The 47270-nt window shown below is 41.6% G+C and carries 60 protein-coding genes, 1 tRNA gene, 2 pseudogenes and 1 other annotated feature; of the genes and pseudogenes, 47 read left to right on the top strand and 16 right to left on the bottom strand.

All coding sequences use genetic code 11. From position 1 onward, the window contains the following. Positions 1-209 precede the first annotated feature (209 nt). Positions 210-558, bottom strand: a pseudogene (locus HJG58_RS16700) (IS630 transposase-related protein). 59 nt (positions 559-617) lie between these two features. On the opposite strand from HJG58_RS16700, the pseudogene HJG58_RS16695 reads away from it, so the two are divergent. The 4 genes and pseudogenes from HJG58_RS16695 (at position 618) to HJG58_RS16680 (ending at position 3560) form a co-directional block, all read left to right on the top strand. After that, positions 618-949: pseudogene (locus HJG58_RS16695) on the top strand (GGDEF domain-containing protein). Positions 950-960: 11 nt separating this feature from the next. After that, positions 961-1449: a phosphate-starvation-inducible PsiE family protein gene (locus HJG58_RS16690; RefSeq protein WP_017401780.1), complete on the top strand. Its 489-nt coding sequence runs from the start codon at positions 961-963 to the stop codon at positions 1447-1449. Continuing rightward, on the top strand, positions 1436-2389 hold the full coding sequence (locus HJG58_RS16685; protein WP_032007497.1) for a zinc metalloprotease HtpX: 954 nt from the start codon (positions 1436-1438) through the stop codon (positions 2387-2389). Before HJG58_RS16690 ends, HJG58_RS16685 begins: the two co-directional genes overlap by 14 nt. 19 nt (positions 2390-2408) lie before the next feature. Further along, positions 2409-3560 carry a S1C family serine protease gene (locus HJG58_RS16680; protein ID WP_000221973.1) on the top strand — a complete coding sequence of 384 codons (1152 nt, stop codon included), beginning with the start codon at positions 2409-2411 and terminating at the stop codon, positions 3558-3560. A 730-nt stretch (positions 3561-4290) separates the two neighbouring features. On the opposite strand, the gene HJG58_RS16675 is transcribed toward HJG58_RS16680, so the two are convergent. Next, positions 4291-5208 carry a hypothetical protein gene (locus tag HJG58_RS16675; RefSeq protein ID WP_170249646.1) on the bottom strand — a complete coding sequence of 306 codons (918 nt, stop codon included), beginning with the start codon at positions 5206-5208 and terminating at the stop codon, positions 4291-4293. Between the two features lie 36 nt (positions 5209-5244). Then, a complete protein-coding gene (locus HJG58_RS16670; protein WP_004740156.1) occupies positions 5245-5727 on the bottom strand; it encodes a hypothetical protein in 483 nt (160 codons plus the stop codon). Positions 5728-5958: 231 nt separating this feature from the next. Between HJG58_RS16670 and tatA the strand changes: the two genes are divergently transcribed. Genes tatA through tatC form a run of 3 tightly spaced genes read left to right on the top strand, consistent with a single transcriptional unit; the run spans position 5959 to position 7332 of the window. Beyond that, positions 5959-6186, top strand: coding sequence for a Sec-independent protein translocase subunit TatA (gene tatA / locus HJG58_RS16665; RefSeq protein WP_002123495.1), 228 nt, complete (start codon positions 5959-5961; stop codon positions 6184-6186). Positions 6187-6219: 33 nt separating this feature from the next. Beyond that, entirely contained in the window at positions 6220-6564 is a 345-nt protein-coding gene (gene tatB, locus HJG58_RS16660; RefSeq protein WP_002123497.1) for a Sec-independent protein translocase protein TatB, read from the top strand. A 3-nt stretch (positions 6565-6567) separates the two neighbouring features. Further along, entirely contained in the window at positions 6568-7332 is a 765-nt protein-coding gene (tatC, locus tag HJG58_RS16655; protein ID WP_425426815.1) for a twin-arginine translocase subunit TatC, read from the top strand. A gap of 201 nt (positions 7333-7533) precedes the next feature. Here tatC and HJG58_RS16650 read toward each other — a convergent pair whose 3' ends face one another. Further along, positions 7534-7743, bottom strand: coding sequence for a helix-turn-helix domain-containing protein (locus HJG58_RS16650; protein WP_002123499.1), 210 nt, complete (start codon positions 7741-7743; stop codon positions 7534-7536). Positions 7744-8099: 356 nt separating this feature from the next. Between HJG58_RS16650 and HJG58_RS16645 the strand changes: the two genes are divergently transcribed. From HJG58_RS16645 to HJG58_RS16625, 5 genes are all read left to right on the top strand, one after another. Next, positions 8100-9319, top strand: a protein-coding gene (locus HJG58_RS16645) for an IS3 family transposase (protein WP_107908566.1) whose coding sequence is annotated in 2 segments (ribosomal slippage) — positions 8100-8376 and positions 8376-9319 — 1221 coding nt in all. Because the reading frame shifts where the segments join, the coding sequence is not laid out codon by codon here. Further along, positions 8375-8491, top strand: a sequence feature (AL1L pseudoknot). It overlaps the preceding gene by 117 nt. 113 nt (positions 9320-9432) lie before the next feature. Then, positions 9433-9508: transfer RNA gene (locus tag HJG58_RS16640), tRNA-Asn, on the top strand. A 194-nt stretch (positions 9509-9702) separates the two neighbouring features. After that, positions 9703-9954 carry a hypothetical protein gene (locus HJG58_RS16635; RefSeq protein WP_004832969.1) on the top strand — a complete coding sequence of 84 codons (252 nt, stop codon included), beginning with the start codon at positions 9703-9705 and terminating at the stop codon, positions 9952-9954. 344 nt (positions 9955-10298) lie between these two features. Continuing rightward, complete coding sequence (locus HJG58_RS16630) at positions 10299-10472, top strand: hypothetical protein (protein WP_002123623.1); 174 nt, start codon at positions 10299-10301, stop codon at positions 10470-10472. Further along, positions 10459-10974 (top strand): hypothetical protein, encoded by a 516-nt coding sequence (locus HJG58_RS16625; protein WP_002123634.1) that lies wholly within the window; start codon positions 10459-10461, stop codon positions 10972-10974. The genes HJG58_RS16630 and HJG58_RS16625 overlap by 14 nt, the downstream gene beginning before the upstream one ends. 14 nt (positions 10975-10988) lie before the next feature. Here HJG58_RS16625 and HJG58_RS16620 read toward each other — a convergent pair whose 3' ends face one another. Together HJG58_RS16620 and HJG58_RS16615 are read right to left on the bottom strand one after the other, a co-directional pair. Then, the gene (locus tag HJG58_RS16620) at positions 10989-11210 is read right to left on the bottom strand and encodes a hypothetical protein (protein WP_004832966.1); all 222 of its coding nucleotides are present in this window, start codon (positions 11208-11210) and stop codon (positions 10989-10991) included. Between the two features lie 69 nt (positions 11211-11279). After that, positions 11280-11609 (bottom strand): hypothetical protein, encoded by a 330-nt coding sequence (locus HJG58_RS16615; RefSeq protein ID WP_002123631.1) that lies wholly within the window; start codon positions 11607-11609, stop codon positions 11280-11282. Positions 11610-12959: 1350 nt separating this feature from the next. Here HJG58_RS16615 and HJG58_RS16610 point away from each other — a divergent pair. The 5 genes from HJG58_RS16610 to HJG58_RS16590 all read left to right on the top strand — a co-directional run bounded on the left by HJG58_RS16610 (position 12960) and on the right by HJG58_RS16590 (position 16815). After that, the gene (locus tag HJG58_RS16610) at positions 12960-13142 is read left to right on the top strand and encodes a hypothetical protein (RefSeq protein ID WP_223235332.1); all 183 of its coding nucleotides are present in this window, start codon (positions 12960-12962) and stop codon (positions 13140-13142) included. Between the two features lie 730 nt (positions 13143-13872). Beyond that, positions 13873-14298 (top strand): hypothetical protein, encoded by a 426-nt coding sequence (locus HJG58_RS16605; RefSeq protein ID WP_000960557.1) that lies wholly within the window; start codon positions 13873-13875, stop codon positions 14296-14298. 440 nt (positions 14299-14738) lie between these two features. Beyond that, the gene (locus HJG58_RS16600) at positions 14739-15539 is read left to right on the top strand and encodes a hypothetical protein (RefSeq protein ID WP_002125709.1); all 801 of its coding nucleotides are present in this window, start codon (positions 14739-14741) and stop codon (positions 15537-15539) included. 393 nt (positions 15540-15932) lie between these two features. Continuing rightward, on the top strand, positions 15933-16502 hold the full coding sequence (locus HJG58_RS16595; RefSeq protein WP_000819254.1) for a LysM peptidoglycan-binding domain-containing protein: 570 nt from the start codon (positions 15933-15935) through the stop codon (positions 16500-16502). A gap of 34 nt (positions 16503-16536) precedes the next feature. Beyond that, entirely contained in the window at positions 16537-16815 is a 279-nt protein-coding gene (locus HJG58_RS16590) for a hypothetical protein (protein WP_000146944.1), read from the top strand. Between the two features lie 63 nt (positions 16816-16878). Here the strand turns inward: HJG58_RS16590 and HJG58_RS16585 are convergent, their stop codons facing one another. Both HJG58_RS16585 and HJG58_RS16580 read right to left on the bottom strand, forming a co-directional pair. Further along, the gene (locus tag HJG58_RS16585; RefSeq protein WP_000741665.1) at positions 16879-17172 is read right to left on the bottom strand and encodes a hypothetical protein; all 294 of its coding nucleotides are present in this window, start codon (positions 17170-17172) and stop codon (positions 16879-16881) included. Between the two features lie 125 nt (positions 17173-17297). Then, positions 17298-19007 (bottom strand): DEAD/DEAH box helicase, encoded by a 1710-nt coding sequence (locus tag HJG58_RS16580; protein WP_000521251.1) that lies wholly within the window; start codon positions 19005-19007, stop codon positions 17298-17300. Between the two features lie 78 nt (positions 19008-19085). Here HJG58_RS16580 and HJG58_RS16575 point away from each other — a divergent pair, with 78 nt between their 5' ends. The 12 genes from HJG58_RS16575 (at position 19086) to HJG58_RS16520 (ending at position 27214) form a co-directional block, all read left to right on the top strand. Then, positions 19086-19724, top strand: coding sequence for a ParB/RepB/Spo0J family partition protein (locus tag HJG58_RS16575; RefSeq protein WP_000110211.1), 639 nt, complete (start codon positions 19086-19088; stop codon positions 19722-19724). 28 nt (positions 19725-19752) lie between these two features. Further along, positions 19753-20355, top strand: a complete 603-nt coding sequence (locus HJG58_RS16570; protein ID WP_000131110.1) for a hypothetical protein — start codon at positions 19753-19755, stop codon at positions 20353-20355. Further along, the gene (locus HJG58_RS16565; RefSeq protein WP_001292430.1) at positions 20352-21002 is read left to right on the top strand and encodes a ParB/Srx family N-terminal domain-containing protein; all 651 of its coding nucleotides are present in this window, start codon (positions 20352-20354) and stop codon (positions 21000-21002) included. The genes HJG58_RS16570 and HJG58_RS16565 overlap by 4 nt, the downstream gene beginning before the upstream one ends. After that, positions 21002-21658, top strand: a complete 657-nt coding sequence (locus tag HJG58_RS16560; protein ID WP_170249645.1) for an ATP-binding cassette domain-containing protein — start codon at positions 21002-21004, stop codon at positions 21656-21658. The genes HJG58_RS16565 and HJG58_RS16560 overlap by 1 nt, the downstream gene beginning before the upstream one ends. After that, complete coding sequence (locus tag HJG58_RS16555) at positions 21655-22077, top strand: thioredoxin family protein (RefSeq protein WP_000184979.1); 423 nt, start codon at positions 21655-21657, stop codon at positions 22075-22077. Before HJG58_RS16560 ends, HJG58_RS16555 begins: the two co-directional genes overlap by 4 nt. A 38-nt stretch (positions 22078-22115) precedes the next feature. Then, complete coding sequence (locus HJG58_RS16550) at positions 22116-23069, top strand: hypothetical protein (RefSeq protein ID WP_002125699.1); 954 nt, start codon at positions 22116-22118, stop codon at positions 23067-23069. Then, complete coding sequence (locus HJG58_RS16545) at positions 23060-23383, top strand: helix-turn-helix domain-containing protein (protein WP_001175928.1); 324 nt, start codon at positions 23060-23062, stop codon at positions 23381-23383. The genes HJG58_RS16550 and HJG58_RS16545 overlap by 10 nt, the downstream gene beginning before the upstream one ends. After that, entirely contained in the window at positions 23358-23846 is a 489-nt protein-coding gene (locus HJG58_RS16540) for a hypothetical protein (protein WP_001228682.1), read from the top strand. The genes HJG58_RS16545 and HJG58_RS16540 overlap by 26 nt, the downstream gene beginning before the upstream one ends. A gap of 111 nt (positions 23847-23957) precedes the next feature. Then, positions 23958-24359, top strand: coding sequence for a hypothetical protein (locus HJG58_RS16535; protein ID WP_000084570.1), 402 nt, complete (start codon positions 23958-23960; stop codon positions 24357-24359). Between the two features lie 152 nt (positions 24360-24511). Next, positions 24512-25117 (top strand): hypothetical protein, encoded by a 606-nt coding sequence (locus tag HJG58_RS16530; protein ID WP_000134192.1) that lies wholly within the window; start codon positions 24512-24514, stop codon positions 25115-25117. A gap of 9 nt (positions 25118-25126) precedes the next feature. After that, positions 25127-26371 (top strand): phage terminase large subunit, encoded by a 1245-nt coding sequence (locus tag HJG58_RS16525; protein ID WP_002125703.1) that lies wholly within the window; start codon positions 25127-25129, stop codon positions 26369-26371. 45 nt (positions 26372-26416) lie between these two features. After that, positions 26417-27214, top strand: a complete 798-nt coding sequence (locus HJG58_RS16520; protein ID WP_002125706.1) for a phage portal protein — start codon at positions 26417-26419, stop codon at positions 27212-27214. Between the two features lie 76 nt (positions 27215-27290). On the opposite strand, the gene HJG58_RS19140 is transcribed toward HJG58_RS16520, so the two are convergent. Continuing rightward, positions 27291-27416: a hypothetical protein gene (locus HJG58_RS19140; protein WP_254975789.1), complete on the bottom strand. Its 126-nt coding sequence runs from the start codon at positions 27414-27416 to the stop codon at positions 27291-27293. Between HJG58_RS19140 and HJG58_RS16515 the strand changes: the two genes are divergently transcribed. From HJG58_RS16515 to repM, 3 genes are all read left to right on the top strand, one after another. After that, a complete protein-coding gene (locus HJG58_RS16515; RefSeq protein WP_227518865.1) occupies positions 27364-27699 on the top strand; it encodes a hypothetical protein in 336 nt (111 codons plus the stop codon). The genes HJG58_RS19140 and HJG58_RS16515 overlap by 53 nt on opposite strands. Further along, positions 27699-28337, top strand: coding sequence for a lysozyme (locus HJG58_RS16510; RefSeq protein ID WP_004832954.1), 639 nt, complete (start codon positions 27699-27701; stop codon positions 28335-28337). The genes HJG58_RS16515 and HJG58_RS16510 overlap by 1 nt, the downstream gene beginning before the upstream one ends. A 1010-nt stretch (positions 28338-29347) precedes the next feature. Continuing rightward, positions 29348-30469, top strand: a complete 1122-nt coding sequence (gene repM, locus HJG58_RS16505; RefSeq protein ID WP_000818856.1) for a replication initiation protein RepM — start codon at positions 29348-29350, stop codon at positions 30467-30469. Positions 30470-30821: 352 nt separating this feature from the next. On the opposite strand, the gene HJG58_RS16500 is transcribed toward repM, so the two are convergent. The 3 genes from HJG58_RS16500 to tnpA all read right to left on the bottom strand — a co-directional run bounded on the left by HJG58_RS16500 (position 30822) and on the right by tnpA (position 33216). After that, entirely contained in the window at positions 30822-32426 is a 1605-nt protein-coding gene (locus HJG58_RS16500; RefSeq protein WP_057089985.1) for an IS66-like element ISAba46 family transposase, read from the bottom strand. 74 nt (positions 32427-32500) lie between these two features. Beyond that, complete coding sequence (tnpB, locus tag HJG58_RS16495; protein WP_004832949.1) at positions 32501-32836, bottom strand: IS66 family insertion sequence element accessory protein TnpB; 336 nt, start codon at positions 32834-32836, stop codon at positions 32501-32503. Next, on the bottom strand, positions 32833-33216 hold the full coding sequence (tnpA, locus tag HJG58_RS16490) for an IS66-like element accessory protein TnpA (protein ID WP_004646130.1): 384 nt from the start codon (positions 33214-33216) through the stop codon (positions 32833-32835). Before tnpA ends, tnpB begins: the two co-directional genes overlap by 4 nt. A 204-nt stretch (positions 33217-33420) precedes the next feature. Here tnpA and HJG58_RS16485 point away from each other — a divergent pair, with 204 nt between their 5' ends. The 12 genes from HJG58_RS16485 to HJG58_RS16430 all read left to right on the top strand — a co-directional run bounded on the left by HJG58_RS16485 (position 33421) and on the right by HJG58_RS16430 (position 42407). Further along, positions 33421-33837, top strand: a complete 417-nt coding sequence (locus tag HJG58_RS16485; protein ID WP_017402502.1) for a hypothetical protein — start codon at positions 33421-33423, stop codon at positions 33835-33837. A gap of 87 nt (positions 33838-33924) precedes the next feature. Then, complete coding sequence (locus HJG58_RS16480) at positions 33925-34356, top strand: hypothetical protein (RefSeq protein ID WP_000005905.1); 432 nt, start codon at positions 33925-33927, stop codon at positions 34354-34356. A 36-nt stretch (positions 34357-34392) separates the two neighbouring features. Next, positions 34393-35796 carry a DnaB-like helicase C-terminal domain-containing protein gene (locus HJG58_RS16475; protein ID WP_000102026.1) on the top strand — a complete coding sequence of 468 codons (1404 nt, stop codon included), beginning with the start codon at positions 34393-34395 and terminating at the stop codon, positions 35794-35796. An 87-nt stretch (positions 35797-35883) separates the two neighbouring features. Further along, the gene (locus HJG58_RS16470; protein ID WP_130128026.1) at positions 35884-36978 is read left to right on the top strand and encodes a DNA primase; all 1095 of its coding nucleotides are present in this window, start codon (positions 35884-35886) and stop codon (positions 36976-36978) included. Positions 36979-37056: 78 nt separating this feature from the next. Beyond that, positions 37057-37596, top strand: coding sequence for a hypothetical protein (locus HJG58_RS16465; protein WP_228141956.1), 540 nt, complete (start codon positions 37057-37059; stop codon positions 37594-37596). After that, positions 37596-38087 (top strand): hypothetical protein, encoded by a 492-nt coding sequence (locus HJG58_RS16460; RefSeq protein WP_004832937.1) that lies wholly within the window; start codon positions 37596-37598, stop codon positions 38085-38087. Before HJG58_RS16465 ends, HJG58_RS16460 begins: the two co-directional genes overlap by 1 nt. Continuing rightward, the gene (locus HJG58_RS16455; RefSeq protein WP_002124005.1) at positions 38081-38689 is read left to right on the top strand and encodes an Asp23/Gls24 family envelope stress response protein; all 609 of its coding nucleotides are present in this window, start codon (positions 38081-38083) and stop codon (positions 38687-38689) included. The genes HJG58_RS16460 and HJG58_RS16455 overlap by 7 nt, the downstream gene beginning before the upstream one ends. Then, positions 38686-39195 carry a hypothetical protein gene (locus HJG58_RS16450; protein ID WP_004832935.1) on the top strand — a complete coding sequence of 170 codons (510 nt, stop codon included), beginning with the start codon at positions 38686-38688 and terminating at the stop codon, positions 39193-39195. The genes HJG58_RS16455 and HJG58_RS16450 overlap by 4 nt, the downstream gene beginning before the upstream one ends. Before the next feature lie 12 nt (positions 39196-39207). Further along, positions 39208-40623 (top strand): ATP-dependent DNA ligase, encoded by a 1416-nt coding sequence (locus tag HJG58_RS16445; protein WP_004832933.1) that lies wholly within the window; start codon positions 39208-39210, stop codon positions 40621-40623. Positions 40624-40640: 17 nt separating this feature from the next. Then, positions 40641-41102 (top strand): hypothetical protein, encoded by a 462-nt coding sequence (locus HJG58_RS16440; RefSeq protein WP_000949172.1) that lies wholly within the window; start codon positions 40641-40643, stop codon positions 41100-41102. Positions 41103-41141: 39 nt separating this feature from the next. Further along, positions 41142-41714: a guanylate kinase gene (locus HJG58_RS16435; RefSeq protein ID WP_002125274.1), complete on the top strand. Its 573-nt coding sequence runs from the start codon at positions 41142-41144 to the stop codon at positions 41712-41714. A 72-nt stretch (positions 41715-41786) separates the two neighbouring features. Then, positions 41787-42407 carry a hypothetical protein gene (locus HJG58_RS16430; RefSeq protein ID WP_002125265.1) on the top strand — a complete coding sequence of 207 codons (621 nt, stop codon included), beginning with the start codon at positions 41787-41789 and terminating at the stop codon, positions 42405-42407. On the opposite strand, the gene HJG58_RS16425 is transcribed toward HJG58_RS16430, so the two are convergent. Both HJG58_RS16425 and HJG58_RS16420 read right to left on the bottom strand, forming a co-directional pair. Beyond that, positions 42395-42823 carry a hypothetical protein gene (locus HJG58_RS16425; RefSeq protein ID WP_002125269.1) on the bottom strand — a complete coding sequence of 143 codons (429 nt, stop codon included), beginning with the start codon at positions 42821-42823 and terminating at the stop codon, positions 42395-42397. The two genes, HJG58_RS16430 and HJG58_RS16425, sit on opposite strands and share 13 nt — an antisense overlap. Further along, the gene (locus tag HJG58_RS16420) at positions 42820-43497 is read right to left on the bottom strand and encodes an AAA family ATPase (protein WP_002125263.1); all 678 of its coding nucleotides are present in this window, start codon (positions 43495-43497) and stop codon (positions 42820-42822) included. The genes HJG58_RS16425 and HJG58_RS16420 overlap by 4 nt, the downstream gene beginning before the upstream one ends. A gap of 202 nt (positions 43498-43699) precedes the next feature. On the opposite strand from HJG58_RS16420, the gene HJG58_RS16415 reads away from it, so the two are divergent. Further along, complete coding sequence (locus HJG58_RS16415) at positions 43700-44116, top strand: hypothetical protein (RefSeq protein WP_001180909.1); 417 nt, start codon at positions 43700-43702, stop codon at positions 44114-44116. Here the strand turns inward: HJG58_RS16415 and HJG58_RS16410 are convergent. Both HJG58_RS16410 and HJG58_RS16405 read right to left on the bottom strand, forming a co-directional pair. Then, positions 44113-44697, bottom strand: a complete 585-nt coding sequence (locus HJG58_RS16410) for a tyrosine-type recombinase/integrase (RefSeq protein ID WP_000124734.1) — start codon at positions 44695-44697, stop codon at positions 44113-44115. The genes HJG58_RS16415 and HJG58_RS16410 overlap by 4 nt on opposite strands. A 339-nt stretch (positions 44698-45036) precedes the next feature. Further along, positions 45037-45456 carry a helix-turn-helix domain-containing protein gene (locus HJG58_RS16405; RefSeq protein WP_000833467.1) on the bottom strand — a complete coding sequence of 140 codons (420 nt, stop codon included), beginning with the start codon at positions 45454-45456 and terminating at the stop codon, positions 45037-45039. Between the two features lie 421 nt (positions 45457-45877). Here HJG58_RS16405 and HJG58_RS16400 point away from each other — a divergent pair, with 421 nt between their 5' ends. Next, positions 45878-46072 (top strand): hypothetical protein, encoded by a 195-nt coding sequence (locus tag HJG58_RS16400; RefSeq protein WP_000047261.1) that lies wholly within the window; start codon positions 45878-45880, stop codon positions 46070-46072. Between the two features lie 240 nt (positions 46073-46312). Beyond that, a complete protein-coding gene (locus HJG58_RS16395; RefSeq protein ID WP_002125271.1) occupies positions 46313-47218 on the top strand; it encodes a cobalamin biosynthesis protein CobT in 906 nt (301 codons plus the stop codon). Positions 47219-47270: the final 52 nt, after the last annotated feature.

Below are 47270 nucleotides of genomic sequence, written 5' to 3'. Positions count from 1 at the left end.
ATTTTAGGTGTCGACTTATTCATTTGAAAATTATATTGTGGAATAAGCCTTTAGAGATAGGTTTGTGCAACAAAGCCATTGCCAATTATATGTTCCATAACAAGGATTTCCCTGTTTTGAATAACCATGAGGTCTATGTTCATGAGATTTAAATCCACTTTCATCAAGATAGATGATTGGGTGTTGATACCTTAATCGGTTTAAATCTTTTAAATACTGCTCTCTGAGTTCTGTTTTTGCTTTCGGGTGCAGTAAGGTCTTTTTTTAACTGTGATATTTAGATCCTTGAGCGCATCTCCAATTGTAGAAATACCACAACCAAAACGAGCAGCGCGTTCATATTGATAATCATCAGGATATTGCTCAACATCTGCACGTAAGGCATCATCATCAACTTTAGATGGTTTTCTTGGTCGAGTTCTTTTTATTTCGATTCGCTTTTTTCCATTCGACAATTGTATTTTTATCAATTTCGAAGTGCTGAGCAACCGCTCGAATAGATTGGCCTTCTTCAAGCTTGGCTAATATTTTCTTTCTAAAATGTATTGGATAACTCATATCGGTATTGTATTGGTTTTTTTGCGTGCTTACTATATGGACACGGGTGCGGCGATGAGGTGCTCAAGCACTTTGCTGCACGGTTGAGGGAACACATTCGCGCAACCGACATGGCTGCCCGGATTGGGGGGAGGAATTCGCTGTGTTGTTGGAAGCGGCATCGATTGAAGACGCCCAAGTATGGGCGGAGCGATTTCGTCAAGACGTTGCGACGACAGCGGTGGTGTGTGGAGAGGTGTCGATCAGCTATAGCGCCAGCATGGGGGTGGCCCCCCTTGACGTCTGCTTAAACTCTTCCGAGCAGGTGATGCAGCAGGCGGACAGCGCGCTCTACCAGGCAAAAAGACAAGGGCGCAACCAAGTTGTGGGCGCACAAGTATTTCAGAATTGAGAGGAATGGCGATGAAGGAAAAGCAACCGGACCCGATCAAAACATTTCGTGCCCAATGGGCAGTGATGACGTTCTACGAGCGCTTCGAACAGGTGATCGCGCTCGCGCTGTCCGCAATCATTGCCGTGATCATCGTGGTCTCGCTGCTGCAGCTGATCTCGATCGTCTTCAGCCTGCTGGTCATCGATGCGTTCAATCCGCTCGATCACAAGGTCTTCCAGACCGTGTTCGGCATGATCATGACGCTGCTCATCGCCATGGAGTTTAAGCATTCCATCGTGCGGGTGGCCTTGCGCCGCGATAGCATCATCCAAGTCAAGACGGTGATCCTGATCGGGCTGATCGCCCTGGCGCGCAAGTTCGTGATCCTCGACCCGGAGACCAGCCCCGCCAAGATCGCGGCGCTCGCAGGCGCGATGCTGGCCCTCGGGGCGACTTACTGGCTGCTGCGCGAGCGCGATGACCGGGCCGCTGGGGAAAGCCCAAATGAGCCATCGTGATCGGCGCCACGCGCAGGCTGCCGGCGCGCGGCATCGCTGGCTCAATCGCCTGCAAACCGCGCTGTTGGTGCTGACCCTGCTCGGGATTGCCGCCGTCGCCGGCAGCCTGCTGTTGGGTGACAGCGCTCTGTGGCTGGCGCTGGCGGCCGCGGGGTTCACCCTGCTGCTCGAACCGGCGGCGGCTTCCGGGCTGACCCTGCGGCTGTATGGCGCACGCCCTCTGCACCCGAATGAAGCGCCCGATCTTTGGGCTGTGTTGCGCGAACTGGCGGCGCGGGCCGGGTTGCCTGCCGTGCCGGTACCGCACTACGTGCCCAGCGGGGTCGTCAACGCCTTCGCCACCGGTACGAAGCATCACGCGGCCATCGCGCTGACCGACGGTCTGCTGCGTAGCCTCACGCTCCGCGAGTTGACCGGCGTGCTCGGCCACGAAATCGCGCATATTGCGAACGAGGATTTGCGTGTCATGGGGCTGGCCGATTCCATCAGCCGGCTCACCCATCTTCTGGCCTTGTTGGGGCAAATCATGCTCCTCTTCAGCCTGCCGGCCTTACTGTGGGGCACAGTCGCTATCCAGTGGCCGGCGCTGCTGTTGCTGGCCGTTTCGCCGCAGCTCGCGCTGCTGGCGCAACTGGGTTTGTCGCGGGTGCGCGAATTCGACGCCGACCGGCTCACCGCCGAATTGACCGGCGACCCACAGGGATTGGCTTTGGCGCTCGCCAAGATCGAGCGGGAGAGTCGCGCCTGGCTGCTGCCCGGATGGGGCAACCCGGAACCCTCCTGGTTGCGCACGCATCCGGCGACGACAGAGCGCATCCAACGCTTGCGGGAATTGGCTGATTCGATGGCACCGCAACCGCTTCATTCCAGCCCATTTCTGCCGGACATCCCCTTGGCGCCACGCCCACCGCGTTGGCGCGCCAGCGGTGTCTGGCGCTGATTTCAACAAGGAGAATGGCATGACCTACCCCGATCTCAACAGCCGCCCGGCGCCGGACCGATTCATCCGGCGCTGGCTCGTCATCACTGGCTGCATCGCCGCACTCATGCTGCTGTGGCAGTTCTTGCCTGCCATCGAAGCCTGGTTCAGTCCGCGCGAAGCGGCCGAGCGCACGGTGACACCGCGTGGTGATCTGGCGGCAGACGAGCAGACCACCATCCAACTGTTCGAGAAATCGCGCGGGTCGGTGGTTTACATCACCACGGCGCAACTGGTGCGTGACGTCTGGTCGCGCAATGTCTTTTCCGTGCCGCGCGGCACCGGCTCCGGCTTCATCTGGGACGATGCCGGCCACGTGGTGACCAACTTCCACGTCATCCAGGGGGCATCGTCTGCCACGGTCAAACTGGCCGACGGTCGCGATTATCAGGCTGCGCTGGTGGGCGCCAGCCCCGAGCACGACATCGCCGTGCTCAAGATCGGCGTCGGCTTCAAGCGCCCGCCAGCTGTGCCGGTGGGCACCAGTGCCGACCTCAAGGTCGGGCAGAAAGTGTTCGCTATCGGCAATCCCTTCGGATTGGACTGGACGCTCACCACCGGCATCGTCTCGGCGCTCGACCGCACCCTCGACGGCGAAGGGGGCGGGCCTGCCATCGATCACCTGATCCAGACCGACGCCGCTATCAACCCCGGCAACTCCGGCGGCCCGCTGCTCGATTCGGCTGGGCGGCTGATCGGCATCAACACCGCCATCTACAGCCCTTCGGGCGCGTCCGCTGGCATCGGTTTCGCTGTGCCGGTGGATACCGTCATGCGCGTGGTGCCGCAACTCATAAAGACCGGCAAGTACATCCGTCCGGCGCTGGGCATCGAGGTGGATGAGCAGCTCAACGCGCGTCTGCAGGCGCTGACCGGTAGTAAGGGCGTATTCGTATTGCGCGTGACGCCGGGCTCGGTGGCGCACAGGGCCGGGCTCGTCGGCGTCGAGGTCACCGCAGGCGGCATCGTGCCCGGCGATCGCGTTATCAGCATCGACGGTATCGCCGTCGACGACGTCACCACATTACAGGCCCGGCTAGACGACAAGAACGTTGGAGATGTTGTGGTCTTGTTAGTGGAGCGGGCCGGCAAGACTCGCGAGATGCTTGTGGAACTACAACCGGGAGTTTGATGGAAAGTGGGTCATGGATCTGCACAGCGAAGCAGTCAAGCGACTTCAGCCTTGCGCCGAACTACGAGCCCTAGCTAGTGCAGTGGGGGGAAGGCTGTTTAGGTTAAATGGATATAAGGGAGTCATTTTTGATTGTGTTTTTAAAAGAAGATGTTGATTTTTTTGGGTAAGCATTTAGGGCGTCCAAGGGTTGGAGCAGTTGGCACGGATGAGAGAGCTCAATGCTCGCTAGGGATTGGATCTATGTGTTTTTTCTGACTGACTGCTTACGTGTTGGAACGGGCAACATCGGAAAAGGATGAATTTTTATTTTCACCATTTACCGTATTTTTCGAGCCTGGGCGAAAATTAGGATGATACTTTAGCGCCCTTAATCATTCTCCCATGAAAGGCAAAACGATCCAGTCTCGGGTGTAAGTGCTCACAACATACTGATATAAAATGGATTTTTTATGAATAGGAGAGCGCGCGACGTTTCTCTCTGTTTTTAGGGTTAGGATGAAACTTAACCTTGGTGAAAGATGTGACCAAGATTATGACTAGATTAATAAGTCTTTATTTTTAAAGACTTATTTTATATTTTCTTTTAGTCATAATTTTAGTCATAAAATATAGAAAAACTAGATCAAAATACAACCAAATAAGTCATAAAAAACCGATTCCATTTTAAATCTATGGTTCAAATCGATAAAGCATTTGGTTCATTTCAATTATTAGATTAAAACAAGGCTCATGTCGAACACCAAACTTTTAGGTCAGCTCTTGTTGTTTTCTTTATGTACGATTCAGTACATGCTAATAACTTTGATATCTCTTCGGTAATAACTGATTTACTTAAGCCGGGCTGAACAATTGTTACCTCTAATTTAATTGGCATCGTATTTGCCATATTTCTATATTTTTCTAAGTCAGCTAACTCACCTTTTACAAATCTACTAAAACCTTCAGATAGCCATTTATTGTTACGACCGTTGATATGTTTGAATAAGTGTTTTAGACCCGCATGTTTCCAACGTATAGAACGCTGAGCTTGTCCACAAACTTCATACATATCAGCTAATCTTCGACCAGCTTCAGGCGAACTTGAATATTTACAATGATATAAACTTAGAATTATTTCGTTATTCTCTTGTCTTAAAGCGACTAGATCAGCAATTTCACCACTGCCATCATCATTAATTATTATTTCAAATTGATCTTGAATCATACTCAAAGTTTGAAATTGGACAGTATTTTTAGTTTGGGCTTTCCCCATTGATTCTTTAGTAATATCTACAGTCCAATTAATTTGATTCAAACCATCTACATCGAAGGTATTGTCTATTAAATTTATTTGGATCAAATAACAGTTATAACTCATTGAACCATCAACATAATGGATCCTAACTGGATCTTTCACCATTTTTTCCTCGAAAGAAATAGTTGAACTATGAGTCTTAATAGATATTAAACTTCCTTCAACATGTTCATACATGTAGCCTGAGGGAAATTGATCTGAAATATTTAAGCGATATAAACCAAAGAGATCTTCTGTATAGATTTTTATATAAAGTTGCTCAGATTCATCCTTAAAAACGTTTAGATCAGCTAAAAACAAAGGAATTTCTGTCTGATCAAACAAAATATTTACTAGACTGATCTCAACCACAGTGGGGTAACACCGTTTCAGTTATTGTTCTGGTGGTTATTCTAGTCGCTGTGGTGAAAGTATATTTTGTAAATTATCTAAATAGTTTTGACGAAGTGAAAGTTTGCACTGCGATCGTGTGATTGAGCTGGATTTAGTCAATTTTGATGTATTCATTAAATCATTGCACATCATTCTTTCATAATTTTCATATTTAGATTGAATGCTTTTTTTATTTATGTGAGGTTTTTTATTATCTAATATTTTATTTATTTTATTTATTTTATTATTAATATCTTCCAATTCTTTTTGCGTACAATCTACTGCAAGGTTGAATCCTTGTTTGTGGTCTGATATGCACCTTTCATATGCTTTTGAATATCCTTCTGATTGATTGTTTTTCGGAGGGTTTTGGCTGTCTATAATACTGCTTTTAGTAGTCGTGTACTTTGTGTTGTGTGATATGCCACTATCGCTTGCCTTTGCACAACTTAATGATAATAAAGCAAATAATAAGGTGGTAAGTATTGTATTGTTCATGCGTTGATCCTCGATTGTATACAGCTAAAGCTGTAGTTAAGCTCAATAAGCATCAGTTACTATATGTTTTAGATAAAGACTTGTAAAATAAAAGTGTGAATTAATTTTCCTGATAATGGTTGATTAAAATTTGACGACACAATAATTTATTTTTAATTTTTTATTTATTTTTAAGTTCTTTGGTGTAGTATTTATTTTAAGTTATTTTTTTGTTTAGGTGAGGGTTGTGAAATGGCAGGTCTATCAATTTGGCATATTTTATTGTTCTTGATTATTGTTGTTTTGCTTTTTGGTACATCGAAGCTCAAAGGGCTGGGTCGTGACCTAGGTGGTGCGGTTAAGGATTTTAAAGATTCAGTAAAAAATGAAGATCAAGATCAAAAACTACTTGCCGAAGATACTTCGGTGATTGATGTGTCTAGTCATACCGTTCGAGATGCGTCACATACGCAAAAGTAATTTTCATCATTTGGCATAAAGGTGGTTTAACCAATGTTAGATATGGGATTTAGTGAAATCTTACTGTTTGGTATTGTCGCTATTGTGGTGCTTGGTCCTGACAAGTTACCACAAGCAATGCGTACAGTAGGGCGATGGTATGGAAAAGCTCGACGCTTAATGCATAGCGTGCAGCACGATATTGAGAAGGAGCTCAATCTGCTCGAGATGAAAGAACAAGTTCAGCGTGAACTTGATCAAATCCGTGCAGTAGAACGAGATATGCAACAGCAGTTGGTTGAAATGAGAAAGAGTGCTGAAGATATTGCGAGTACAAAAGCGCAACAAGGGCAAAGTAATCCAGCTGCTCAACAACCTGCACAAAGTATAGGAGAGTAGATGATGGCTTCTTCACAAACTCAACAAAGTGATCAGCCGTTGCAGTCTATGCCATTGATGTCGCATGTGATTGAACTGCGTAAATACTTGATGCGGATATTGATTGCGGTTTTTGCCGCATTCTTTAGCATGATTCCATTTGCCAATGACTTGTATGAAGTGCTTTCAAAGCCTTTGCGTTTACAGCTTCCTGCAGATGCGACCATGATTGCCACGGATATTACCACGACATTTATGGCACCATTTAAGCTCAGCTTTTTTATCGCAGTAATCGTGGTGATGCCATACATTCTGTACCAGATTTGGCTTTTCATCACGCCAGCTTTGTATAAGCAAGAAAAACGTATTGCAGTACCATTGCTCGTATCAAGTATTGTATTATTTTATGTTGGTATCTCGTTTGCGTACTTTATAACTTTACCTGCAGTGTTGGCATTTTTCTTACATGCAGCACCCGAGGCAGTTGCACCAATGACTGATATTAATAGCTATCTGAGTTTTTGCTTGAAATTATTTTTGGTCTTTGGGGTAACTTTTGAAGTGCCTGTAGCGACATTATTATTGATTTTGGTGAACTTAGTTTCCGTGGAAACACTGACTCGAAATCGACGTTATGTGATTGTTGGCTGTTTCTTTGTTTCGATGTTTATTACGCCACCAGACGCTCTTAGTATGGTAATGTTGGCGATTCCGATGTGGCTACTTTTTGAGATTGGGTTGATGTTTGGGCGTTTTATCGAAAAGTCCAAAACGCCACAAACTGCTTAATTGTAAGTCAAAGTATGAGTGGTAGAACTAGTAAGCTAGTTGTGCCATTCATGGCTGAATTTCTATTGTTTAGGCTCTGTATAAAGTTTTGCATGATGATTTTAAAGTACAGGAAGTACTTGGCAAAACAAAAATTCTAAAACTAAGCCAATCAGAAAAATAATAGGTTCTGCGACTAAATGTGTCGTTCAAAAAACTATTTTAATCTGGTAATAAGTCTTTGGGGCTAATTTGTAAAACCTGTGCGATTTGATACAGCTTATCTACTGTCAGATTGACTTCTCCACGTTCGATACGCCCTAAATAGCTACGATCTATTTCACATTTTAAAGCTAATGATTCTTGAGTAATGCTTGATTCGGTTCTTTTCTGACGAATAATTTTCCCAATCTTTACTGCTAACGCTGTCATTTTTACTGGAAAGTATAAAAAACAGTAATATCAGTAATTGAGGACTATAAATCCACGGACTATAATCCTCTTTTATTTGCTGGGCAGTCCATTATGAAAAATTCCGTACATCTACCTTTTTACAATGAGTTTATGGACATCTTTACAAATTATGAAATTAAAAATTGGCAGGCTAAACATTTTTGGGAAAAAATGATCATTGGTAAAAAATCTAAAACTAAACAACATCGGCGACTGATGTATGTGGGATTGCGAGTTTTAGTAAGGTGCAAGTACTTAGAAGTAGATGTATCAGAATCTACATCATGAACCGTACCGGGTTTGTCGGAGACTCAGTATTCTGAGAGAATGTTCCGATGACCAAATTAAAATATACCCCTGAAATCAGAGAAAGAGCGGTTCAATTATTGATTGAATCTGAAAAAGACTATCCATCTAATTGGGCTGCGATCACAGCTATTGCGCCTAAGATTGGTTGTACTCCTGAAACACTTCGTGCTTGGCATCAAAAGCATTTAGATGAGCAAAATCCTATCAAAGTACAACAGATCTCTGATCAAGAAAAAATGAAGCAAATGGAACGTGAAATCAAAGAATTAAAGCGTGCCAATGAAATTCTGCGTAAAGCAGCCGCTTTTTTCGCCCAGGCGGAGCTCGACCGCCCACACAAATAATGGTGGATTTCATCCATAACAATAAGGCGTTATATGGTGTTGAGGCGATTTGTAGGATTTTACCGATCTCAGCTTCTACCTATTATCGAACACTAGATATTGCTGAAAACCCAGAACATCGAGCAAAGCGAGATCTACATGATTTGCATCATGCTGAACAAATTAAACGAATTTGGAAAGAAAGTTCAGGTCGATATGGTGTACGTAAAGTTTGGCAACAACTGAAACGTGAAGGTTATGTTATTGCACGCTGTACTGTTGCTCGATTAATGAAAAAGCTAGGTATACAAGGTGTTTGGCGAGGTAAGAACAAACAAACCACCCGTAGCCGAGATGACCAAAAACGAGCAGATGATTTAGTGAAACGTAATTTTACTGCTGATCATCCTGACCAACTGTGGGTCAGTGACTTTACGTATATTCAAACTCATTCAGGCTGGGTCTATACCGCCTTTATTATTGATGTGTTCTCACGAGCAATTGTTGGCTGGAAAGTATCTACACGAATGAATACAGATATAGTGCTCGATGCATTAGAGCAAGCATTGCATGATCGAGGCATGCCAAAGAATGTGATTCATCATTCCGACAGAGGTGTGCAATATCTTTCCATTCGTTATACCCATCGTTTAGAAGCAGCAAATTTACGAGCATCAGTCGGTACGAATGGTGATTCATACGATAATGCTTTGGCTGAAACGGTGAATGGCTTATACAAAACAGAGGTGATTGAATATCTAAAAGCAGATTGGCAAGGTTTAGCAGATGTACAACTTGCGACACTAAACTGGGTAGATTGGTTCAAAAAAAAGCGTGTACACAGTGCACTGGGTTATGTATCGCCTTTTGAGTTTGAAGCAATGTACTATGATAAGATTAACCCGTTAGGTCAGGTGGCCTAACTTAAATAAAAAGGTCTCCGGCAAACCCGGTATGGTTCATTTTTTATCTATTTAGATTTCTATATTTCTATATAGATAAGTAGTTATAAATCCATATAATTATATAACTATATTGCGTAGTAGCTCAGTAGGTAGAGCAGCGGACTGTTAATCCGTTGGTCACTGGTTCGAGCCCATTCTAGGCAGCCATTCAACCGTGCCTGATGAGACTTTATTAGTCAAAACATTTATTAATGTCGCGCGGAGTTGCCCATGCAGGGGAATAACTGGCAACCAGTCAATCTAACCTTAAGCAAGCCGATAGTTTGTTTAGGGCGTGGATGATCAACGGATTGATATGCAGATCACATCTTGCCCTGCACCATTATTTAGTAAGACTCAAAATGACACCAAACGAAAGAACACCGATGGCTAAATTCTTTGATTTGCTGGCGTATGAGCGAAAAGGTGCTTCTGTTACTCACAAAATGGATAAAGATGAAACAAACGAATCTATTCACATCCAAGTAAGTTGCGGTTTTGCTAAATATGAAAAGAACGGTCAACATTATGTTTTTAAGTTTAATCATCAAAAACAAGAAATTGATCAAGATTGTTTTGAAGTCTTAAAAGAAAAATTCACATATAAACATTAAAAATTAATGGCTTAAAATATCTGTAGATTTCTATATATCTACATTTCTACATAGAAATTTCATTTCTAATTTAGATAGGGATAGTTTCATTTTGAAATATTCGCTATTGCAAATTATGCGTAAAAGCATAAAATAAACGATGCAAACTTAGAAATTTCTGGGTCGACCGATAGAAATTTATTATCAATATGCGTTTATGCATAAGTGAATCAATAAGGTTGCAGCCTTCTGGATTTACTAAACAACCGACTATTTAAGCGGTTTATTAAAGCTATAAAGCGAAATGGCACAAATTTATATTTGTAAGCCATCTCTTAACAACAGTCTCCTCATGGAGAAAAGTTATGAACAAGATGAGTAACCAAAACGTAAACCCTGCAATTGTTGAACTTGTTCGCATGGGTGAAGGCTTCGGTGGTACAAAAATCACTGGCAGCACACCTGAAGAAACAAGACGCAACCTTCGCAGAGCCTTTCAAGCGGCCAAGGAACGCACGAAAAGGGATGCCACAACCTGATCAACAACTCGAAAGAAAATACATCTCCCACGCAGAATTGCACGACCTATTCTTCGTAATCAGTCAACATATAGGCTTCACTATTGAAGACATTGAGGATTACGAAGAAGACATCTTTAACCTAATCGAGCTTTGGCGAGAGCAAGGTTACATCGATATATACATAGAAGATAGCGATAGACGCTACGGTAGAATCAAAAACATGGCTTCTGTACGAAATTCTGTTCCATACTATCTAAATATGTATCACGCCCGCGTTGTTAAAGGCGAGTACGATCCTTTACTTGTTATAACTTTTGAAGATACTGACCAAGTACATCCCGATGGTCACGAAATGAAAGTGGCAAGTATTCGCTTTATGGCTATTCATGATGATTTATTTGGTGAACAAGATCCAAGAGTAAAATTCAATGATGCTGCCATGAAGCAAATTCGAAAGAAAATTGATGCCTATAGAAAACAAGGCGATCAATACAATGAAGAAAAGAAAGGCTCGCAATAAGCTAGCCTTTTATTTTAAATGAACCAAGTTAACCCCACTCCCATCGCAATCATTGTTGATCCTGTAAAACCTACAACACAATACCAAGCCTGTTTAATTCGCGTGACCACCATCTCCTGCATATACAGACTACTGGTTGAGTGCGATACCGACGGGCTATGTAAATACTTACTCAGGGCAACACCGCGGTAGACAGATAACGCTACCAGCACCATTCCAACAATCATGATCAACATAAGTCACCTCATTTGTTCAATTTGATTAGTAGCGACAATTCCAAAAATACAAAAGGCATATTTATAATTTTAAGCATTTAGTAGTTTGTTGATCTGTTTAACGCCATTGCTTTGTTTCTTAATTCTGTTACCTGCAATATCAACCTTAAAAGTTAATTTCTCAAGTGCAGTTGTGAGGCTGAAATATATTTCACGTTCTTCATCGGTTAGAGTTTCAATAAAAGCCTCTTCTGGAGACATTGAGGCAAGTCTCATCTTATGCATAGATGCATTTACCAAAGCCTCAGATGCTTTCAATGAAAGTCGGCTTAATCTTGCCGCCTTATTTCTCTCGTTATGCGTCTTAACCATTAGTGCTATAACAAACAAGGCAACTAAAACAATAAATACAGTAAGCATGTATTAGAGACTCATTTAAGACATATGCCCATTATAGTAACCCCAAATAGCTTAAAAACAGGCAAAATTTGTTAAAAATCAGGCTAATCAACAACATAAGTCCACAAGCCAACAACAAACACAGAAATTCAATTATAGGCATTTGATTTTTAAGGCATTTTTCCAAATTAATACTTAGGCATTTTCCTTCAGGCAATTAAAGCTGATTTTGGTGTGAATTAATCGTTTTTATAACTCTACTCTATTTCGCTTTTTTAGAGCGTTTTAAGCAACTTTAAGCGCAAGATATAAAAGCAATCATCTTAAGTTCTAAAATGCGAAATACGCGAAACCGTGAAGAAATACGATAGCATTTATGTCGGTTTGAAAGATACATGAGAAGAATCTCTAAAAACCCAAGTGAACCGCGCCTACATTTCCGAAAATAAGTAATATAAGAATGTTCTAAGAAGATATATTTATATATTCGAAAACTCTCGGAATACCCAAGTACACCCAAGTCTCGGTAAGCGTAGAGATATAGATGCGCGGCTTAATAAAATCCTCAAACGTATAAGAAGTGATAGAGATAAAAACAAATATTGGCAAACACTTATACACCAATACTTATAGAAATATAGAAATCCATATAGATATATAGTTCGAGTAAATATACAAGCAATCTATCTATATAGAAATGTAGAAAACTATCAATATAAAAAGCCAATCAGATAGAGATAAAAAGCATGTATAACTATCTATTAATGTAGAAATCTATATAGATAGATAACAATAATACTATACGGATAGGCATAGGTAAGCGTAGATAGAGATAGATCAGTAATAAAGAAAATAGCTAATTATTTATCTATATAGATATGTAGATAGTGACACAGGTATAAGGATAGAGATAGAGGATAATACACATGTAGTAGAAAGATAAGATGGCAAAAGAAAGGCGAACGGAGTGAGCCAAAGAATTGTGTGTTTCAATCAATCGTCTACCTAGCCATTCCTTTGACCAACAGGAAATATAAAAATCAAAACTTCGGGCGACATTCTTATTTTTATAACCAAGCACACCACGGCGCACATAGGTAAGCCGAACAGCTCCACTTCCAGCTTCACCCATACCACTATTATACCTGCACCTCTCTATCTAGGGTTGAGGCAATGCACCAATCGCCACACATCGCCATATTCCAATATGCATGCCTAGGCACTTATGTAGAAATATAGAAATCTATCTACACAGCTATATAAATGGATTTTTAGTTTTCTAGCTTTGTTTCCTGCTCTATCTCTATACACTGTTATGCATCAAAGTACACATAGAGTTTTACAGTCATGCCTATAAAACAAAACGAGCTAATGAGCGAGATGGTTAATGCAATCACTACACGCCTTAACGACCTCTATATTCAGTATTACAACGACTTTTTAAGCGTTGATGCATTTGCACGTTATCACGGTCTATCTATAGAGGATATGCAAAAGCTGATTGATTTGGGCAGACATGTGAATCACAACAGTCTTTGGAAAGAGGATAAGTAATCATGTTATTTATTCATCCTGAATTACGCGCTAATGATTGAAATTAGCGGTATTGGTGTTCGAAAATTTAAAGTTATTCCATTGCCAGCGTAAAGTTGGCTTTTTGACGCTGTACCACGGCATACCAAGGCATAAAATGGATAAATCAGGCATGCCTAGGGGGTTTACAATCTAGTGAGCGCTTACTATACTTCTGACAAATGGGTTTCGGGTTGAGATTTTCTCCCCGACGCGATTTGCTTGATGGGGGTCGTGGCTTATACCGTGTCAGTGGTTTGCACTGTAAAGAAAAGTTCCTTTTCTTGTGGTGGAAATTGGCTAGGTTAGGTTACGTCTCCCCAAACTCTCTCCAAGATTTATGAGGCAAAATTCTATGGGGGGGTTTGGGGGGGCGTTCCTTAACGTTAGTGGTTTCCGCTGTAAGAAAAGGGCATACCAAAATATAGAATATGGAATTTGAAAAATTAAAAACATTTCCTTAGAATTCCAAATCTATCGAATTAACATAACTTACAACAACTCTGCGTCTGAAAACCTCCTTTGCCCGACTATCCTCTAGGTCGGGCTTTTTTTATGCTGGGTATAAAAATTCGCGGGCGCGCATATTGAAAATTAAATTTCCCCTCCTAAATACATGAATTAGTGAAATGCAAACTTACATTAACTAAATTTTGTTACACCTATTTCTTCTTGCTAATATTTTCTTCAACTAAATAAACAAGGAGTAATTATGCTGGTTAAGCGGAAAATGCTTAAAATTCGTCGCCTTGCAAGTAAAGGTAAATTAGCTCAATGGGGCTTTATATCAGCGAACCAAGCGCAAAAGATTGGGCTAGACAACGGTTTTGTCGTGATTCTTTCATTATTGCAGGGCAAACAGGTAGAACCGAAATTTACCCGCTATAAACTCAGTGATGATATCGGCAGCGAATATGGGATTGAAACGGATGCCGACCTTTCATCCATAGATCAAAGCATCATTGATGCCATTGGTGTAGCGGTCGGTGATATTTATGATGCTGCGGTAAATTATGATGAGAAAACCGCCTATGAAGATGAGCGGGAAGATTTCGAGCGTACCAATCTCATGTTTATAGATATTGAGACTGGTCATGCCTATGACTCAAATCTTAATGAAGCGGTAGGATGGGCATAGGCTCATCCTAATATTCCAAAACAGCCCACCAAAAAAAATCAAAACTTTGGCCGACATCCTATTTTTATAACCAAGCGCCACGCATCTATATAACCAAAGAGCGCCTAGCAGCTCCTTGGAATGCCACCTTCTTATCTTTAACAACCAAGGCAGACCTAGGACTCTAATCACTACCGGGTGCGCGCCTGAACCTCAAGAAAAACCGCCAGCAAACAACCCAATGCATGCCTAGAGAATGTCTGTATAAAGCATATAGATGAAACGCGCACGCACGCGAATAGCGGAGTTTATTTATTAGTGCAAGTTTTTTATTAATGAAAATTTCGATTGAATTTTTATTCCACTAAAAAACAAACAATCAAATAAAAACTTGCATCAAATTTTTATTTGCACTAATATTTAATCAAGCAATAAAGCTTACTAACAAAAGGTCAAAAATCATGAATGCACAAGTTAAAAACACAGAAACTCTAAACATCTTTGCAGACGTTAATTTTTCAGCTCATGAAGCACGTAATGCAATAGTTATAGATCAAGAGACGATAAAAGCGTATGCAAGACAGCAGAAAGTAACGAGCAAAGCAGTAGCAGTACAGCTTGATATAGCAAACGCGATCATAAACCGTATGAATAACAAGCTTGAGACAGAACAAAAAATATCAAGCACGTTATTCAGTGACTTAAGAGAAGCATGCTCACGCTCTATGCTTACAAAAATAGACACGCTTCAAAAAGCTAAGTTTGATTTATCAGATCTAGCAACAATCATCGCTCACACTGATAAATCACACATTGACTTTGTACAAGTGAAAGTCATTAGAAAAATCTTTCAAGCGATTACAGCTATCGCTGAAAACGACAGACGCAAGCTAGACGGTTACACAATGTCAATCTTGCTAAACTTATTACAGTACGGTTCACTTACGGTTAATGAATGTCGTTTATGCTGCACTACTGAAATACGCGCACAGTCGCATGAAAAGAAAGTAAGACAGTATTATTTATCTGCGCACAGTACAGCATCATCACAAGCGTCTAGCTCACGTATGACACTGAGAGCGCTTAATATCTGTAACGTTGTGAAGTCTGTAAAAGACAGTGAAATAACGTTCAATGAAAATTCTCAGTTTATTGAAGCAGTATTGTCATTCTTGCAAATGAAAGAGAATACACAACAAGAATTAGAGCGCGTACAGCATGACATTAAGAAAGAGTTAAGCGAAAAACAAGCAAGCGCATAATTTAGTAATCAGTGATATTAGTAAGCACTTACTAATATCACTCTAATAGAGAGTAAGAACATGATTAGCAACGAACATAAACTATTAATCGCTGTGTTAATTATGAGACAAGATAACAAGCGTAATAAGTGAACATGCAAAGATAAAGAAATATAGTAAGTGATTACTATATTTCTTTATATATTAATATCGAAGTCCTAGAAAAAATGCGAATGTGTCGGGTGCATAGCCTGTGTCAATCGCGACCATTTTCCAAACACCCTTTCACCACCAGGCCTATATAACAAATACTTTACCCTTGCGCCGCTTAAATCCATACACTTATCCTTGTCCCAGTACGCCATGTCCATTATTCTTTTCAGGACGACTTTCTAATAATATTTAAGGATCAATATGAAAAGATTTTTTTTGGCTACTTTGATTTTAGTTTGTTCAAATGCAATGGCAGAAGGGGAGGGCCTGTTCGCCGAGTACACCGTGAAACCGAGCGAATCATTAAATGATATAGCCAAGCGTAACGGGACCACGTGGGCAAAGCTGGCAGAAGACAATGATCTCCCTGATCCACCAACTGTTTATGTTGGGCAAAAGCTGGCAATCATGAAAAAGATGAATAAGGACGAATATCTGGCTGCGATTGCAAAGACCCGACCAACGTGCTCAAGCAAAGAAGAATGTGACAAGAAAATGGAAGCTGCTCATTTGTGGGTGAGTAAATACGCTGATTACAAGATCAGAAGTTCAAATAACGTATTAATCGAAACATACGCTCCGCGCGAGTTCACTGGCGAGATCATCGTAAAGGTTTCTAAGGAGCCTTATGGGAAGGGAACCTATGCGATCGTGGCCAACATGTCATGCAATAATCCGAATATGACCAAGCCTTATGACCCGATGGCCAGTTGCAAGAGAAACGTTTATAAGGAAATTATTAAGTTCAACGATTTCGTTAGTTCTTATTAGCTTTAAGCTATTTGACCAAGTAAAGAGGGAAAAGATGGCTTCAAAGGATGATTTAAATTATGTTGCTTACCACATTATCGAAATTCTGGAAGAACAGGGTTTAGATAATTCTTATATTAACGAAAAAATAGATCGTCTTTACGAATTCGGCGAAAATAAAGCCGCTACATTGCTTTGGGCTTCAAACCAGCTCGATAGTAGAAATTTTAGATTACTTTTGGGCAAACTTAATTTAACTCCCGATCAAGTAAAGATATTTTGTCGCGTATTGAACAAGCTGAAAAAATATTTGGGCTACAATTTATTGAGCTAAGCTTTTTAATTACCTATGATATTCCGAATAAATTAATGCCCCATATATCACTTGAGGCATTTCTTACTGCACTTGGCCAGATTTAATTAACTCTAGCGCTTTTTTCTTCAATTCCTTCCTACGCTCTTTTTCAGCAATCTTTTCTTCGCGAATGGCTTCAATATGCACACCGAAAAGCTGATCAGACAGATTGCCACTTTCAAGCAAACGTGCAAAAGCGTCAACAATCTCGCCTTGAGTGAGTTTATGCTGTTTTGCCATATTTTCTAAGGTCTGGATTGTCTCTGGACGCAAAGTGATGGATGTTCGAACTAAACCTTTTTCTTTATAAAATTTGGAAGAGTTAGTAGCTGCCATTATTTGCTCCAATTAAAATTTGATGAAAATTAAAACTTGCATATTATAGTTATTATTGCATTGATCACGCTGAAATACCACAAAATAAAACGGGCTTGCCCAAAACATTGAACAAGCCCAGAACACTATGCAGCTTTTTTGAAACCGAGCTTTTCAAACTCGAAATTCGCAACGATATTCTCGCCAAAGCCGGGTGTTTCTCTGATGATCTGTAAACGCTGTCTAGCGTGAGATTTGAGCGTTGAATTGTGCTGGTCTGTGAAATCAACAATAAACGCAACGTTTGGACCGAATTTCTTAGCACGTAACCCGCGCCCAATACGCTGGCGTAAGGCAACTTCCGCTTTCCCACCACCGGCAAGAATAATCAACCCGACAGCAGGGACATCCACACCCACATCAAGAATTGTTGTTCCAATCAGTACATCAATATCCTTATTGGCAAGTTCGGTGAGCGCAGATTTACGTTCTCCCTGATCATCTTCACCGCGAATATATCTCGCTCTGATACCTATATCGTCAAACAGCTTCAATAGGGTGTCGCCATGCGAGGTATGCTGGACGAGAACCATCGCCGTCATGCCATATTCACGGGCTTTGAGAATTTCCATACAGATGGCATTGTTCCGCTCTTCGTTTTGCACGATTCCCAAGCGATAGGCAGCTTGCCAAGGGGTAATAGAGTGTAATTTGGCTGGCTTTTTCTTCAATTCGACGATTTTGAAGTAAGGCTTAGCAAGGATTCCGCGATCAATCAGCATTTTTTCCGTAACCTTGATGGCAATCGGTCCGGAACAAGCCATCAAACGCATATTTGACTCTTGGCTTTCACGCATGAACGGCGTTCCGGTCAATGCCAAGCGGTAATAGGCGTTTTTACAGTGGCGCATGATCTCGTAATACGAATTTCCACCTGCCTCATGTGCTTCTTCGAGAATTACGAACTCAAAAAGCTCCAAAAGCTTGATGGTTTGCTGTCTAACGAGTGATTTTTCCTTGAATTTTGCTTCTGCCTTGGCTTGCATCGCAGGTGCCTTGTCCTGAAGCTCCTTTTCATGTTGCAGTGCAAGGTTATGAAGCACTTTTTTGATTTCGGACTCGACTTTACCGACCTTAATTAGCTGTTTTTTAGTGTCCGAAATCTCTTTTTCGTGTTTTTTGACTACGTTGTCATAAAGGATCTGAAATTCCTTCTCTAAAGTCGTCTCTTCCAGCTTGGCGGCGAGGGTTTGAACCATTCCGACCGTCATTTTCTTGATGGAGAGCTGACCTTTTTCATTCACCTGTCCAAAACTGCCATCACCAATGACCGAACATGCAACGCCATTTGCTTCGAATGCATCTTTCATCTGATACATCAGAATCGAACGGGTTGTTAAAAACAAGGTAGGGCGGTTAATTCGGGCCTGACACAACATGGCAATGCGTGATTTACCGCCACCAGTAGCGACTTGAGCGATAATCTGGCCATGACGTACAAGACGATCCATAACTTCCGGCTGGTAATCGTAACGAGGGTCATATCCGTAACTATCTACCACTGGTCGGGCAGGTCCAAGTGGAGCGGGGAGGGGTTTTCGTGCGAGTTTTACTTCAAAACCTGCCTTCTTGAGTCGATCCGTAACATGGACTACAAATCCTGCTGGAAAAGAGCACTTGGCAAAGTCAAAAAATGACGATCTGCCATCCCAACGGTGCTGTCTAAACGCTAGAGTTTCTTCGGCGCCATCCACCAAATAACTAAGCGCCGACTGTACTTCAAGTTTCGCCTCAACAGGAGGCTTGTGTAGGATGGCATTTACGGCGTCATAAGCGATTGTTACAACTTTTCCCATTTCAATACCTTTTGCATTTGCTTAATATTTGGCTTAAATTATAAGTAAGCACTTACTAATATTTCAAAGTAGTTTCCTATGTCAGTTGAATATTTAGAAATCGACCCAGGAGAGCTTTGGCCTAATCCTTGGAATTCAAACGTCGTATCACCTGAAAACGAGCGAAAAATCGAAGAAGGTATTAAACGTCACGGTATGTTTAAGCCAATTATCGTTCGTACCCTTCTTGATGGCCGCTTACAGATCATTGGCGGTCAGCACCGAGCAATGATTGCTAAACGTCTTGGTCTACTCACTGTGCCGGTAATGAACCTTGGGCGCATTGACGAAGCCAGAGCAAAAGAGATCGGTCTAATCGACAACGGTCGTTATGGCGAAGATGACATCGTTAAGCTCAACGAAATTCTTCATGATCTTGGCGGTATCGATGAATTGATCGATGTAATGCCTTGGTCAAGTGAAGAAATCGACATCTTCTCTAGCACTAATATAGCGCTGGACGCTCTAAGCGATCTCGATTCGCCATCAGAGGAAGTTGAATTACCCAAGACAACCAAAGTTCAAACTCACCAAATCATGCGTTTCAAGGTTCCGATCGAGGACGTAGACGCAATTACCAAACTCATCGAGAAGACCATTAAGGCACAGGGCTTTACCGAATCCGACAGCTTGACGAATGCAGGGGATGCCTTGGTTTATCTCTTGGGAAGCAAGTAATGAAACCATATGAAGGATGGGATGGCTAATGACCGATTTATCTCAAAAAGGGCAGGTTCGAATGTACCGACGGGGTGGCCAATACCCTGTAGACCTTGAAGCAATCCAGTTTAATGGAAACAACGGCTCCGAAATTGAACTCTGGCTTGGGGTTCACTGCTCAACCCAAATGAAAACAGTAGCCAGAGTAGGGGGAAATACCGATGAAGACTTTTCCCTTGTCATTCCCGGCATTGGTACAGCCGAGGCAGGTGATTACATCGCTAAAAACCTAGATGGAACGGTGGTCATCCTCAAGCCAGACTATTTCGAGAGCGAGTTTCAGGAAGTTATCACTTTCAACACGCCTGAACAGGAACATGAAGGGGCGGTTCCCGAAGTAGATGACGGCGCCTTGAAGTTTTTGAAGAAGTTCTGCAATGGATACCGCATCGTTTCAACATGCGACCTAACAGAATTGCAGATTGCAGAAGCCAACGTAGAAGGTCGTCTCTATATCGAACCTGAAGGTGGCTTCGGATGGGTAGCGCTCCCTTGGGAATTAACTACCGTCAGGGATCGGCAACGCGAAAAGTTCTACCAGATCAACAAGCAGTTGATTGAGCAAACCGATACGCGGGTGGCCGAATGAGCGAACTAAAAATCCAAATGTGGATTGTTGACGATGTAAAGCCTTACGAACTCAACGCCAAAATCCACAGTGAAGAACAAGTCGCCAAGATTGCCGAGTCGATTGCCCGCTTCGGTTGGGATCAACCCATTGTGGTAGATAAAAATGGCGTAATCATCAAGGGGCATGGTCGCCGTCTTGCAGCCATCAAGTTAGGTTTAATCGAAGTACCTGTTCTGGTCCGCGATGACTTGAATGAAGAACAGGTGAAAGCTGCACGCTTGGCCGATAACCGAGTTGCCATTGGTGACATTGATGCCGACCTGCTCAAGCTGGAGCTGCAATCCATCAACATCGAGTTCCTTGAGGACATCTTCGACAGCAAGGAGCTGGAGTTCATGCAAGCCGACCTCTCCGAAATGAACGTCGATGTGATTGTTGATGATCTGGACAGCGCGGTAGCCGAGCAACAGCGCCATACGGCAAATGCAGTATCGGAATCGAACGAAAAACCTATCCGAATCGACAAGGTTTTAGGGTTCAGCGAAGTATCGGGCAAAGAATCACGTTCCATTCACTACTTTATGGCCATTGCAGAAGATGCAACTGGACTAGAAGGGAAGGACGCTTTCGTAACGTATATCAGCAAATTGGTGGAGAGCGCTTAATGGCTGTTTATAACATCGATGTCCGATACAAAACGTCAGTTGAGCGTACCGAACGTGTACTGGAAATTGCCGAGTCGTTCGGGTTGGGCTTAGATGCGAAGGAATTTGTGGTTTTCGATAACACGCCAATTGAAATCGAGCAGGGAGACATCGTTTACATCACTGGTCAGTCTGGTGGCGGTAAATCGACCCTGCTACGGAAGCTGGCGGAACAAATGGAACAAAGCGGCTTAAAAGTCGCTGACCTGAATGCCATTGAGCATGATGACCGTCCAATCGTCGACCAGATTGGCGAAACACTAAAAGACGCTCTGGATGTACTCACCATTGCCGGCATCACTGATGCCTATATCTGGCTAAACAAGTTTGATGCCCTCTCGGACGGCCAACGTTATCGCTTCAAACTGGCAAAACTGATTGAGAGCAAGGCGGACGTCTGGATTGCAGATGAATTTCTTGCCGTTTTTGATCGAACTGTTGCCAAAGTTGTTGCGTACAACATTCAGAAAATTGCCCGAAAACTCGGAACAACCGTACTGGTTGCCACAACGCATGACGACATGGTTGAAGACCTCAACCCAAGCCTCTTCATTGATAAGCGATACCGCGAAAAAGTGGTAATCACCAAAGCACCTGAAGGATTTAAACAAGTATGACTAATCGATCAAAAAAAGTTGTAACTAAAGACACTGTAGATGCTCATGAATTCGCGTCAGAAGCATCCGAAACTGTTGCAGAGCAAATCGTTCAAGCAGAAGTTGTGGAGCGTTCTGAGAGCGAACCAGCGCAAACCAAGCGCACATTAACCCTATATTCTTCAACCGTCTGCTCACCTTGCAAGACCATCAAGCCGATTCTGGAAAAACAAATGCTAGGTCGCGCAACCGAATACCATGTGCTGACCATTGATCCAAACAATATCGAACCTGAAATCAAACAGCAGTTTGAAGAAGCGGGCGTAACGCAAGTGCCTACCCTGATCTGCAAGGAAGATGGCAAAGAGGTAGGTCGTTTATCGGGATACAGTGGTGTTCGACCGCTACTCGATGTCTTGAAAGCTTGGGAAGTGATTTAACAAAGGGCGTTTAACGCCCTTACTTGATTGAGAAAGGTATGGAAAAGGTTTTACTCGATACACCAGATATTCTCGTTACTCGTAAATCACCTAAGCAAAACCACAACCTGTCATTGCTCAAGGACATCATTGTGGAGCCGGGTGACAAGAGTGACTGGGACCTTCTGCACGAATTGCACTACAAGGCAGAAACGCTGCCGATCGGTTCAAGGTTCTGGAAAGTAACCCTGCATGGCAAGACCATTGGTGTCGGGATTCTGGCTGTTCCCAAAATGTTGCTTTCGGGTCGTAATGACTTGTTCAAATATCTACGTCCAAACGTCAACGGCAAGGATACCCGCCTGATCAATAAAAGTCGGGCTGAATGGCTAAACGAAAATGTCTGCACCAATAGCCGACTTGTACTGGACACCATCTACCGTGGTTGCGGGATTGCGTATCGTGCCCAAAATTTAATGATGCGCATGGTGGATAGAAAACATACCGAGTTCCAAAGCTCGATGTCGAAATTCAATCCATTCGCGGAAAGGGCAGGCATCAAGTTCACCCCGCCTAAGCAGGCGACCAATTATCAACGCGGTGTGGACTTCTTTGTGAAATGGTTTGAAACCAAGCATCCGACAGATGTTGTGGGGATTCTGGAGGAGCTGAGCTCCAAACCCGAACCTATCAAAAAGAAGATCATCGCTGAAATGCGGAAGTTCTATTACCAATACAGCTCTTTGGAAAAATCCGGCAATAACCGGCTGAATGGTTTTAGCCGTGTAGAGAGCATGCCTGTCGAAAAGCTGCTAAAGAACATTCAACAACTGGTTTTTGCGTCTCCGTTATATGGGGTCTATACCAATCCTGACTTGATCTACAAAGCCAAACATCCTGAGCACGAGATTCCCAAACGGGTATCAATTTTGGCATTTGACTGTCAGAAACCAGACGACCCCCTAAATGTTGAACTCATTAAATCAAGAGGGCTTTTATTCGAATGCAATTAGGTCTAACCCCAAAACAGATCGAATTACTGACAAAGATTCGCGATAAAAATCCAGACGGTTCTTTGCTCTCAATCGAACAGCTTCATGACGCCGTGAGTTACACCTGCACCCGACAAGCCATTACATGCAGCCTAAATTTTCTGATTAAAAGAGGCCTGATTGAGAAGAGCGGGCAAAACGTGGTGAGAAACGGGCGTAGATTTACGGTCGTCAGCATCAAGCCATTGGGCGAGGAAATACTAAACGCCTATGTACCTTCGCTACGGCAGGTACTTGTAGAAAATGAGGATGAGGAAATTGAAAAAATCTTCTAAGGTAAAAAGCGTTAAGAAAACCTCGCCAAGTTGGTTCCGCACTCCGTACAATCGCTTATGGTATGTTTTGGTCCAAGACCCAAAACAATTCTTGGCTATGGAAGATGAAAGCCATCATGCGCTTTACGAGATTGCTAAAGAGCATTTTCAGTCCCATTTTAAAGCCATCACTTTCTATGCCGCCAACAATTCGGGCGAGTTGATTGCCGCGATCTATTATCCGAGGATGTTTGACGCTGACGAAAATGAGGTACTAACCGTGCTTTGCCATGAGTGTGTTCACATATGGCAGGAATTCGCGGAAAGCCTACATGAACACGAGCCTTCGCGTGAATTTGAGGCTTATACCATTGATGAGATTTTTGGAAACGTCCTGACTGAATACCGCAAGTTAGTGGAAATCAATAAAGCCCATACCGAGAGTAAAGCCATTAAACATAAAAAACAGCCCGACCTTGTTTAATTCCGACATTTGGGTAATTTGGGTTTTCCGCAACTCTTCGAATAATATATTATTAATAAGTGCTTACTTTATTGTATTATTAATATATTCGGAAAACTGCGGAACTCCCAAATGTCCCAAGTACAGGAAATCTTTCTTATCGGCGAAGATTTTGAGCCAGGCATCGTCGGAAATTCTGAAATTGATATTTTATTGGGCCATGACACGGCGATCTGTGGAGAGTTCGCAATCAGGAAGGAAGATGGCTATACACACTGTCCGGACTATTGCGAGGATAAGAATATAACTTTCAGGGAGTTATACAAATTAAACTTACATCCACTCATCCTTCCAGCCAGCCATGAATCCTCCAAAAGACGCTCTAAAAAAGCTTTAGAGAAAGCCGAACAGCTTCAAGACAAGTTTGTTGCAGTCTTTATTCTTGGCTCTGAATTTTACGTAACCAGACCATTTGAAAGTGAAAATACAGCACTAGCTTGCGTGCTTTGGTATGCGCTTGCTTATTACTCTTAAATAAAATTATTAATAAGCGCTTATTATTTACTTTTGGTTTTATTTTGCTTATCCTAGAGGCCATCGGACATGTTTGAAATGGTGCGTGTCTGACTTTTTAGAGGGCGCATATCATTTAGTAGCTGGTACGCGCCTTTTTTTTAGGTGATTGCATGACTGAAGAAACAGCCAACAAACGCAGATACCCTTCAGCAAGTGCTTGGGCAGAAGCAGAGGCGTTATGGGCTTCTGGTGATGTGACACTAGAGGACTTAGCCAAGAAAGTCGGGGTAAGCGCAACTTCTGTTTCCCTTCACATGAAGAAGCGGAAAATCACGAAAGGGGAGAAGGCCAAGGAACATTCCGAGCGTATCTCCAAACAGGTCGCCGAAGATATTTTGTCAGAAGGGACCGTACATAGCCAAAGAATTAAGGAAACCAAAGAAGAACATTACAAGATGGCGACGGGCCTGGCTCGCCTGACTTGGAATGAAATTGTCACTGCCAAGGCAAAGGGCGGTGCCTATGCGGCGATTCAACAAAATTTAAAAGCACTAGAAATCGCTTCGAATGTTTTGGCAAAGATCCGCCAAGAACGGTACGCCGTTTTAGGTTTGGATAAGCCTGATGCTGTAGATGCTACTCAACTTCCGGAATTGGTAATTGAAGAATTGACGGCCGATCAGGTTCAACAATTGAAAGAGCGTGATTTCAACAATGGTAATTACGACTTTGAAGATGAGGACATGTTAGAGCCATCAAATGATTCAGGGGAATGATGGTTTTAGATGGCAGATAAGGTTCGGCTTTCATTGCATCCAAAGCAAATGGAAGTCTATCTTTCAAATGCTCGATTTCGCGTAGTGGTTGCTGGTCGCCGATGGGGTAAGACCAGCCTTTCGCGTACTCTGATTATCAGTAAAAGTAGAAAGCCAAGACAAAGAATCTGGTACGTAGCGCCAACTTACCGAATGGCAAAACAAATCATGTGGAAGGATTTGATTGAAGCCATTCCTCGGAAGTGGGTAGTTAAGATTAACCATTCAAGTCTATCTATTGAACTTGTTAATGGCACCCTGATTGAACTTAAAGGCGCTGATGACCCAGACTCTTTGCGTGGTGTGGGTATCGATTTCTTGGTATTGGACGAATTCCAAGACATTAGCGAAGAGGCATGGACACAATGTTTGCGTCCTACCCTTGCCTCTACAGGTGGTCATGCCATCTTTATCGGCACACCTAAAGCATATAACCAGTTATATACCGTCTATATGCAGGGACAAGACCCGAAAAAGGTCGAAGCTGGCCAATGGCAGTCATGGCAGTTCCCAACCATTACATCTCCATTTATTCCTGAATCGGAAATTGAAGCGGCTAGAGCCGATATGGATGAGAAATCATTCAAGCAGGAATTTTTGGCTTCCTTCGAAACCATGTCTGGACGTGTTTATTACCCGTTTGATCGTAAGGAACATGTCGGGAAATATCCTTTTGATCCAAAACTGCCAATCTGGATCGGCATGGACTTTAACATCGACCCAATGAGTACCGTCATCATGCAGCCGCAACCAAATGGCGAAGTTTGGGTGGTTGATGAGATTGTCCAGTTCGGCTCTAACACGGAAGAGATTTGTGAAGAGATTGAACGGAAATACTGGCGGTATATGAAACAGATTGTCATTTTCCCCGATCCTGCTGGCGGTCAACGCCAACATGCTCGTGGTGAGTCCGACTTGGACATCATGCGCGAGAAGGGATTTAAGAAAATTCTTTACAGAAGAAAGCACCCTGCAATTGCCGACAGGGTAAATGCAGTTAACCGCATGTTGAGAACTGCGGATGGAACAGTTGCATTAAGGGTTGATGAAAAATGTAAGCATTTGATCAATTCATTTGAACAGACCATCTACAAACCAGGTGGACGTGATGTTGATAAATCAGGTGGTGTAGAACACAGTGCCGATGCCATTGGATATGCAATCGAGCACCAATTCCCACTTCGTAAGATTGAAATTAAAGGCGTTTCAATTTAACCTATATTATTAGTAAGCGCTTACTAATATTTTGAAGGCGATAAGATGACAACCGAACTATCCTCATACGACCGACATGCAATAAGTTCGACCGCTTCCTCAGAAGAAGCGAATGACCCTCTTGTACGTTTAGTATCACGTCGTCATCCACTATATGAAGCCATGTCCAAACACTGGATGTTTATGGATGACACCTATAGCGGTGGCAGAGAATGGTTTAATCATCATATCTTCAAATACATCAAAGAGGGTGATGCCGAATTCAAGGATCGTATCTCACGCGCTTATCGTTTCAACCATACCCGCGAAGTTGTAGATTTAATTAATAAATATTTATTCAAGCAGGAAATCACCCGCAATAAGGTAGATGCTCCTGCCGACGTGGTGAAGTTTTGGAAAAACTGCACCAAGAGCGGCTTAACGATTAATGATTTCGTTCGCCAGATCAGTAAGAAAACCTCAATTTACGGTCGTATTGGGGTAGTTATTGATATGGATGCGGTACCAGAAGATCAAAGACCCTTAAACAAACGGGAAGAAAAGGAAGCTGGGCTATCTGCTTACGCCTACATCATCACTCCGCTTCAAATGCTGGATTATTCGTTTGATGATCACGGCAAATTAAACTGGATGCTGATTCATGAAGTGGTTCGCGACGATGAGGACCCACTAAATTCAACAGGCAAGGCGATTCACCGCTTCCGCTTATGGACGAAAACGGAATGGAAACTGTTCGAAAAGCAGAATGATGATCAGAACGGCAAGATTACGATTAAAGAGATTGATCGAGGTAGGATCTGCTTTAATGCCATAGTAAACATCCTAAAAATTGAACAACGATAATTTTTACACACTCATAAATTATTAGTAAGTGCTTATTTATAAAATATAGTAAAAATGTTATATTTTCTCAACTAATCTAAGGCGAGAAAATCATGACCGAACCAGTATCAACTACTATCGGTGGATTCGCTGCTTGGAAGGCATTTGGCATGACTATCGTAGTCGCAATCTGTGTGATGGCAGTTGCGGCTGTAGTGCTCATGATGCGGATGCCGAGATCTCCGAGAGAGTGGGGAGTTGGCTTGATTACCACAGTAATTTCAAGCTTGGCTGGCGGCTCTTTCATCATCATCAAATTTAACCTTCATGCTTGGGCAACAGACGTATGGGGAATGATCGCGCTTGGCGGTTTCTTCTTCACATGTGGTTTGCCGGGGTGGGCTATTGTCCGTTGGATTTTCAACTATATCGAAAAGAAGGAGGATTCCGACATTTTCGAAGTTGCAACTGATATTAAAAACGACCTGAAGGAGTTTAAAGATTAATGAGTAGCATGGTATCCGCACTTGCATCAGTGCAAATGGCTCAGATTGCGCAAACTTATTCTTGGCTTCGGGCGATGTCAGGAGGCAGATTAACTCAGGAACAAGTAACTGCTGGTGACGAGATTATCGAGAAGGCGGGATTAGAAACTTTCGCCAAACTCATTGGTTACAAACTTGAATCTGGCGTTACAGGGCAATGGGATATTTCCGAAAAAGGATATGAACTTATACGTGGATTTGAAGGTTTCAGGAATACGGCATATCTGGATACTGGTAGCGTCCCGACTATTGGCTTCGGCACAATCAAATATCCAAACGGCCAACCTGTAAAAATGGGTGATACTTGTACTCGTGTTCAAGCAGAAGAATGGCTTAAAAACGATTGTAAGTGGGTTGATGCTTGTCTTGATAAGTATGTGAAGGTCAAGGTAACTCAAAATCAATTTGATGCGCTTGCTTCGTTTGTTTACAACGTAGGTGAAACTGCATTTGTCAAAAGTACAATGTTGGCTGTCCTTAACCAAGGGAACTATATTGCTGCTGCAAATCAGTTTGATCGTTGGATTTTTGACAATGGCAAACGTATTAATGGATTAGTTAACCGCCGTGCTGCTGAAAAGAAATTATTCTTATCATGAAGCATTTCGGTACATTAATGCTGTGCATCCTGTTTTCAGGATGTACAGCTTCAACAATTCAAAACAATATCCATGTCACTGTCTGTTTACAGTGTGCACCTATGATGAGCCGATAGAACAATGATTTCATTTCTTTGGCATCTGGTAGGGGGAATAATGTTTTTAACAACATGCATTATCCTTATGTACTCTTATCTTCAAAACAAATCTTAATTTGAATTTAAAACTAAACCCAATTTTACTTCTTCCTGTGAACTCTTTTTTTTAAAAACGCTCTATGCTTTGAATTACAAGAGTTCTAATAATAACAGTACAAAAATTCCGTTGTGGATAACTTAAAACCTATTTGAATTTAAAATCTTTTCTTTTTTTCTTTTAGAAGCTCTGAAACGATTGCTATCAAATACTTTCAAAGCCTATTAAGGTACAAAAACTCCGTTTGAGCGGTACAAATACTCCGTTTTAACGGTACAAAAAGTTTTAATTACGGTACAAATATTCCTTTTTAACGGTACAAAAATTCTGTCCTGTATTTTCAATAGTTTAAAAGGTACAAAAACTCCGTTAAATCGCCTTTAACGGTACATTTTCTCCGTTAGAAGTCCTATAAAGGTACAAAAACTCCGAATAAGTACCTTTTAAAGCCATTTTTCCATTAACTTAAAGAATACATAAAAGGATTTCGGTACATTTTCTCCGTTTACACCCCTATAAAGGTACATTTTCTCCGCTAAACTAATAGCCAAAATCATCATAACGGTACAAAAACTCCGATAGGGGAGTGATAACGGTACATTTTTTCCGTTCAAAACAGGCGATAACGGTACAAAAATTCCGAAGGAATGCCTATAAAGGTACAAAAACTCCGGTAATGTCATTACATTGTCATGTTTTGGTCAAAATCCTTAAATATAAATCCGCTCAATTCTGACTGATTAACTAGATTTACAAACATTATCTAATCATGTACCTTTTACGAAAACCAATAAAACCTTTCTGAAACGGAATATATGGCAGAACTTATTAGGAATTCAGATGTTTATAAAGCGAATGCATTGATTAATGCAAGCTACGCTTTGGACACTGCTGAGCAAAGAATAATTCTACTCGCCATTTTAGTTTCCAGAAACAAGAATGCAGATCTGACTGCCGAAACGATTATCGAGATTCCGGCTTCCTTATATGCCCAAAAATTTAATACAACAGTGAGCGCGGCATATAAAACACTGAAGGAAGCCGAAGATACCTTATTTGAAAGACGTTTTTCTTACACCACAATGCGAAATGGCAAGATTGAGGTGGTTCGGTCACGTTGGGTATCACGAGTTTCATACGTTAAGGATGATGCATTATTAACGATCACCCTAGCTCCTGATGTGATTCCTCTAGTAACCAAGCTAGAAGGAACCTTTACCAAATATGCCATCGACAATTTACGCGATGTGACCAGTAAATATGGCATCCGTCTGTATGAGTTGGTCGCTAGTTGGAAAAATTCGGATATACGAAAAACTCCTGTTTATGACTTTGAGGACTTCCGTGCCAAGATGGGCCTTCTTCCTCATGAGTATAGAGACAAGAAAAATCCCGAAAGTACGGATATGACCAACTTCAATAAACGTGTATTGAAGCCGGCAATTGATCAGATTAATAGTTTTACTGACCTGTTTATTACTGAAAAGAAAATCAAGACAGGACGTAATATCACGGGCATTTATTTTGAAGTAAGTTTAAAAACCGATAACTTCATTGAAGGCGAAGCGAAAGAAATCCATGACAGCAAGCCTTCTTCCGATTCAGCTAAAAAGACAGGCGCTCCTTTAGAAAACATTAGGCTTCCAAAAGTATCGACCCAAGAGTTTTTGGGTAGTGATCTCAGCGAAGAGGACCTTAACAAAGAGAACCCATTAAAAGAATTTATCGTTGAATCTGGCGTTTATAAGTCTGCTATTGAAAAGCCAGTAGAAGAAAAGGATGAATTTGAATTAAATGGCATAAAACGACTGTATGAGGCACTATTAAAGCTGGATGAGGGCGTAACCAAGGAATACGTCCGCGAATATGCCCAGATTAAAGGCGTAACTCTACAACACGCATTAATTGAACTTTATAACTCTAAAAGACCGGCTTAAACATTCCGGTACTTGGGTCTTTTCCGAAAACTTGGGTTTTTGAAGTGCTAACGAATAATTAAATAATACTTTCTATAATATTTAAGTTTTTATATTAATTATTCGGAAACGATCGGATGTCCCAAGTTGAAAAACAAATACCCAAGTATTTAGATTGGGCGGGTCACTTTTATGGCAATGACCTTGATTTAGAACATTACGAAATTCTCACCATTCAGTACATTCCCAAGAAAGAGCGGAAGCTAGAAACGTAGTTAATGACAACCAAGTGGTTTGACTATAGGCTGATGCATCCCATGCAAGCCACTTATTACTTCTTTCGTAAGCGTCCGCTGAATCCCATACCAATTTTTTAATTCGATTTAGGTTTCCAGCAGTGTGGCAGTAACTCTTCAATCTGGGTCACTTTATGTGTCGGTAGCTTTTTCAGCACATCACTTAAATAGGCATACGGATCCAAGCCATTCAGCTTTGCTGACTGGATTAAAGTCATGATATTTGCCGCTCGCTGTCCACTGCGCAGCGAACCTGCAAACAACCAGTTCTTACGGCCCAATGCCCAGGGACGCATTGAGTTCTCTGCCCAGTTATTGTCAATGGGTAGATTGCCATCATCCAGATAGCGGCTTAAGGCTGGCCAACGCTTCAGACTGTAATTGATCGCCTTGGCGGTTGGAGAACTCGATGGCACCGTCAGATCATGTTGGTTGAGCCATTCATACAGTTGTTGCCTCACCGGTTGGCTGTACTGTTGTCGGTATTCGCGGCGGTGTTCTGCTGTACTATCGGTCTTTTTCCTGAGTTCTGCTTCTATGGCATACAGTTTCTGAATCAGCACTAATGCCTGTTCAGCGATCTGACTTTTCCCGGTCACATGCAGTTCATGAAATTTACGACGTGCATGTGCCATGCAGCCCACCTCAATGACATCGCCTGATTTAAAGCGTGCTTTATAACCACTGTAATCATCACAGACCAGATGGCCCTGCCAGCCATTCAGGAACTCTTCTGCATGCTGACCTGAACGGCTATCCTGAAAGTCATAGATCACCGCTTGAACTGGATTGTACTGTGTGGTGGCATAGGCCCAGACATAACCTTTCTTCGGTTTTTTCTCATTCTCACCCATCCGCATAATGGTGACCGGCGTTTCATCGGCATGGATCACCCGCTGTTGCAGCACCACCTGTTTTAAGGCATTGGCCAGAGGTTCCAGTTCCACACCGCAGCGACCAATCCAGTCAGATAACGTGGATCTGGACAGATCAATGCCCGCCCGCTGATAGATCAGGCGCTGACGGTACAGCGGTAAATGATCGGCATACTTCGATACCAACACATGGCTGAGCAGTTCAGGTGAAGCAATGCCTTTATCAATCACATAGGCTGGCATCGCTTGCTGAGTCAGGGTGTCGCACTGATCACAGACCCATTTGCCACGGATATGCTGTTCCTTATAGAACTGTGCCGGTCTGAAATGCAGTTTTTCACTGACATCTTCGCCGATACGCCGGAGTTGGCATCCACAAGCACATTGGGTTGATGCAGGTTCATGCTCAATACGGATGGTGTGTAGATGATCTGGCAGTGGTCGACGTTTAGGTTTATTGACTGTGGCTTTGTGTGTCACTGCATCGGTTTTATCTGCATTCAGCCGCTCCAGTTCTAGATCAACCGCGGCAATATCTTCTTCAACCGCTTCATCCCACAGATGGATTTGTTTTGCCGTTAAGTGTTCATTCTTTTGGGCGAATTTGTGCTTTTTAAACAGCGCCAGTTCATGCTCGTATTTTTGAGTGAGAATAGAAAGATGTTGAACTTTGGCATCCAATTGCTGGTTTGATTTTTCTAACTCTTGATTTGATTCTGCCAGAGACTGATGCTGCATTGCCAACTGTCTGGTGAATTCCAGCAGTTGTTCATGGGTCAGTTGGCTTAAGTCAGGCAGCGTATTCATGACCGCAGTATGCCTGAGGTCATGAGAAGAATGAAATAGAACGTTTGGAGAATAGCAGAATGGAACAGTCTGGTTTAAAGCATCGTCACCACCTGCTGTCGTCCAATGCGCTGCCAAGGTAAACCCTGGATCAGTGCCTGTAACTGTTCCGGACTTATCGCCATGCTTTCACCCTGGTGAACCTGCGCCCAGTGGAATTTTCCCTGTTCCAGCCGCCGGGCACACAGCCAGATGCCCAGTCCATCATGTACCAGCACTTTCATGCGATGGCCACGTTTATTACAGAACAGGTAAGCACAATGCGGTTTGATGTAGCCAAAGGCTCTCACCACCTGAGCCATGACAATATCCATCCCTGCTCGCATATCCAGAGGTTGGGTAGAAAGCCAGATTTCATCAATGCGGATCATGTTGCAAGTGCCTTGAGTAATTCTGCTAAAGCAGATATTTCTGATACTTGCCATTTCAAGCCAATTTCTGCTTTTGAGTGGGGTAAAGTAATTTGAACCTTTAACATGTCAGTAGGAGTAGGATCTAATGGTGCAGAGCAAGATAAGGCAATAAATGCAGGTTTATTCGGTAGTGGTGAGCGATCATTCCCTGGCTTAGCATCAATTAAGCGAATCCATTTGGATACAAGATTTGTATTCAATCCATGTTGCAAAGCGACCGAAGCAATTGAAACGTCCGGTGCTTTACAAGCCTGAACGATCTGCTGTTTAAATTCAGCACTGTATGTTCTTCGTTTTTTCGCAAGAGATGCGATGGATGTCTGGTGATTTGTAGTCATAAATTTTAGTCCCCACTTGTTTTTAAGTGTGGACTAAATTAAGGCTTATAGGATGAATTCAGAAGGTGTGTTCAGCGGACGCTTACCTTCTTTCGGCTTTTCAAAAATGAATATCGAAACTTTTATAGAAAAGCTATTGATCATAAGGCGGCCGAATTCGTTAAACCCATTAAGGAGCGAGATTTCTTACTCAGTCGTGAGGCCTTGTCATTTTGGCGACTCAGACAGGCGGTTGATGCTTTGGGAATGCGTTATGACTTCTATTTAAAAACCGCATTTGATAAATGCGTTAAGGTGATTGCGAATGGTAGACCTTTGCCACCTAGACCTGCTCAACTAAAAAAAGAAGAACTGTTAATTGAAGTCTTCCATGAGTGGGAGTCTTATTGTGAAGCTTCGCTCCAGATCGCTAAAAGTCCATATTTTACCGCTACACTTTTTCATAACAGTCCAATGCAAGTTGATTATGAAGATTTTATTGTTAAGCAGGTGCGGATGCGTCAAGTGCAGCATTACGCATTAGGGACATGCATTTATCGCTATGATGCGCTTCGAATTGAAAAAGCTTTAGAGTCTTTTGATATTTCAATCATCAACCAAGCTATTAAATCCAGTATTTAATGCTTTTTTCTCTTAAAATATTAATAAGCGCTTACTATAATTTGATAATATCGTTTTTATAGTAATTACTAATGTTTCGAGGTTTTAATGAGCGAATGGCAGAAAGAACTTGCGATACAAAACAAGTTCGGCAATAGCGCTCCAATTTCAAAGGAGTCTATTTACTTAAATACGGAAGAAAAGCAAAAACTTCAATTTCAGCCGCGTAAAACGTATGGGCGTAGGCTGCCAGCGAACGAATGCGAAATTGAAGAAATGGGCTACATGAAGTTTGTTCGTAAGCTGCAAGAGCAAGAACAGGAAATTGTAGTCATTAAAACAGACGGCGAAGTTGTACGTGGATACATCCGTGCTGCGGATGCAGAAACGATCTCGCTTCGTTGTTATTTGAATGGTGATAAAAACGGTCGTTATCGTGCGCGTGTTCTTTTTAAACACCAAATTTCCGAGTTCTCACCAACTAAGGGGATTGAAGACCTAGTTGATGAGCTAGAGAGAAAGTCGAAATCTAAATCTTAAACGTAAGCCATCTATTTTCTATAAGGATTATCTTATATGTCTACTGCTGTGGCCGAAATTCATGAAGAAGAGGTCGTTGATAAAGAACTCGAAGGCTTCACCGAAGAAAAGTTTGATTACGACGATGAGTTTCAATCAAAAATTGCGGCTTTAACTTTACGTGATGATGAGTTTCTTAGAAGAGCCGCCCATATTCTGAAGCCAGAATTTTTCGAAAATCAGGGTGAAGCATGTCTGGTCGATATTGCGCTCCAACACTTCAATAAATATGGATGTTCTCCTGATCCCGCTTCTGTTGTCCAAATTATCAAGGATAAAGCTGCTTCTAAAGTTTATAAGCGAGAAACATTAGCGGCAATTGTGGAAGCAAGGAAGAAATTAATTGGCATCTATGTCACTGACAAGGCTTTCGTTGAAGAAAAGGTTGTTGAGTTCGCGCGAAAACAGGCGGTATCCAATGCGATTGTTAATTCTGTTCCTGATCTTGAGGCAGGTAATTACGCCAAGATTGAAGCGCGTATCAAGGAAGCTATTGCGGTCGGATTGAATGAAGAGGGTGTTGGTTATGACTTCTTCGCTCAGGCGTTGAATCGTAAGCTGGCACGTATCGAGAAGCTGACAGGCAAAGTACCTCCGACAGGCATTACTACTGGCTGTAAAGAACTTGATGATCTGCTCTATCACAGAGGTTGGGGACGCAAGGAGCTGTCTCTATTAATGGGCGGTGCAAAAGCAGGTAAGACGCAAGCGCTTATTCACTTTGGCCGTATCGCAAGCTTTGCTAAATACAACGTTCTATATGTAACGCTAGAAGTTGGTAAAGACATTATTGCAGACCGTTTAGATGCCTCTATTTCAAAAGTGATCATGAAAGAATTGGCGTCGAAGGCTGCAAGTGTTGCAACTGCGGTCGAGACGGTAGCCAAGACGGCGGGCAAATTTATTATTCATGAATTTGGTTCCGGTACATTTTCTCCGTCACAGCTAAGAGCGTTAATTGATAGGTATAAGAATCCTGGGCGGAACCCTGATGGAACGATAAGACCGCCAATCAAGTTCGATATGATCATTGTGGACTATGCAGATTTGATGCGTCCAGATATTCGTACAAATGACCCAAAAGAGAACTCAAGAGCTATCTATGTTGATTTACGCGCGATTGCTTTTGAAGAGAATGTGGCGTTACTGACAGCTACTCAGACCAACCGTGAGGGCTTTAAGTCAACGGTAGCCAAGGCAGAGCACGTAGCTGAGGACTTTAACAAAATCAGGACCGCTGACGTTGCAATCTCCATCAACATTACAGAGGAAGAGAGAGCGAAAGGTCAGGCTCGATTGTACTTTGCAGCTTCTCGTAACCAAGAGATGGGGGTTACTGTGGTGATTAAGCAGAATGTGTCCATGATGAGGTTCTTGGAAGAAGTGATTAGCGTCGAATAAATTTAACCCATTATTATAGTAAGCGCTTATTTATAACTTTGTGCTAGTATAAATAAGCGCTAATTTTATCTAATGCGATTTTGCAATATGAGAGATCAAGAAAGTTTAGCGGAGATATTAGACCGCATTGATATGGAGTATTGGCTTAACCGCGAAGGGTTTGAATACAAAGTAACTCGCGGAAAAAACGGAATCCAGTTGAATGTTAAGGAATGTCCGGTATGTGGTAACTCAAGCTGGAAAGTCTATCTGAATCAGGATACGGGTTTGGGTAACTGCTTTCATGGTGATTGCGAAACCAAATTCTCGAAATGGAAGTTTATTAAGGCTGGTATAGGTGGTAATAGCCTAAGCAATAAAGAGATTGTCGAGCATGTTAAAGCAATTGCTCAGGAGCAGGGCTGGCAGCCAAAGCGCAAAAGTGAACCCACACAAACCAAAATTGGCGATCTAAAGCTTCCAAAAGCCTATGACTTGCCGATCATGGGTCAGAACCTAAAGTACCTGAAAGATCGAAATATAACGCTCGATACGTGTCGTGAATTTGGACTGAAATTCTGTCAAAAGGGTTGGTTTGCATACATAGGTCCAACGGGTGAAAAGCAATACCAAAACTACAGCATGAGAATCATCATTCCTGTCAGGGACCTTGAAGGCAAGCTTGTGTCTTTTCAGGGTCGGGATATTACAGGAAAGGCTGAAAAGAAGTATCTATTTCCTCCTGGTTTCGCGTCTACGGGCACTTACCTATATAACGGCCATAATGCCCTAGGTTACGTTGAAATCGTCATGGGAGAGGGCGCTTTTGACGCTATGGCGATATATCAAGCCTTCAAGGAAGACGAGTTCCTTTGCAAAGTTGGAGTTGTCGCGTCATTTGGTAAGCATCTTTCGGTAGGTGGTGATGAATCGCAAATGGCTGAATTACTAAAGCTCAAAGATGAGGGATTGGAGTGCGTGACAATTATGTGGGATGGAGAGCCTGCCGCAATTCTGTCTGCGATCGATGCATGTTTAAAGATAAATAGCTTTGGCATAAAGGCAAGGTTGGCCACGTTGCCTGCTGGATGTGACCCCAATGAAGTCGACCCTGAAATCGTTCGCACAGCGTATCGAAAAGCGATACCAATTACGCCAATTAGCGCAGTAAGTTTACGCATTAAGTATATGGGTAAAGTCTGAATCGTATTTGATTCCAAATCATTGTTTTTAAAATATTGTTGAAGTTTTCAAGGTGCTTTTACTATGAGTTTAAAAATTGTGGTCAGAAGTGCCTACTCATTGCATACGAGTGGGACAAAATATTATTCGATGTTCTTGTTATCTGTACAGGACGGAGCTAAACGCAACACGCAATTATTCAAAATTTATGGCTCAGCGGTAAATCAAACGGCTCAAGTCAAACACCATTCAGAAGGTAAGGGTGAAACACTTGATACCGAATTTAATAAAACACTAAAAGCGAAAGGTAAAGCAGGTGAATATAGCGATTTACGTGAAAGCGAAATCCTGCATGAATTTGATAATTTCCATGATTTTATTACTTACTTGACTCTCGACTCTCCGATTAATGCCATTAGAGCGCCTTTCGCATCAGCGATTACCGAAAAGGGTTTTGAACAATATTTAGAAACCTTGTCCCAAACGTTCGGGATTCCAGTTGATGACATGTACAAATTTACATTCAGATATGAAACAGAGGAAGAACGGCAACGAAAACAAGAAGAGGAAGAGCGTAAAGCGGCTCAGCTCATGGCACAACGACAAGAATTTTATGGTGAAGTTTTGGGGTCATGGTAATGAACAGAGTAATTATTGGGGTTCCACATTGTCGGTTTATGGTGACAAAGACCACAACGAATGAAAAGGTTTTGGAGCTGACAGAATATTTTGCTGTCCACAAGCATACTCAAGATGAAGTATTAGGCTTGGCGATCAAGGCTGTTGATTACCATGATAACAAGGGCGGTTATCACCGAACGGTCGAAATTCTTGAAAAATACGGAGGACTTTCTTACTCAACAGTAGCAGAAAGGGTAAAGAATTTAAGTAAGGCTGCTGTACGTAATCTAGTTGATGAATTGTCTACCAATTCGGATTCGATTAATCCAATTGAATATGCTCAATCAATTTTCGGTCGCGAAGCATCCAATATTTTTGACAAAGGGCGAGAAGCTGAGATCAAGTCAATTTTTCAAAATTATTTTGGACCTATCAGAAGCGAACTGAGCGAATTAATTCTTGATACAGATGAGTATGCTGCCTATAAAGGAGTACAAGGATCATGGTAACTAAAACTCTTCCTGAACTCGATTTGGAATTATCCAGAAGCGGAACAAATGCCTATTACTGCGATTTTTGCCCTCATACTGGCAACCGTCCTAATTATGCCGCATGCCTAAAGCGCATCCATAATGTTCAGGAGGGAAATGAACGCGAGGTGGATGCAGTTTGTGTAGTCGCTATCCATAGACATCACTGTGAAGCTGCCGAAATGCGTGAACGTGAAATTGAGGCAGGTAAGCCTCTCTATTACATTGATCGTTCAGAAATGCGAAAACAAGTTGGGAAGCGGCTGGCTAAACAAGGAATTTCTATTTCTTCTAAATTTGATTATAAGTTAGAACTTACTAATATTAATGGTGAAAAACCAGAAAAAGAAATTCCAGTTAATTCAAAGGGTAATTATTCATTAAGTGATGCAATCAATACTAAACTAAAGAAAAATAGTTTGAATACCAAAGATGTTCATGTAGAATCGCAACAAGAAAATAAAGTAAGCGCTAACTTATATATCGAGAGTGAGAGCTTAACTGTACCAAGTATCGAGAGCGGATTATCGCTTTTAGAAATTGCTAACCGTTTCAAAGCAAACACACAGGAAAAATTATGAGCAACGCAGAAGATTTATTAGAAGCTTTAATCAAGGCATTAAAAGACTCGAATGTAGATGCCGAGGAATTACGCTTCATGACCTTGCTTCCTGATCACATGCGCAAGATTCAGGATTTAACCGAAGAGTTTGTAAAAGCTCACGTTAATGGTCCACAACAGCTTGAAGTTTACATGAGAGCCATTATGGGTGTGGTTGCACAGGTTCAAGCAGCATTAGTCGTGAATACCGGCACAGAATCAATTCAGGAATATGCACAATTATTGGCTCAAAAATCAGAAGATGAATATTTGCTTGATCTAGGTCACATGCTTCGTGATTTTACCAATCATTGGCTAGCGGTCTTTCTGCAAGCTGCAAAAGAGCATTTCGGCGAAGAAGTATTTAAAGCTCATCAAGCCCATGTTAGAGAAGTGATTAAAAACGCTAAAAGCGAAATGCTGAAATCCAAAGAAGGCGATTCCCCATTTAAAGATTCATTTATTCCTTCATTTGCAAAGCAGTAATAAGGTGTAGCAATGAATAGCGATCAGTTACTAGAGGCTTTAAACCAAATTGCATCTGAAAGCTCAAAAAATGAAAAACTAGCTTTACTCATGGATTTTGAAGCAGAAAAGGGGTTGTTCAGAGAAGTTCTGCGTTTGGCATATGACCCGTTTATTGTCTTTGGAATTTTGCCAAAAGCAGAAGATGCAGGAACAGGGGAATTAATGTTTGATGAGGTTGATACCCTTGAGTTCCTATCTAAGCTTAATAACCGTGAACTAACAGGCAATGCAGCGCGCGAAGCGCTGCGTAGCCAACTGGCTCAATTATCAGAGAAGTCAGGCGAGCTTCTAATTCGAATTTTAAGAAAAGATTTACGTGCAGGTTTTAGTGATGCAACGATCAACAAAGTCGTGCCTGATTTGATTCCTGTATTTCCATACCAACGCTGTTCATTGCCTAGTGAAGTAAAGCTGAAGGCATGGCCGTGGAAAGATGGCATTTATTTGCAAGAAAAAGCTGATGGCATGTTTGCCAACGGGACCAATTTAGAAGATAAGTTCTTCTTGTCCTCACGTCAGGGCACGCCGTTACCTATGGAGCATTTTTCCGACCTTACTGCGGAAATGGATATGCTGATCAAAGATGTCCAATATCATGGCGAACTACTTGTCGAGCGTGATGGTGTCGTCCTGCCACGCAAGGTTGGAAATGGCATCTTGAATTCGGTCACTAAGGGTGGCTCATTCGCTGAAAATGAAAAACCGATCTATATGATTTGGGACTTCATTCCACTTAGTTCTGTTAAGTCAAAAGGAAAATTTGAAGCAGCATATAAACGTCGTATTGCACTGATTAAATCGATGCTGGCCAAGTTTAAGCCTAAGTATGTGCGGCTTATTGATACGCATGTTGTTCACTCATTGGGCGAGACTTACGATCACTTTTTTAATGTACTTATGCAGGGCAAAGAGGGACTGGTAATCAAGCATCCAGAAGGTCACTGGAGAGACGGTACAAGTAAACACCAAGTTAAATTAAAACTTGATGCGGATTGTGAGCTGGAGGTTGTGAGCATTAATCCGGGTAAGGTGGGTTCAAAGAACCAAGGGCGAGCAGGAGCTTTGCATTGTAAATCTGCATGTGGTCAAGTCATTGTGGATGTCGCCATTAAGAATGAAAAAATGCGTGGCGAAGTTGATGCAAACCCTAGTGACTGGATTGGTCGAATTATCACTGTACGTTCAAATGCCATTATGCGCCCATCCAACAGTAACCAGAATTACTCGTTGTATTTGCCACGTATGGTTGAGGACTGCTATCGAATCGATAAAACGGAAGCTGATGATTTAAAACGTATTGAAGAGCAATTCAAAAACGCTATCGAAGCTGCCAAGAAGCTGGCAGAAAGTGAAGCGGTGGTGATTGACAATACAGCGACAGCATAAATATGGAGTATATATTGATGTTATCTAAAGCTAAAAAACTACATCGTCAAAAAGCTTTACGTCCTTCTACTGAACAATGGGAAATTATCGCAACTATTGGATTTGCCATTATTCTTACAGTTATCGGGTATTTTTGCATTGGCGGAGCTAAAGCGAATGCAGCGGTGGTAGCGAGAGCAGCGTCTGTATCCTCAGCTCGTCCTTCGACATCTTTTGCGCGGTCTTACAGCAGCTCGTCCACACGCGCTCCGACCACTACAAGTTTTCGTTCTAGTCCAGTTAAGACTGTGACAAAACCTAGTACGATTCGTTCTGTGAAGCCTGTTACAACGCCTGCTAAACCGATGCCTGTTTCTTCTTCATCTACACAGAAGAAATCGCGTAAGATTGGTTTCCAATATGATTACTATGCATTTACAGATTGCATCCCTTATTCAAGCGGAAGTTTCCAAGGTTGGAAGTGTATTGATCGGGATTAATTGGGGCGGTTCTACCGCCTCTTCTTATGAGGTATGACGATGTTTGTATTGTTATCTGGAACAACGTGCAGCGGCAAAACAACCATTGCTGACGCGCTGACCGAGAAATATGGGTTTAATCGTATTGTTACCACAACATCACGGCCGAAACGGGAAGGTGAGGTTGATGGTTTGCACTACCACTTTATTACTCAAACAGAGTTTGATGCACTGAAAAAGGCTGATCAGTTCCTTGAGACAAATAAACATGGTAATTATGAATATGGCGTAACGATTGATAATTTCAAAACCTTGCCAGATGATCGAAATGCCATAATTATTGTCGACCCAAATGGATATAAGAAGATTAAGCGTTATCTGAAAGCAAATGAAATTAAATATCTTGGGGTTTTTGTCGACGCTGATATTAAAAGCCGTCTACAACGTTTAATTGTTCGAGCAGATCAGAAACTTGCGGAACGTTTAGAAGTCATGATTCAGGTCGAATCTCATTGGATAAACGAAATCAACCAGTACGATATGTTGATCCAGAATGATGAAACGATTGAAGATGCCTTAGAGCCGATTTTAGATCATGTGCGCCGTGCAGGACATTTAGATAAAATAGCCTAAGCATTTTGATGAACAATTAAAATTTCCTAAAATAGAATGCTCCGATAATTTCAATAATTTCGGAGTTTTTTTATGCTACTAAAATCTGTTCCTGGTGTTTTGCCTGCACTTAAAAATAGCGATTTGGCAACTACGAAATTATGGACCACTCACATTGAAAGAATTACAAATTATCAATTAAACGCCGTAATTGCTAAATTCAAGTTTAAAAATGAAGAAAGTCAAATTGATAAGGAAATTGAATACGCGGTTAGTCAGATCAACGACGCTATTTATAACCGCCAAATCAACTCGGTAAAAATTGCTCGATTTAAATTAAAAAAAGATCATTCCATTACGGTGAGCAACCTAATTGCTGGTTTATTGAAGCTGAAGGAAGTTGAAAGAAAGGCTGTGTTGTTCTCATTAGAATCAGGATTAAGCCTTGATGAAGTGACAAACTTGGAAGTTAGACAAGCCAATGTGGCAGCTAGAAACTCAAAACTAGCGAGAGAAATTATTAAAAATTGCCCTGTGAGTATCAAAACAAACTATTTATTTTGGGAATCAAATGAGGAAAAGGAGCATGAAAAGCTCAAAAATTTAGAGCAAGCTGTGTTTGAAGCCTTTGGTTTTGACTTCAAACTGCTTGCCCTAAAATACGAGAATATTATTTATGACGAATGGTTTGAATTTCTTGGTCAGACGTCATAATTGTCGCCGAGTTTTTTGATTCGACGAGCCGTATATTCTTCTAAAGCTTCATTGAGCATGGTTGTAAAAGTGGTCTTGTTAGAACCCATGCCAATGGAGCTGATAGATTTAAGCCAGTTCAAACGAAGGTACATTTCTTGGCTAATATTGTTGTTAAAAGGACGTTGAATTAATTTCAAGTCTTCAGGAGCAATATTAATGCCCTGACGCCAAGGCGCTTCACGGTCCTTTTTCTCTTTAGGTTTGCTTAATCCTGATAGTTCATCAAGCTTATCAAGGTCTACAGGTTTTTCATTAGCTTCTGGCGTTGCTGTGGCAGTTTGTACTGGAGCACTCTTTGTAAAATCGGATGCATTTGAATTTTCAGCTTGTACTTTTGCAGCTTTGCCTAATGATAATCCACCACGTCCACTCATTTGAACAACTCCTCAGCCAATGCATTTACTTCTTCTGCTGCCTTAGAGGCACCAATATTTAACTCAATAACACCCAGACCCATGCCATAAGCTCTTGAATATGCAATACGGTCGTAATTTACGGAATCGAGAACTTTTGCAAAATCTTCAACTTCTTTAAACGCATTACGCGCATCGTCTAAAGCTGTGATACGTGCATTTGTCGGGACTTGAGTGATATAGATGTAGACATGAAGTGGATCGAGGTCCCTTTCATTTACACGGATATTATTTGCTTCTTCAATTAATTCCAAAATTTCCCCAGTTGATTCTACGTCAGCTTGGTTAGGGCGAGTTGGAATAAGAATGGCATCGGAACAAAGCAGCGCTTCACGGAAGCCAGAAGAGTCATAACCACCGCAATCGAGAATTACGTTAGGTGTTTCACTTTCAATTTTTGGAATGACTTTGTCAATTTCTGGTTGACCAAACAAATGATAAGTTTTGATTGAGCCGGTCTTTTCTATGAAAGTTTGGGCTTGACGATAAATACCCCATTTAACCGAATTTTTATTGGCGTCAAGGTCGACAAGAGCTACGTCTTGTTTTTCATTATTGGCAATCCATGCAGCCAAATTGGTAGCCGTAGTTGTTTTGCCGACGCCACCTTTTGAATTGGCGATCAATAATTTCATTAAATCCTCAACATAAACGTTGGCGAAAATCGTAGTGTAATAGTAAATGCGCTAGATAACAATGTATAAACTTGTATTCATTGCTATGTAGAAATCTATATAGAAATCTATATAGATTATTAATTTAAAAATTAGATTGTATTTAACTAAAACAAAATGTTTAATAGTTCTAATTGCTTACATATAAATTCATAGGCTTAAAATGCAGAATCAAATCAGACAATTAGAAGATGGAACTTTTGAAATAGGTACTTGGATTCAGAATGCAAATGGTGAAGTTGTGTTCTTTGATGCAACGAGTGCCAAAACATTAGAAGAAGCAAACAAGATTGCTGATGAGTTGGATGATCAGGAATTTAAATTAGCAAAGAGTGAAATTGATATGCTTGGCGGCATTCAAGGTGCCAATAAGGTTCTGGAGCTCATGAATGAAAACGAAGCCGTTGCCGTTGAATTTGATAAAAACCACTTTGATATTAATGAATTAAAATTCTATAACCAAAAAGATTTTGAGCAGCGAATGGATGACTACCTAGATAATGGTGAGACTGCAACCTATCTATATGCAGACTTTGAAATCCAAAGCCTGCTGCACAAAACTAGATTTTTGAAATTTTAATTTAACTTTTCAGCAACTTGGCGGAGCAATTCCGGATCCGATGCAAAATATTTTTGCGTGGTCAGGATTGAGCTATGCCCCATCAATTGTTGAATTGAATAAATATCACCGCCCTTTCTTATTAGCCTTGTGGCAAAGGAACGTCGACCGGAATGGCTGGTTGCTTGAATACCAGCCTTCTTATAACAGTTATTAATCATGGTCACCATGCTATTTGGTGAGAATGGACCGCCCTTCTGCGATAAAAATAAAGGTGCGTCGGGATCCTTTGGTCTTTCTTTTGTTATGTATTCTTCTACCAGTGATCTAGCGATTGGATTGACTAGGAATACCTCACGGTAGCGGTTGCCTTTAGTAATATTACCGAGCAATCGAATAATATCCTTCAGCTTGCCCTTCTTCACGTCGTAAACATCGCCGACCTTTAACATTGATAATTCTTTAGCGCGAAGCCCAAGGAAGTGTGAGAAATACAAAACACATTTGTTCCGTAATGCATTTACGCCCGTTTGAGTGGCTAAAGTAATCTCAAGATCATCTTCTGACACATATGGGGCTTTTCCAGTTGTTGTTCTTGCCATAAATCGACCAAATAATTTTTTATTACATTTTTCCAAAAACGGAAAGGATATAAAAACAGTCTACCACATGTCGAAAAATAAAAAATGTAATAAAAGATACATTTTATTATATTTTTTGGGGGTGCAAAAAGGCAGGGCGTCATATCCTGTCGTATACGTACTTTTCTATTAAGAGTGGTATTTCAAAGTTTGATTTAAATTGGTAATCTATACCAATCTTGATTTTGTAACGTTTTCAAGTTTAGGAGGAGTTATGAAAGAAAAATTTAAAAACAGTAATTTAAAGGGTATGAATAGCAAAAAGCCCGAACTTGATCGGGCAGTAAGAATAAAAACAGATTAGTTGACTTTAAGTGTTTCTAGGAAAGCATCAAAAGCTTCTTTCTGTCTAGGGTTAGTGAAAAACTCAAAATTATGGCCATCATTTGCTTCGCGAATTTGTTTAATTAAATTCGATTCTGCATCAGTAATAAGAGGTTGCTCAATCATGGCTTCCATTTCTTCAAGCAGATGAGGCATGTATTCCTCTAGGCAGCGCATGAAGAGGTCTTTAGCATCGATTTTTAAAGCTTCAGCCATAGCGCGCACACGTTCAAGAGGCAATTTGCTTTTACCACGAACAATGAAGCTAACCATGTTTTGATTGATACCCATAATCTCTGCCAATTGCGACTGATTCAGATCCGATGCATTTAGTTGAGCGTCGAGATATTGGGCGACAGTTAGTTTGCGTTTGGTGTTAGTAGCTGCTGATTTCATAGTAACGTTTTCCTTAGAATATTCTTAATAGATATAAAGTCATAATGTCGGAATGTATCCTCGATACAACATTATAGACTTAAAATATTTGCGGTTTAGGTAAAGTATATCAGTAAGTGCTGATTTACCCAAGTTCAAGAAAAGTACAGATTTGTATAGGATTGGATAACATGACATCGGTCACAATTAACGGAAAAATTTAGTAAGTAAGCATTGATTAATATTTTCTTATTTTTGGGTTAAACTAATGGTCAGACTATAGGTGAGTAGATGCTCATTTTAAGTACAGGCAATTTGTTAGCTGATGCAGACAATCATACTATAATGACAACGTATCGACTGATACCAAGAGGAAGTATAAGCCTCATTCAAGCCAATTATTTGTCAAAAAAGTATGATAGTTAGAGTATAGGAGTAAAAAATGTCGAAAAGTGTTGAAGTTATTACGCCTGAAACCGTAGCAGATTTCTTGGCAGAGCAGGGTTCTGAACTGATCTTTGAGGGAAATCAAATTAATGTAATTAAAGGAAAAAATGAGGAATGCGGTGATTTCCTTGTGATTAACAATGCACTTGGCGAAAATTTGTTTATTAAACTTAGCTATATAGTCTTATGAGTCTACCTAAATAATTAAAAATCCCTCACTTGACCCTTCTCTGTGGTTAGTGTCCAAGGTTTGATGCTGGCCACGGTCAAAATAAACCCTCTATTAAAACTCAAAATCTCCCCAATTTCACTCTTTATTTTTCAATAAATATTTTTATAATGCTTTTTAATATTAGTAAGCACTTGTTAATATGCTGTCAGGTCTGTATATAGACATCCAATAATGACTTTTTCAGATTGAGATTTTTCAATGAATGAGCGCATACATATTTTAAGACAAGCAATTGTTGTCGTTACCCAAGCACTGACTAACTCTGATATTGCAGTAACACAAGAAGGCATTGAGGCAGGTGTGCATAAGGATCCAAAGACAGGCAAACCTGTGCGAATTAACCTTCCATATCTTCCGGACAATTCACCAGATTCGCTGATTGATGCGGTTCAAGGTTTTCTTGATCAAGAGGTAGCGAAGTATCTTTTTACCGATTTTTCTCTCAAGCTAAAAGGATCTGAAGAGGTAAAGACTTTAACTTCATTGTTAGAAGAAGCGCGTGTAGAACGTTGCATGGCTGAAAAATATCGCGGTTCAAATATCAATATGAAAAATGCGAGCCAATTTTTCATTGATGAATTGATTGACGATAAATACCAAAAACTTGTAAAGGAAAAAGCTTCTGATGAAGAAATTACGCAACATTTAATGTTGCCAATGTTACGTGCGTTAAGTGGTCCAATTGGGGCGTTTGCAAGCATTGAACCTAGTGAGCCTTCAGCGAAAGACCTCTCACGACGAAAGGATCAAATGAGGCTATTACCAGGATTAATTATTGATTCTGTAAAAGCAGATAGATACACAGATACCTCAGAGCCATTCCTGCGAGCTTCGTTGGTCGAGCATATGCGCGATTGCAAGCAATGTAACGGTTGCGACCTTGCTGGACAGGTTCATCCAGATATTCGTTTGGGTAAAAAGATGCGATTTATGGTCGTGGCTGACTGCCCAACTTGGGAAGAGGAAAAGAAAGGAAAACTTCTTGAAGGCGAGACGGCCCAATATGTGAAAGCTGCAATTAAAGATAATGAATTAGCAGTAGCGGACGGTTATTACACAACGCTCGTCAAAGCCAAAAAAGGGACTGTTCTAAATTTTGTGTAAGTACTTAATTTTCATTTATCCTTCAGAGGATAATTACAAAAGGTACTTCACA

Source organism: Acinetobacter geminorum, assembly GCF_013009345.1.
In the GTDB taxonomy this organism is placed as follows: domain Bacteria; phylum Pseudomonadota; class Gammaproteobacteria; order Pseudomonadales; family Moraxellaceae; genus Acinetobacter; species Acinetobacter geminorum.
This window is presented reverse-complemented; position numbering and strand designations above follow the sequence as displayed.

Bases quoted from the DNA above. Each gene is read 5' to 3' on its own strand.
- HJG58_RS16420 (WP_002125263.1), bottom strand. From the start codon at position 43,497: ATGAAATTATTGATCGCCAATTCAAAAGGTGGCGTCGGCAAAACAACT.
- HJG58_RS16685 (WP_032007497.1), top strand. From the start codon at position 1,436: ATGAGCCATCGTGATCGGCGCCACGCGCAGGCTGCCGGCGCGCGGCAT.
- HJG58_RS16635 (WP_004832969.1), top strand. From the start codon at position 9,703: ATGACACCAAACGAAAGAACACCGATGGCTAAATTCTTTGATTTGCTG.
- HJG58_RS16520 (WP_002125706.1), top strand. From the start codon at position 26,417: ATGACAACCGAACTATCCTCATACGACCGACATGCAATAAGTTCGACC.
- HJG58_RS16530 (WP_000134192.1), top strand. From the start codon at position 24,512: ATGACTGAAGAAACAGCCAACAAACGCAGATACCCTTCAGCAAGTGCT.
- HJG58_RS16620 (WP_004832966.1), bottom strand. From the start codon at position 11,210: ATGTTGATCATGATTGTTGGAATGGTGCTGGTAGCGTTATCTGTCTAC.
- HJG58_RS16605 (WP_000960557.1), top strand. From the start codon at position 13,873: ATGCTGGTTAAGCGGAAAATGCTTAAAATTCGTCGCCTTGCAAGTAAA.
- HJG58_RS16575 (WP_000110211.1), top strand. From the start codon at position 19,086: ATGTCAGTTGAATATTTAGAAATCGACCCAGGAGAGCTTTGGCCTAAT.
- HJG58_RS16415 (WP_001180909.1), top strand. From the start codon at position 43,700: ATGCAGAATCAAATCAGACAATTAGAAGATGGAACTTTTGAAATAGGT.
- HJG58_RS16680 (WP_000221973.1), top strand. From the start codon at position 2,409: ATGACCTACCCCGATCTCAACAGCCGCCCGGCGCCGGACCGATTCATC.
- HJG58_RS16560 (WP_170249645.1), top strand. From the start codon at position 21,002: ATGGCTGTTTATAACATCGATGTCCGATACAAAACGTCAGTTGAGCGT.
- HJG58_RS16515 (WP_227518865.1), top strand. From the start codon at position 27,364: ATGACTATCGTAGTCGCAATCTGTGTGATGGCAGTTGCGGCTGTAGTG.
- HJG58_RS16690 (WP_017401780.1), top strand. From the start codon at position 961: ATGAAGGAAAAGCAACCGGACCCGATCAAAACATTTCGTGCCCAATGG.
- tnpB (WP_004832949.1), bottom strand. From the start codon at position 32,836: ATGATCCGCATTGATGAAATCTGGCTTTCTACCCAACCTCTGGATATG.
- HJG58_RS16615 (WP_002123631.1), bottom strand. From the start codon at position 11,609: ATGCTTACTGTATTTATTGTTTTAGTTGCCTTGTTTGTTATAGCACTA.
- HJG58_RS16595 (WP_000819254.1), top strand. From the start codon at position 15,933: ATGAAAAGATTTTTTTTGGCTACTTTGATTTTAGTTTGTTCAAATGCA.
- HJG58_RS16590 (WP_000146944.1), top strand. From the start codon at position 16,537: ATGGCTTCAAAGGATGATTTAAATTATGTTGCTTACCACATTATCGAA.
- HJG58_RS16480 (WP_000005905.1), top strand. From the start codon at position 33,925: ATGAGCGAATGGCAGAAAGAACTTGCGATACAAAACAAGTTCGGCAAT.
- HJG58_RS16435 (WP_002125274.1), top strand. From the start codon at position 41,142: ATGTTTGTATTGTTATCTGGAACAACGTGCAGCGGCAAAACAACCATT.
- HJG58_RS16500 (WP_057089985.1), bottom strand. From the start codon at position 32,426: ATGAATACGCTGCCTGACTTAAGCCAACTGACCCATGAACAACTGCTG.
- HJG58_RS16395 (WP_002125271.1), top strand. From the start codon at position 46,313: ATGAATGAGCGCATACATATTTTAAGACAAGCAATTGTTGTCGTTACC.
- HJG58_RS16525 (WP_002125703.1), top strand. From the start codon at position 25,127: ATGGCAGATAAGGTTCGGCTTTCATTGCATCCAAAGCAAATGGAAGTC.
- HJG58_RS16625 (WP_002123634.1), top strand. From the start codon at position 10,459: ATGCCACAACCTGATCAACAACTCGAAAGAAAATACATCTCCCACGCA.
- HJG58_RS16430 (WP_002125265.1), top strand. From the start codon at position 41,787: ATGCTACTAAAATCTGTTCCTGGTGTTTTGCCTGCACTTAAAAATAGC.
- HJG58_RS16445 (WP_004832933.1), top strand. From the start codon at position 39,208: ATGAATAGCGATCAGTTACTAGAGGCTTTAAACCAAATTGCATCTGAA.
- HJG58_RS16405 (WP_000833467.1), bottom strand. From the start codon at position 45,456: ATGAAATCAGCAGCTACTAACACCAAACGCAAACTAACTGTCGCCCAA.
- HJG58_RS16425 (WP_002125269.1), bottom strand. From the start codon at position 42,823: ATGAGTGGACGTGGTGGATTATCATTAGGCAAAGCTGCAAAAGTACAA.
- HJG58_RS16630 (WP_002123623.1), top strand. From the start codon at position 10,299: ATGAACAAGATGAGTAACCAAAACGTAAACCCTGCAATTGTTGAACTT.
- HJG58_RS16410 (WP_000124734.1), bottom strand. From the start codon at position 44,697: ATGGCAAGAACAACAACTGGAAAAGCCCCATATGTGTCAGAAGATGAT.
- HJG58_RS19140 (WP_254975789.1), bottom strand. From the start codon at position 27,416: ATGAGCACTACAGCCGCAACTGCCATCACACAGATTGCGACTACGATA.
- tatB (WP_002123497.1), top strand. From the start codon at position 6,220: ATGTTAGATATGGGATTTAGTGAAATCTTACTGTTTGGTATTGTCGCT.
- HJG58_RS16450 (WP_004832935.1), top strand. From the start codon at position 38,686: ATGAGCAACGCAGAAGATTTATTAGAAGCTTTAATCAAGGCATTAAAA.
- HJG58_RS16670 (WP_004740156.1), bottom strand. From the start codon at position 5,727: ATGAACAATACAATACTTACCACCTTATTATTTGCTTTATTATCATTA.
- HJG58_RS16470 (WP_130128026.1), top strand. From the start codon at position 35,884: ATGAGAGATCAAGAAAGTTTAGCGGAGATATTAGACCGCATTGATATG.
- HJG58_RS16400 (WP_000047261.1), top strand. From the start codon at position 45,878: ATGTCGAAAAGTGTTGAAGTTATTACGCCTGAAACCGTAGCAGATTTC.
- HJG58_RS16460 (WP_004832937.1), top strand. From the start codon at position 37,596: ATGAACAGAGTAATTATTGGGGTTCCACATTGTCGGTTTATGGTGACA.
- HJG58_RS16455 (WP_002124005.1), top strand. From the start codon at position 38,081: ATGGTAACTAAAACTCTTCCTGAACTCGATTTGGAATTATCCAGAAGC.
- tatC (WP_425426815.1), top strand. From the start codon at position 6,568: ATGGCTTCTTCACAAACTCAACAAAGTGATCAGCCGTTGCAGTCTATG.
- HJG58_RS16600 (WP_002125709.1), top strand. From the start codon at position 14,739: ATGAATGCACAAGTTAAAAACACAGAAACTCTAAACATCTTTGCAGAC.
- HJG58_RS16545 (WP_001175928.1), top strand. From the start codon at position 23,060: ATGCAATTAGGTCTAACCCCAAAACAGATCGAATTACTGACAAAGATT.
- HJG58_RS16535 (WP_000084570.1), top strand. From the start codon at position 23,958: ATGTCCCAAGTACAGGAAATCTTTCTTATCGGCGAAGATTTTGAGCCA.
- HJG58_RS16540 (WP_001228682.1), top strand. From the start codon at position 23,358: ATGAGGAAATTGAAAAAATCTTCTAAGGTAAAAAGCGTTAAGAAAACC.
- HJG58_RS16610 (WP_223235332.1), top strand. From the start codon at position 12,960: ATGAGCGAGATGGTTAATGCAATCACTACACGCCTTAACGACCTCTAT.
- tatA (WP_002123495.1), top strand. From the start codon at position 5,959: ATGGCAGGTCTATCAATTTGGCATATTTTATTGTTCTTGATTATTGTT.
- HJG58_RS16550 (WP_002125699.1), top strand. From the start codon at position 22,116: ATGGAAAAGGTTTTACTCGATACACCAGATATTCTCGTTACTCGTAAA.
- HJG58_RS16580 (WP_000521251.1), bottom strand. From the start codon at position 19,007: ATGGGAAAAGTTGTAACAATCGCTTATGACGCCGTAAATGCCATCCTA.
- HJG58_RS16555 (WP_000184979.1), top strand. From the start codon at position 21,655: ATGACTAATCGATCAAAAAAAGTTGTAACTAAAGACACTGTAGATGCT.
- HJG58_RS16510 (WP_004832954.1), top strand. From the start codon at position 27,699: ATGAGTAGCATGGTATCCGCACTTGCATCAGTGCAAATGGCTCAGATT.
- HJG58_RS16585 (WP_000741665.1), bottom strand. From the start codon at position 17,172: ATGGCAGCTACTAACTCTTCCAAATTTTATAAAGAAAAAGGTTTAGTT.
- HJG58_RS16650 (WP_002123499.1), bottom strand. From the start codon at position 7,743: ATGACAGCGTTAGCAGTAAAGATTGGGAAAATTATTCGTCAGAAAAGA.
- HJG58_RS16570 (WP_000131110.1), top strand. From the start codon at position 19,753: ATGACCGATTTATCTCAAAAAGGGCAGGTTCGAATGTACCGACGGGGT.
- HJG58_RS16565 (WP_001292430.1), top strand. From the start codon at position 20,352: ATGAGCGAACTAAAAATCCAAATGTGGATTGTTGACGATGTAAAGCCT.
- HJG58_RS16475 (WP_000102026.1), top strand. From the start codon at position 34,393: ATGTCTACTGCTGTGGCCGAAATTCATGAAGAAGAGGTCGTTGATAAA.
- tnpA (WP_004646130.1), bottom strand. From the start codon at position 33,216: ATGACTACAAATCACCAGACATCCATCGCATCTCTTGCGAAAAAACGA.
- repM (WP_000818856.1), top strand. From the start codon at position 29,348: ATGGCAGAACTTATTAGGAATTCAGATGTTTATAAAGCGAATGCATTG.
- HJG58_RS16440 (WP_000949172.1), top strand. From the start codon at position 40,641: ATGTTATCTAAAGCTAAAAAACTACATCGTCAAAAAGCTTTACGTCCT.